56 protein-coding genes and 3 pseudogenes are annotated in these 52,393 nt (G+C 40.7%); 32 read left to right on the top strand and 27 right to left on the bottom strand.

Annotated features, from left to right (window positions below):
* The 4 genes from ACFFAP_RS05045 to ACFFAP_RS05030 all read right to left on the bottom strand — a co-directional run.
* A partial coding sequence (locus tag ACFFAP_RS05045; protein ID WP_375510192.1) for an MAE_28990/MAE_18760 family HEPN-like nuclease occupies nucleotides 1-219 on the bottom strand: 219 nt, incomplete at its 3' end.
* Nucleotides 216-1,334, bottom strand: a complete 1,119-nt coding sequence (locus tag ACFFAP_RS05040; protein ID WP_375510191.1) for a DUF262 domain-containing protein — start codon at nucleotides 1,332-1,334, stop codon at nucleotides 216-218. The genes ACFFAP_RS05045 and ACFFAP_RS05040, both read right to left, overlap by 4 nt.
* A gap of 401 nt (nucleotides 1,335-1,735) precedes the next feature.
* Nucleotides 1,736-2,155, bottom strand: coding sequence for a type II toxin-antitoxin system VapC family toxin (locus ACFFAP_RS05035; RefSeq protein ID WP_375510197.1), 420 nt, complete (start codon nucleotides 2,153-2,155; stop codon nucleotides 1,736-1,738).
* Nucleotides 2,146-2,409: a hypothetical protein gene (locus tag ACFFAP_RS05030; protein ID WP_375510190.1), complete on the bottom strand. Its 264-nt coding sequence runs from the start codon at nucleotides 2,407-2,409 to the stop codon at nucleotides 2,146-2,148. Before ACFFAP_RS05030 ends, ACFFAP_RS05035 begins: the two co-directional genes overlap by 10 nt.
* Before the next feature lie 377 nt (nucleotides 2,410-2,786).
* On the opposite strand from ACFFAP_RS05030, the gene ACFFAP_RS05025 reads away from it, so the two are divergent.
* The 3 genes from ACFFAP_RS05025 to ACFFAP_RS05015 all read left to right on the top strand — a co-directional run bounded on the left by ACFFAP_RS05025 (nucleotide 2,787) and on the right by ACFFAP_RS05015 (nucleotide 4,041).
* Complete coding sequence (locus ACFFAP_RS05025; RefSeq protein WP_375510189.1) at nucleotides 2,787-3,047, top strand: type II toxin-antitoxin system HicA family toxin; 261 nt, start codon at nucleotides 2,787-2,789, stop codon at nucleotides 3,045-3,047.
* Nucleotides 3,047-3,382, top strand: a complete 336-nt coding sequence (locus tag ACFFAP_RS05020; protein ID WP_375510196.1) for a type II toxin-antitoxin system HicB family antitoxin — start codon at nucleotides 3,047-3,049, stop codon at nucleotides 3,380-3,382. The genes ACFFAP_RS05025 and ACFFAP_RS05020 overlap by 1 nt, the downstream gene beginning before the upstream one ends.
* A gap of 83 nt (nucleotides 3,383-3,465) precedes the next feature.
* Nucleotides 3,466-4,041, top strand: coding sequence for a Uma2 family endonuclease (locus ACFFAP_RS05015; protein ID WP_375510195.1), 576 nt, complete (start codon nucleotides 3,466-3,468; stop codon nucleotides 4,039-4,041).
* Nucleotides 4,042-4,256: 215 nt separating this feature from the next.
* Here ACFFAP_RS05015 and ACFFAP_RS05010 read toward each other — a convergent pair whose 3' ends face one another.
* Both ACFFAP_RS05010 and ACFFAP_RS05005 read right to left on the bottom strand, forming a co-directional pair.
* Nucleotides 4,257-4,880: a TenA family protein gene (locus ACFFAP_RS05010; RefSeq protein ID WP_375510188.1), complete on the bottom strand. Its 624-nt coding sequence runs from the start codon at nucleotides 4,878-4,880 to the stop codon at nucleotides 4,257-4,259.
* Nucleotides 4,881-4,936: 56 nt separating this feature from the next.
* Nucleotides 4,937-5,707: a pentapeptide repeat-containing protein gene (locus tag ACFFAP_RS05005; protein ID WP_375510187.1), complete on the bottom strand. Its 771-nt coding sequence runs from the start codon at nucleotides 5,705-5,707 to the stop codon at nucleotides 4,937-4,939.
* A 194-nt stretch (nucleotides 5,708-5,901) separates the two neighbouring features.
* Between ACFFAP_RS05005 and ACFFAP_RS05000 the strand changes: the two genes are divergently transcribed.
* Nucleotides 5,902-6,168: a type II toxin-antitoxin system HicA family toxin gene (locus ACFFAP_RS05000; RefSeq protein ID WP_229472132.1), complete on the top strand. Its 267-nt coding sequence runs from the start codon at nucleotides 5,902-5,904 to the stop codon at nucleotides 6,166-6,168.
* Nucleotides 6,152-6,364 (top strand): type II toxin-antitoxin system HicB family antitoxin, encoded by a 213-nt coding sequence (locus ACFFAP_RS04995; protein WP_375510186.1) that lies wholly within the window; start codon nucleotides 6,152-6,154, stop codon nucleotides 6,362-6,364. The genes ACFFAP_RS05000 and ACFFAP_RS04995 overlap by 17 nt, the downstream gene beginning before the upstream one ends.
* An 813-nt stretch (nucleotides 6,365-7,177) precedes the next feature.
* Here the strand turns inward: ACFFAP_RS04995 and ACFFAP_RS04990 are convergent.
* Nucleotides 7,178-8,239, bottom strand: a complete 1,062-nt coding sequence (locus tag ACFFAP_RS04990; protein WP_375510194.1) for an L-histidine N(alpha)-methyltransferase — start codon at nucleotides 8,237-8,239, stop codon at nucleotides 7,178-7,180.
* Nucleotides 8,240-8,436: 197 nt separating this feature from the next.
* Between ACFFAP_RS04990 and ACFFAP_RS04985 the strand changes: the two genes are divergently transcribed.
* From ACFFAP_RS04985 to ACFFAP_RS04970, 4 genes are all read left to right on the top strand, one after another.
* A complete protein-coding gene (locus ACFFAP_RS04985; RefSeq protein ID WP_375510185.1) occupies nucleotides 8,437-10,230 on the top strand; it encodes an ABC transporter ATP-binding protein in 1,794 nt (597 codons plus the stop codon).
* Nucleotides 10,231-10,318: 88 nt separating this feature from the next.
* A complete protein-coding gene (locus ACFFAP_RS04980; protein ID WP_375510184.1) occupies nucleotides 10,319-12,109 on the top strand; it encodes an ABC transporter ATP-binding protein in 1,791 nt (596 codons plus the stop codon).
* 76 nt (nucleotides 12,110-12,185) lie between these two features.
* Nucleotides 12,186-12,515, top strand: a complete 330-nt coding sequence (locus ACFFAP_RS04975; protein ID WP_375510183.1) for a hypothetical protein — start codon at nucleotides 12,186-12,188, stop codon at nucleotides 12,513-12,515.
* Between the two features lie 103 nt (nucleotides 12,516-12,618).
* Nucleotides 12,619-12,897 carry a hypothetical protein gene (locus ACFFAP_RS04970; RefSeq protein WP_375510182.1) on the top strand — a complete coding sequence of 93 codons (279 nt, stop codon included), beginning with the start codon at nucleotides 12,619-12,621 and terminating at the stop codon, nucleotides 12,895-12,897.
* Nucleotides 12,898-13,303: 406 nt separating this feature from the next.
* Here ACFFAP_RS04970 and ACFFAP_RS04965 read toward each other — a convergent pair whose 3' ends face one another.
* The 7 genes from ACFFAP_RS04965 to ACFFAP_RS04935 form a co-directional block, all read right to left on the bottom strand.
* Nucleotides 13,304-15,424, bottom strand: a complete 2,121-nt coding sequence (locus ACFFAP_RS04965) for a VapE domain-containing protein (RefSeq protein ID WP_375510181.1) — start codon at nucleotides 15,422-15,424, stop codon at nucleotides 13,304-13,306.
* A gap of 101 nt (nucleotides 15,425-15,525) precedes the next feature.
* Nucleotides 15,526-16,812 (bottom strand): hypothetical protein, encoded by a 1,287-nt coding sequence (locus tag ACFFAP_RS04960; RefSeq protein WP_375510180.1) that lies wholly within the window; start codon nucleotides 16,810-16,812, stop codon nucleotides 15,526-15,528.
* A gap of 3 nt (nucleotides 16,813-16,815) precedes the next feature.
* Nucleotides 16,816-16,968 carry a hypothetical protein gene (locus ACFFAP_RS04955; protein WP_375510179.1) on the bottom strand — a complete coding sequence of 51 codons (153 nt, stop codon included), beginning with the start codon at nucleotides 16,966-16,968 and terminating at the stop codon, nucleotides 16,816-16,818.
* A gap of 136 nt (nucleotides 16,969-17,104) precedes the next feature.
* On the bottom strand, nucleotides 17,105-17,362 hold the full coding sequence (locus ACFFAP_RS04950) for a hypothetical protein (RefSeq protein WP_375510178.1): 258 nt from the start codon (nucleotides 17,360-17,362) through the stop codon (nucleotides 17,105-17,107).
* A gap of 83 nt (nucleotides 17,363-17,445) precedes the next feature.
* Nucleotides 17,446-18,699 (bottom strand): ATP-binding protein, encoded by a 1,254-nt coding sequence (locus ACFFAP_RS04945; protein WP_375510177.1) that lies wholly within the window; start codon nucleotides 18,697-18,699, stop codon nucleotides 17,446-17,448.
* 298 nt (nucleotides 18,700-18,997) lie between these two features.
* Entirely contained in the window at nucleotides 18,998-19,198 is a 201-nt protein-coding gene (locus tag ACFFAP_RS04940; RefSeq protein ID WP_375510176.1) for a hypothetical protein, read from the bottom strand.
* Nucleotides 19,199-19,242: 44 nt separating this feature from the next.
* Nucleotides 19,243-20,400, bottom strand: a complete 1,158-nt coding sequence (locus ACFFAP_RS04935; protein WP_375510175.1) for a tyrosine-type recombinase/integrase — start codon at nucleotides 20,398-20,400, stop codon at nucleotides 19,243-19,245.
* 196 nt (nucleotides 20,401-20,596) lie between these two features.
* Here ACFFAP_RS04935 and ACFFAP_RS04930 point away from each other — a divergent pair, with 196 nt between their 5' ends.
* Together ACFFAP_RS04930 and ACFFAP_RS04925 are read left to right on the top strand one after the other, a co-directional pair.
* A complete protein-coding gene (locus ACFFAP_RS04930; protein ID WP_375510174.1) occupies nucleotides 20,597-20,851 on the top strand; it encodes a TIGR03643 family protein in 255 nt (84 codons plus the stop codon).
* Nucleotides 20,852-21,018: 167 nt separating this feature from the next.
* Entirely contained in the window at nucleotides 21,019-21,552 is a 534-nt protein-coding gene (locus ACFFAP_RS04925; RefSeq protein ID WP_375510173.1) for a dihydrofolate reductase family protein, read from the top strand.
* 357 nt (nucleotides 21,553-21,909) lie between these two features.
* On the opposite strand, the gene trxA is transcribed toward ACFFAP_RS04925, so the two are convergent.
* Together trxA and ACFFAP_RS04915 are read right to left on the bottom strand one after the other, a co-directional pair.
* Nucleotides 21,910-22,248: a thioredoxin gene (gene trxA / locus ACFFAP_RS04920; RefSeq protein WP_375510172.1), complete on the bottom strand. Its 339-nt coding sequence runs from the start codon at nucleotides 22,246-22,248 to the stop codon at nucleotides 21,910-21,912.
* A gap of 354 nt (nucleotides 22,249-22,602) precedes the next feature.
* Nucleotides 22,603-22,914, bottom strand: coding sequence for a hypothetical protein (locus tag ACFFAP_RS04915; protein ID WP_375510193.1), 312 nt, complete (start codon nucleotides 22,912-22,914; stop codon nucleotides 22,603-22,605).
* Between the two features lie 718 nt (nucleotides 22,915-23,632).
* On the opposite strand from ACFFAP_RS04915, the gene ACFFAP_RS04910 reads away from it, so the two are divergent.
* Nucleotides 23,633-23,842, top strand: coding sequence for a hypothetical protein (locus ACFFAP_RS04910; RefSeq protein WP_375510171.1), 210 nt, complete (start codon nucleotides 23,633-23,635; stop codon nucleotides 23,840-23,842).
* Nucleotides 23,843-23,957: 115 nt separating this feature from the next.
* On the opposite strand, the gene ACFFAP_RS04905 is transcribed toward ACFFAP_RS04910, so the two are convergent.
* Nucleotides 23,958-24,281: a hypothetical protein gene (locus ACFFAP_RS04905; RefSeq protein WP_375510170.1), complete on the bottom strand. Its 324-nt coding sequence runs from the start codon at nucleotides 24,279-24,281 to the stop codon at nucleotides 23,958-23,960.
* A gap of 588 nt (nucleotides 24,282-24,869) precedes the next feature.
* On the opposite strand from ACFFAP_RS04905, the gene ACFFAP_RS04900 reads away from it, so the two are divergent.
* Nucleotides 24,870-26,540, top strand: coding sequence for a dipeptide ABC transporter ATP-binding protein (locus tag ACFFAP_RS04900; protein WP_375510169.1), 1,671 nt, complete (start codon nucleotides 24,870-24,872; stop codon nucleotides 26,538-26,540).
* Between the two features lie 61 nt (nucleotides 26,541-26,601).
* On the opposite strand, the gene ACFFAP_RS04895 is transcribed toward ACFFAP_RS04900, so the two are convergent.
* Entirely contained in the window at nucleotides 26,602-27,543 is a 942-nt protein-coding gene (locus ACFFAP_RS04895; protein ID WP_375510168.1) for a hypothetical protein, read from the bottom strand.
* Between the two features lie 750 nt (nucleotides 27,544-28,293).
* Between ACFFAP_RS04895 and ACFFAP_RS04890 the strand changes: the two genes are divergently transcribed.
* The 4 genes from ACFFAP_RS04890 (at nucleotide 28,294) to patX (ending at nucleotide 32,103) form a co-directional block, all read left to right on the top strand.
* Nucleotides 28,294-29,025, top strand: coding sequence for an alpha/beta fold hydrolase (locus tag ACFFAP_RS04890; protein ID WP_375510167.1), 732 nt, complete (start codon nucleotides 28,294-28,296; stop codon nucleotides 29,023-29,025).
* A gap of 124 nt (nucleotides 29,026-29,149) precedes the next feature.
* A complete protein-coding gene (locus ACFFAP_RS04885) occupies nucleotides 29,150-29,728 on the top strand; it encodes a hemerythrin HHE cation-binding protein (RefSeq protein ID WP_375510166.1) in 579 nt (192 codons plus the stop codon).
* A gap of 189 nt (nucleotides 29,729-29,917) precedes the next feature.
* Nucleotides 29,918-31,795, top strand: a complete 1,878-nt coding sequence (locus ACFFAP_RS04880) for an FAD-dependent oxidoreductase (RefSeq protein ID WP_375510165.1) — start codon at nucleotides 29,918-29,920, stop codon at nucleotides 31,793-31,795.
* Between the two features lie 107 nt (nucleotides 31,796-31,902).
* Nucleotides 31,903-32,103 (top strand): heterocyst-inhibiting protein PatX, encoded by a 201-nt coding sequence (patX, locus tag ACFFAP_RS04875; protein WP_375510164.1) that lies wholly within the window; start codon nucleotides 31,903-31,905, stop codon nucleotides 32,101-32,103.
* An 804-nt stretch (nucleotides 32,104-32,907) separates the two neighbouring features.
* Here the strand turns inward: patX and ACFFAP_RS04870 are convergent.
* A complete protein-coding gene (locus tag ACFFAP_RS04870; RefSeq protein ID WP_375510163.1) occupies nucleotides 32,908-33,966 on the bottom strand; it encodes a class I SAM-dependent methyltransferase in 1,059 nt (352 codons plus the stop codon).
* Between the two features lie 287 nt (nucleotides 33,967-34,253).
* Between ACFFAP_RS04870 and ACFFAP_RS04865 the strand changes: the two genes are divergently transcribed.
* A complete protein-coding gene (locus ACFFAP_RS04865; RefSeq protein WP_100899525.1) occupies nucleotides 34,254-34,454 on the top strand; it encodes a hypothetical protein in 201 nt (66 codons plus the stop codon).
* Between the two features lie 120 nt (nucleotides 34,455-34,574).
* On the opposite strand, the gene glnA is transcribed toward ACFFAP_RS04865, so the two are convergent.
* Nucleotides 34,575-35,996 (bottom strand): type I glutamate--ammonia ligase, encoded by a 1,422-nt coding sequence (gene glnA, locus ACFFAP_RS04860; protein ID WP_375510162.1) that lies wholly within the window; start codon nucleotides 35,994-35,996, stop codon nucleotides 34,575-34,577.
* Between the two features lie 357 nt (nucleotides 35,997-36,353).
* Between glnA and apcB the strand changes: the two genes are divergently transcribed.
* The 6 genes from apcB (at nucleotide 36,354) to ACFFAP_RS04830 (ending at nucleotide 41,506) form a co-directional block, all read left to right on the top strand.
* The gene (gene apcB / locus ACFFAP_RS04855; RefSeq protein WP_375510161.1) at nucleotides 36,354-36,863 is read left to right on the top strand and encodes an allophycocyanin subunit beta; all 510 of its coding nucleotides are present in this window, start codon (nucleotides 36,354-36,356) and stop codon (nucleotides 36,861-36,863) included.
* 218 nt (nucleotides 36,864-37,081) lie between these two features.
* Nucleotides 37,082-37,558, top strand: coding sequence for a hypothetical protein (locus ACFFAP_RS04850; RefSeq protein WP_375510160.1), 477 nt, complete (start codon nucleotides 37,082-37,084; stop codon nucleotides 37,556-37,558).
* The gene (locus ACFFAP_RS04845; RefSeq protein ID WP_375510159.1) at nucleotides 37,555-39,732 is read left to right on the top strand and encodes a Z1 domain-containing protein; all 2,178 of its coding nucleotides are present in this window, start codon (nucleotides 37,555-37,557) and stop codon (nucleotides 39,730-39,732) included. The genes ACFFAP_RS04850 and ACFFAP_RS04845 overlap by 4 nt, the downstream gene beginning before the upstream one ends.
* A gap of 85 nt (nucleotides 39,733-39,817) precedes the next feature.
* Nucleotides 39,818-40,018, top strand: coding sequence for an element excision factor XisH family protein (locus tag ACFFAP_RS04840; protein ID WP_375510158.1), 201 nt, complete (start codon nucleotides 39,818-39,820; stop codon nucleotides 40,016-40,018).
* Nucleotides 40,019-40,252: 234 nt separating this feature from the next.
* The gene (locus tag ACFFAP_RS04835) at nucleotides 40,253-40,687 is read left to right on the top strand and encodes a DUF29 family protein (protein ID WP_375510157.1); all 435 of its coding nucleotides are present in this window, start codon (nucleotides 40,253-40,255) and stop codon (nucleotides 40,685-40,687) included.
* Complete coding sequence (locus ACFFAP_RS04830; RefSeq protein ID WP_375510156.1) at nucleotides 40,688-41,506, top strand: TlyA family RNA methyltransferase; 819 nt, start codon at nucleotides 40,688-40,690, stop codon at nucleotides 41,504-41,506.
* Here the strand turns inward: ACFFAP_RS04830 and ACFFAP_RS04825 are convergent.
* Nucleotides 41,503-41,760: a Calvin cycle protein CP12 gene (locus ACFFAP_RS04825; RefSeq protein WP_375510155.1), complete on the bottom strand. Its 258-nt coding sequence runs from the start codon at nucleotides 41,758-41,760 to the stop codon at nucleotides 41,503-41,505. The two genes, ACFFAP_RS04830 and ACFFAP_RS04825, sit on opposite strands and share 4 nt — an antisense overlap.
* A gap of 191 nt (nucleotides 41,761-41,951) precedes the next feature.
* On the opposite strand from ACFFAP_RS04825, the gene ACFFAP_RS04820 reads away from it, so the two are divergent.
* Entirely contained in the window at nucleotides 41,952-42,098 is a 147-nt protein-coding gene (locus ACFFAP_RS04820; protein WP_375510154.1) for a hypothetical protein, read from the top strand.
* A 47-nt stretch (nucleotides 42,099-42,145) separates the two neighbouring features.
* Here the strand turns inward: ACFFAP_RS04820 and ACFFAP_RS04815 are convergent, their stop codons facing one another.
* From ACFFAP_RS04815 to ACFFAP_RS04795, 5 genes and pseudogenes are all read right to left on the bottom strand, one after another.
* Nucleotides 42,146-43,492, bottom strand: coding sequence for a GTP-binding protein (locus ACFFAP_RS04815; RefSeq protein WP_375510153.1), 1,347 nt, complete (start codon nucleotides 43,490-43,492; stop codon nucleotides 42,146-42,148).
* 671 nt (nucleotides 43,493-44,163) lie between these two features.
* On the bottom strand, nucleotides 44,164-44,856 hold the full coding sequence (locus ACFFAP_RS04810) for a prolyl oligopeptidase family serine peptidase (RefSeq protein WP_375510152.1): 693 nt from the start codon (nucleotides 44,854-44,856) through the stop codon (nucleotides 44,164-44,166).
* 22 nt (nucleotides 44,857-44,878) lie between these two features.
* Entirely contained in the window at nucleotides 44,879-45,616 is a 738-nt protein-coding gene (locus ACFFAP_RS04805; protein ID WP_375510151.1) for a hypothetical protein, read from the bottom strand.
* Nucleotides 45,617-45,731: 115 nt separating this feature from the next.
* The gene (locus tag ACFFAP_RS04800) at nucleotides 45,732-46,064 is read right to left on the bottom strand and encodes a hypothetical protein (protein WP_375510150.1); all 333 of its coding nucleotides are present in this window, start codon (nucleotides 46,062-46,064) and stop codon (nucleotides 45,732-45,734) included.
* 129 nt (nucleotides 46,065-46,193) lie between these two features.
* Nucleotides 46,194-46,565 (bottom strand): annotated as a pseudogene (locus tag ACFFAP_RS04795) (metal ABC transporter solute-binding protein, Zn/Mn family); the annotation flags it as partial.
* 2 nt (nucleotides 46,566-46,567) lie between these two features.
* Here ACFFAP_RS04795 and ACFFAP_RS04790 point away from each other — a divergent pair.
* The 7 genes and pseudogenes from ACFFAP_RS04790 to ACFFAP_RS04760 form a co-directional block, all read left to right on the top strand.
* Nucleotides 46,568-46,724: pseudogene (locus ACFFAP_RS04790) on the top strand (manganese ABC transporter ATP-binding protein); the annotation flags it as partial.
* Nucleotides 46,725-46,822: 98 nt separating this feature from the next.
* Nucleotides 46,823-47,608, top strand: a complete 786-nt coding sequence (locus tag ACFFAP_RS04785) for an HAD family hydrolase (protein ID WP_375510149.1) — start codon at nucleotides 46,823-46,825, stop codon at nucleotides 47,606-47,608.
* A 535-nt stretch (nucleotides 47,609-48,143) separates the two neighbouring features.
* Nucleotides 48,144-49,319 (top strand): DNA double-strand break repair nuclease NurA, encoded by a 1,176-nt coding sequence (locus ACFFAP_RS04780; protein ID WP_375510148.1) that lies wholly within the window; start codon nucleotides 48,144-48,146, stop codon nucleotides 49,317-49,319.
* A 231-nt stretch (nucleotides 49,320-49,550) separates the two neighbouring features.
* Nucleotides 49,551-49,733: a hypothetical protein gene (locus ACFFAP_RS04775; protein ID WP_375510147.1), complete on the top strand. Its 183-nt coding sequence runs from the start codon at nucleotides 49,551-49,553 to the stop codon at nucleotides 49,731-49,733.
* A 41-nt stretch (nucleotides 49,734-49,774) separates the two neighbouring features.
* The gene (locus tag ACFFAP_RS04770; protein ID WP_375510146.1) at nucleotides 49,775-49,945 is read left to right on the top strand and encodes a hypothetical protein; all 171 of its coding nucleotides are present in this window, start codon (nucleotides 49,775-49,777) and stop codon (nucleotides 49,943-49,945) included.
* A gap of 351 nt (nucleotides 49,946-50,296) precedes the next feature.
* Nucleotides 50,297-50,485: a transposase gene (locus tag ACFFAP_RS04765; RefSeq protein ID WP_375510145.1), complete on the top strand. Its 189-nt coding sequence runs from the start codon at nucleotides 50,297-50,299 to the stop codon at nucleotides 50,483-50,485.
* Between the two features lie 455 nt (nucleotides 50,486-50,940).
* Nucleotides 50,941-51,265: pseudogene (locus ACFFAP_RS04760) on the top strand (sensor histidine kinase); the annotation flags it as partial.
* A 133-nt stretch (nucleotides 51,266-51,398) separates the two neighbouring features.
* Here the strand turns inward: ACFFAP_RS04760 and nadC are convergent.
* Nucleotides 51,399-52,265, bottom strand: coding sequence for a carboxylating nicotinate-nucleotide diphosphorylase (nadC, locus tag ACFFAP_RS04755; RefSeq protein ID WP_375510144.1), 867 nt, complete (start codon nucleotides 52,263-52,265; stop codon nucleotides 51,399-51,401).
* Nucleotides 52,266-52,393 lie beyond the last annotated feature (128 nt).

Here is a 52,393-nt window from a genome sequence, read left to right as displayed (position 1 = left end):
ACTTTGAATAGCATTTCTCATAGTAGATTCTATAAGATTGTAAAGCAATAAAAATCCAGTAGCTTTTAAACTTTTATCTAATTCATCATCAATTTTAGAAATTGCACCATTCTTATTTAATAGAATTTGACCCTGTTCTAAATCTCTCAGAAAATAAAGATAATCACTAACGTCTTTAGCACGTTCGTTGAAATCATCTAAATCTAATATTTTTTTCACTCAACTGTACCTAAAATCTGATCACGGATATATTCAATACGACGAATAACTTTATTTCTAGAACTACTAGCATCACTACTAGTGTATCCTATAAATTCTTTTGAATTCAGGAAATCTACTGATGCAGGCTTGAGGTTTTCTTGTTGTCTTAAAGCTAAAGCTATACCAACAGCAAGAGATTCAAATTTAATTCGAGTTGTTGTTCTATCCTTTTTCTTCCCTTGTCTAAAACCTGTTGGAAGATACATCTCAACAAAATCAATCATTGCATAAAATTCATTTTTCATGTTTTCTAGAGTATTTGGTTCAGCTTTATTAAGTTCCTGTACATAACTATCAAGAAACTCATTAATATTTTTATTAAAACTTTGATAATTATTCAAAAAAGCAAAAAATCGTAAAACAAATTCTTGTGGTTCTACTCTCCTAATGGAGGGTTTTGTAAAAGCACAAATACTAAGAAATTTTTGGTATTTCGCTAATTCATCTATCAAATCAAGAAAAGGGCCTCTTCTAATACCTCTAATTTTTTCCATTGGATTTAATTCAACACTACCCGTATTGATTCTTTCAAATAAATCTCTACGAGTTTCTTCATCAGCATCTTCTGTGAGTTGAATCATTCTTATGGTTGTTCGTTGAAAACGTCTTTGACGTGCAATAGGTAGACTAGAAAATATAAATCCTTTCAGTTTATCTAACTTTTCTAAATCCTGTAAACATAACTCGTTATTAATAAAATTAGCTAAAGTGCGAATCCTTTGTGTTCCATCTATGATTTCTAAACGAGCTAAATCTTTGGTTTCTAAAAGATTTTCGTCTGTTGCTTCCCCTGAAGTATCTGCAACATAAGTATAAGCAATAGGTAAACCTAACAAAATAGATTCAATAAATTTAGATTGTCTTTTTTCATCCCAAATCATCGCTCTTTGGTAATCTGGAATAAATAATTCATTAGAATCATCATCAAGACCTTTTAGGTATTTTTGAACTATAACTTCAATAGGGTACTCAATTGTGTTATAGTCAACGACTTTTTTCTTGTCACGGATTTGTATCTCTGCTTCTTCCTGCATTTGTTCTGTAATGTTTTTGCTTAATAAATTGTTACTCATATTAGATTGACATATCTAAGTTATTGCATCTATGGTATCGTACTTTTGATTATTCAGTTATTGTTGTGCTGAATATAAATTTCAAAAAACCCTTATAAATAAAATACTTTAGCATTTTCCATTGCAAAATATTGCTTTAGCTGTGGCTTATGAAGTGTGATCGCACTCACTCTTCCACAACAGGCGATGTCTAAGGAATAAGAATTAAATAACATACAATTTATGTCCTTGGCTTACCTCACCCTCAATCCCTCTCCGATATATTGGAGATGGAAGCTAGATAAAAAATGAAGTTTTGCATTTTATTTAACTCACGTTCCTAAGGACAAGTCGCTACGCCTCTACGCTTTATTTTTGAGGTTTTCTGCAAAGCGATCGCTCTTTTGTTAACTATTATTTCTTTAGGGCAAAATTTCAAAGCTATCGCAGTGCTGAGGTCGATATAATCTAAAATCTCGCTGATCTAAGGTAAATATTTTTTTAATACCATAGCGTTCAGCTATAGCCATAACACTTGCATCTACAAAATCAATCCGACTATCTGCATACTCATCCAAGATTTCCGCCACACGAATCACATCTTGGTCTGTTAAAGCTACTAAACTAAAACGACTCGCAGATAGCCCTTGCAAAAAAGCTACAACTGTCGTTATACCTGCATTACGTCCTACCAAATAAGCTAATTCTGCCAATACTGTTTGGGGTAACAGAATTTGTTTTTGTTGTATATATACTGTTGCAACAACACTGTGCATTGCATCTGAACGATTCAACAATGCTACAACAAAACCCGTATCAGCTACTGCTGAGGTTATTTCCACGTCCAACCAGATTTTTCAGTAATCTCCTGTTGGAGAATATCTTCTGAGTTTGTAGCCAAATCAGGTCTTCCTGCAAATAAGCCAATTAATGGGTCAGATGCAGCATTATCAACTGTTTCTAGCAATTGGGTTTCGAGATATAGCTTAACAGCTTCACTGACTATTGATTCAGGAGATTGCCCTCGTTGACTAGCCAGATTTATGACTTTTTCTAGTAAAGTCTGTTCCAGTTTCCAGTTAAATGTAGAGTCCACCAGATAACTTCTCTCTCTTTAGTAACAAAAGATATTCTAACAAATAGGGGTTTGATGCTCACTATTATACTTTAAGTCAAATATACACAGCGATCGCTCACTCTTGCATAACAGGCGATGTCACTCGACTTGCCCGGAGGCGGAGCGTCTCCGGCTTTGCGCTACGCGTCTACACTTTGTTTTTGAGGTTTTCTGCAAGGCGATACCTACGGTGAGCTACGCTAACGCACTCACTCTTGGACAACATGCGATCGCCTACAATGCCATCATATAAACAGCGATCGCTTCTATATTTTTCACGATATCATAATATGATATCGTAAAATTGATGGTTATACTTAACTTAACTGTAAAATGGCTGTAATTGTATTGATTAAATGGATCTCAATAACAAACAATGTCAGATTTTAGAGTTAATTTTTACAAATCCTGTACCATCTAATATTCTTTGGAAAGATATTGAAAGTTTATTTATAGCTCTCGGTGCTGATATTACTCAAGGTAGAGGTTCGCGGGTTCGTGTGAAATTAAATGATGTGAAAGCTGTTTTTCACGAACCGCATCCTCAAAATGAAACAGATAAAGGAGCAGTCAAATCTGTTAGAGAATTTTTAATTAAGGCAGGAATTGAAATATGATGACTTATAAGGGATACACAGCTAGTGTAGAAGTAGATGTAGAAGCGGGAATAATATTTGGTCAAGTCCTAGATATTAATGACGTGATTACCTTTAAGGCAAAAACTGTAGATGAAGCGCGTCAAGAATTCCAAATTTCTGTTGATGATTATCTTGCTTTTTGTGAAGAACTAGGAGAAGATCCTGATAAACCATTCTCTGGCAAACTTCCATTCCGTACAACTCCAGAACACCACCGGAAAATATTTATTGCTGCTAAAAAGGCTGGCAAAAGTATAAATGCTTGGATGGATGAAATCTTAACTGTTGCTGCGGATAAAGTAATCAATACCTAGAGTCAACTTTTCTAAATATGTTTTTTGCCAAAGTGCGATCGCCTTTGACGTTTTTATGGGAATATTCAAGTTTAAATTTTTCTATGGATGCGTTAACTATCAACTTTGCTCCTGTTCTTCAAATAACAGATGAGCAATTCTTCCAGTTATGTCAGATAAATGAATTAATCAGATTTGAGCGTAATGCTGATAGCACATTGCTACTAATGCCTTTAGTCGGAGGTTTAACCAGCAACCGCAATGCTAATTTAACTGCTCAACTTGGAGTGTGGAATCGTCATGAGTCACTAGGTATAGCTTTTGGTTCTTCGGTTGGGTTTATTTTACCAAATGGGGCAGTTCGTTCTCCTGACGCATCTTGGTTAAAACGTGACAGATGGGATTCTCTCACACAGGAACAAAAAGAGGGATTTTTGCCTGTATGTCCTGATTTTGTAGTGGAATTGCGTTCTGATACTGATTGTTTAAAAAGGCTACAAAATAAAATGCAAGAGTACCAAGACAACGGTGCTAAATTAGGTTGGTTAATTAATTTAAAAAATCGGCAAGTAGAAATTTATCGTTTCGGTAGAGATGTTGAACTACTGCAATCTCCTGCTAGTTTATCAGGAGAAGATATACTGCCTGGATTTGTGCTTAATTTTGAAGATATTTGGTGAATTGATTAAAACACGAAGTGCGATGTCTACGACGGGCTATTCGGCGTCGCAACATACAAAAAGACTCAAACTACCAGTTTTTCCAACACTAACACTGATAACGCTAGTAAAGATGGCAAAGGCAGCTTGAGCAATGTCTAAGTTTATTTTACCTAATGGGGCAGGGCAGCTATTATTCGTTAAGTTCATAGGGTAGCACAGCTAGTTGTGCTACCCTACTCCAAAATCCACGCAGCCTGAAAAAAGTCGCGTTCGCAAAACATCGCATAACGATAGGTTGAATGCACAACAGAATTGGTAGCGGCATAATTGTCAACCAAATTTTCTAATTGTTGTGTTAGTGGTTGAAAATCTGCACTGCTGTAAGTACGAATCCAGTCTGCATATTGATGATTAGGAATGTCGTTACCAGCTAACTGTTCTCCCAAAAAGGCATACAAACGCATACAGGGAGACATCGCCGCAGCAGTTAAGCCCACATCTGCACCCCAAGCAGTTGCTAACAAAAAGTCAGTATAGCGGCGGGTAGCGGCTTCTGGTTTTACAGAATGCAAATTGACTCCCCACCCAGAAGCATAGCCACTATGCAGCCGCAGTTCTTCTAAAACTCCACTAACTAAGTTATGAAATGTGGTGAAACCTAACCAGTCTGGTGCTTTAGCTGCGGCGATACTGTACGCACGGGCAAAAGCTTCTAAAAAAAAAGCATCTTGCCCTACGTAGTAAGCAAATTTAGCTTGCTCAAGAGTACCATCGCCAATGCCTTGAACGAAAGGATGCTCTAGGCAAGCTTGGGCTAAGTCTTGATTTGCTGCCCATAATTCGTTAGATAAAGTCATTTGTTATTTGTCATTTGTCATTTGTTATTATCCCTCTGTTGTTTCAACTCTCACTCTTAAAAAGGGAAGAACTGGAGCAAGACTGAACCAAGACTTCCCAAAAAGTCCACGAAACTGGGTTTACCAGCACTTACCTTCTCATTTACGGGTGTTTGCAGTTCTTTAATAAAAACTTGGGCTGTTTGCGTTCCAGGGGTATTGTTTTGAGATGTAAACAATTTTTCAGCAACTTGGGCATCTTGAAATGCACCTTGTCTATCTAGTATTTGGTAACGGGCGACACCACGAGCTAAATAAGCACCCGCAAATTCTGGTTTAATAGCGATCGCTTGATTAAAATAACTAATCGCTTGCTGTTGGTTACCTTTTTGCCCTTCTGCTACACCCAAAGCATAAAATTCCTCTGGTGAAGCAATTTGTGATGGTATACCAACTGCACCTTGGAAGTTAGCACCATTCAAGTTAGCACCAGTCAGTTCTGCATTTGCTAAATAAGTATTTCTCAAATCAACACCCGCCAAATTTGCCCCACGGAATTTAGCTTGGCTCAAGTTAACGCCAAATAAACTCGCACCACTCAAGTTTGCACCCCGCAAATCTGCGCCACTCAAGTTTGCTCGGCTGAGGTTAGCACCTGTGAGATTAGCACCGCTCAAATTGGCTCCAGATAAGTCAGCCATCACTAAACCTGCATTAGTCAAATCACAGTTTTGACATTGCTTGGTTGCCAATAACTGTCTAACATGTTCAGAATTTGCTGCTTGTACGGTTGTTGCCAAACTAATCGTGGTTAAAAAGGCAGCTATAGCTAAAATTTGGTTCTTCATATTTATGTAATATTTATTACTCAGTATTTAACGTTAACTGAGACGGATTTATACCTCAGCATTATGATATGAGCAATCTGAACAGTTTGCCCTCTGTAGTTGCCTATATCACTTGTAAATTTGAGTAAACACTCACATATACCTGATTTTAAATAAATATGAGACTATAGAAGCATTAAGACAGCCATAAAAACGTGAGTCAGCAAGACAAACTCTTAGAAAAAATCCTCTCTGGGACTTCTGATACAGACATCCCTTTCGCCCAACTCTGGCAACTTTTATATCGACTAGGCTTTGAGGAACGGATTCGTGGCGATCATCGTATTTTTATCAAAGCTGATGTTGAGGAAATATTGAACCTGCAACATAAGAGAGGAAAAGCCAAAAGCTATCAAATTAAACAAGTTCGTGCAGTAATTATCAAGTATAAGCTAGGAAGTAAAAATGATGTTTCGCTATGAAGTTATTCTCTACTGGAGTGAATTAGATGAAGCCTTTGTTGCTGAAGTACCAGAATTACTAGGCTGTGCTGCTGACGGGGATACTTATCAAGAAGCTCTGCATAATGTAGAATTAGTGATGCAGGAATGGATAGAAACGGCTAAGGATTTAGGGCGTCCAGTTCCTGTGCCTAAACCGCGTTTGATGTACATTTAATTGATACACAAACCAAGTCAAACTGATTTTTTAGGAGCATCATAAATATTTAACACCATATTAGATATGGAGTAGAAAAATCTTCGCTAAAAGACCTAAAAAATTCTACCGACTGTCATTATCGTATCTAAGTTATAGATAGCGATTCTGATTAACTACACGGCTTGTAGCCAGAGAATTCAAATGCTGTTTGACATTGGCAAACTATGCCATTGAGGGAGCGGTAAAACATCATTTGTGTCAACTTAACGTAAAGCCATGTCCCGCAAGGAACTGAAGTTCCTTGCTAATAGTACAAGTCATCTGAAGATGACTAAATATAGCCAAAAATCTTTAGTCTACTTGAGTAGACTAAAGCTTGTAGCCTAGAACTTTAGTTCTAGGCGAGTGAGGAAGCCAACAGTTAAGCTATTTCTAGGCTTTTGTTGACACCAATAATAAAACATAAGCTCCCACTGTAAAAAGTAGAGTTGATAAACTACCGATTAACAAATGTTTCATAACATTGAGTTAAGGATAATCGTAGGTTGGGTTGAACGAAGTGAAACCCAACATTAAGCGTTAATTGTTGGGTTTCGTTCCTCAACCCAACCTACGCAGGTTAAGGTTTTCATGGTTAACACCAAAGGTATTGTAGTTTAAAATCGCATCATTTAGACTAGCGAGAGGCATTGCTGACGAAATTACAAGTTACAACTATGATGTCAATGGCAAACTGACTACGGCAGATATTGACAACGGCGATGCTTACTTACTCCAATGTTCTGTAAGTTCAGTGTTTTGGAGATGACAGAGAAAGTCTAATTGAAAAGGTTAGTTACTGGGAATTTTACAAATCACCATAATATGTGATTTGTATTTGTCAATACTATAGTGAATAAGTTCCAGCCCAGAACGTTCTAGTTCTTGCAAAAGTTTAGGGATTTCATACTTATGATGTCGCCAGATAGTAATTTCTTCACCTTCAGATATTTCAATTTTCTTATCTATCCCCATCCGACTGAAATTTAGAGTGTAATTATGGTGGAGTTTCATATTAGCAACTATACTATCTGTTTTTAAATCATACTTTCTCACCAATTCACAATCTTCAGATTTAATTCCAATCTTGCTTTTAACCCATCCATATATTTCTTCTACGTGATACTTGCAGCCACCTCTGACGTTTCCATCCCATTTAGAGTTAGTACCAGTTTCATTAGTGAATACCAGAAAATCATTTTTTTCCATGCTATCTCTAAAGTTTTTTAGTACCTCATCTCTATTTTGATGATTACCGATGGTAACACCTAAGTGGAAAAATATTTTTGTTGTGTTGTCAATTTCAAGGCTAGCTTTATTTTGGAATAAACTTTTGGGTACACAACTATTTTCTATGTCAATTGTGGAGCTGATGAACTCGACTAGAGGAAACCATTTGGTAAAATTATTTTTGGATACATGAAGCAATTCCTCGCTGATATCTAAAGCTATATATTTATTAATTTTTCCTAGTTCACTAAGTTTTTTGATAAATTTTTTAACTGGATATGAATTTCCTGCACCAACATCTACAATATTGACTTTATTCCCAATTTTAATATTGCCATTCAAGTATTGAAAATTATCCTTTAAAAGTTCAATTTCTACATTTGATGTTCGATACCATGTTGGAATCACATATTTTCGATAAAAATTATCCCATATTTTTGCTCCTCTACCTTTATAAGAATACTTTAAAGGAATTTCTCGTCTAACTTCTAATGCATGAATTATCCCTAAAACTTCTTCTTCGGAAAAAATAGAGTAGAACTCAGAACTTGGCTTTGCTGTGCGATTGATAGCAGTTGACATATCCGAGGGAAGTTGGGAATTGCTATGAAAATTTTGAGCCATTATTCTTGTTCTTTGGTTTTCTTCGGTATTTAAGATTAGCCGCAATGCTTGCCAAAGAGGTATTTTCCCATACCGTTGTCCCAAAATTTGGCATTTCCACCATAAATAGATGACACATTTCCCCCTCTCAACTGGCTAATTGTTTTTTTACAATCAAAATACGAGATAATTTTCCAAAGACACAGGGGTGAATTCCAGTGGTTCAGCAACCAGAACTCCAGGAAACTTCGTCGATACAGTCAATCCAGCGTGTGCTTAAGAGTTTAAGCACTTACCGATGGACTTCGCTAGGAGCATTGGTCAGCCTGTTGCTGTTGACGATCGCAAACGCACTTACCCCACAACTATTTCGGTGGGGAATTGATCAAGGCATTATCCAACAAAACCTCCAAATTGTGCTATATAGCGCCGCCTGGATGGTACTCGCCGCGATCGCTCGTGGTGTATTTAACTTCGGACAAAGCTATCTAGCAGAAGCAGCGTCTCAAGGTGTAGCTTATGAGCTGCGAAACAAAATTTTCAGCAAAATTCAAAATCTCAGTTTTAGTTATCATGACCAGGCGCAGACTTCCCAACTGTTAACCCGTGTCACCAGCGACATAGAGCAGATCCGTACCTTTGTTGGCACTAGCTTAATTCAGGTCGTCGGTTCAATTGTGACATTAGTGGGTATTTCAGTGGTTTTGCTGGTGATGAACTGGCAACTAGCACTGATTACGCTAACCGCAGTGCCCCTAAATGCATGGTTGATGGCACAATTTGTCACTCGGAATAACAAACTTTTTCGGCAAGTACAAGAGCAACTAAGCGACCTTAATGCTGTATTGCAAGAGAACTTATTAGGAATCCGGGTGGTAAAAGCGTTCGTCCGGGAATCAACCGAAAGGTCGCGTTACACGACTATGAATGATGGTCTAGTCAAGGCAAACATGAAGACCATTAGCGCCATCCACAATACCTTCCCCTTTATCTTTTTGGTGAGTAACTTGGTAACACTGGCAGTTTTCGGCTACGGGGGAGCGCAAGTGATTGGGAATCAGTTCTCCATTGGCGAACTAGTGGCGTTTAACTCTTACCTAGCCTTGATTCTCCAACCAATTTTGTTGATTGGATTTGCTGCACCTGCGATCGCTCAATCAGCTGCTTCCGCCGAACGAGTCTACGAAGTTGTAGATGCGGAAGTAGAAATTCGCGATCGCCCTGGTGCTGTCCCATTTGACACCTGTGGCGGTAGAATCACCTTTGAAAATGTTTCCTTTCGCTATCCAGGAGCGACAACTGAAACTCTCAAAGAAGTTTCTTTTGAAACGAAGCCCAACGAGCTGATCGCCGTTCTCGGGATGACTGGTTCGGGAAAAAGCACAATTATGAACTTAATTCCCCGCTTTTACGATGTCACAGGGGGAGCGGTTCGTATTGACGGACGAGATGTAACAGGTTTCACACTCAAAAGCCTCAGATCGCGGATTGGCATTGTATTTCAGGAAACCACCCTCTTCTCTGGCACAATCCGCGAAAATATTGCCTACGCAAAACCCAATGCAACCCTAGATGAGGTGATTGAGGTTGCCAAAACTGCCCAAATGCACGATTTTATCAGTAGTCTACCCGATGGCTACGAGACGATTGTGGGTGAACGGGGCGTAGGCTTGTCTGGTGGACAAAAACAACGAATTGCGATCGCTCGTACCTTACTGACCGATTACAGCATTCTGATTTTGGACGATAGCACCTCGGCTATAGATGCTAAAACAGCTGCCCAGATTCAAGCCGAACTAGATAGCTTAATGCGTCAAAAAGCTTGTACAACTTTTGTAGTAGCTCAACGCATCAGCACCGTCAAGAATGCCGATCGCATTTTTCTTATGGACAAAGGACGATTGGTAGCACAAGGCACTCACGAGGAATTAATGCAAACCAGCCCCCTCTACGGTGTGATTTTGGAATCTCAAGTAAAGGCAAAAGAAAAAAATGATACCAAACTAAAATAAATAGTCTTGCGTAATATTTTTATTACAGCCTGGTAATCAAGGCAAAGATTTTTAATCCAAAATCCAAAATCTAAAATCCAAAATTGCTATGAGAGGCACAGTTCCCGTTGTTGCATCTGAGCAGGCGAGTCAACAAATTTCCACCCTGCGGCGCTTTTTGCAATACCTGCTACTTTATCGCAAAGAAATTCCCATCGCCCTGACATTAGTATTTATTGGTGCCATAACCCAAGCAATTGGGCCGTTTTTCATCGGCTGGTCGATTGATCACCTAATTGCACAAGGGAATTTGCAGGGACTACTAATGTTATTAGGGCTACTAGCGCTGAACTATGGACTTGGTGTCCTGGCAATCCGGGGTCAAATTATTCGAGTCGGCTGGATTATGCAGCGATTGCTGGCTCAACTGAGGCAAGATATTTTTACTAAAATCCAAAGTCTGCCCCTGAGCTTTTTCGATCGCAGCGAAGCAGGCGATTTAATGAGCCGCCTGCTGAATGATGTCAATACTGTAAATCAGGCATTTGGACTGACGATCGCCCAAATGCTGGGCAACAGTTTTAGTTTGGTAGGCATCATCATTGCAATGCTATCAATCAACCTGCAACTCGGTTTGTTGAGCAATCTGGTTGTGCCACTAATGATTTTTACCACCAGCTTATTTGCACGTTGGGCAAGAGCCAGATTTCGCGTTACCCGACAAACTATTGGGGAGCTTTCGGCCAAGTTAGAAGAAGATATTGGTAGCGTCAGAGAAGCACAGGCATTTAATCGTGTACAGATGAATATTGAAGAGTTCGACGTTCTTAACGCTGCCAATAGAGATGCTAACGTCGAGGCTGTAGCAATTACTTCGGCCTTTTTGCCCTCCATTGATTTTCTCAACACACTAGCAACCGCAGGCGTGCTGGCTTATGGTGGCTATCTTGCGGTTACTGGATCTGCAACAGTGGGTGTGGTGACAGCCTTTTTACTTTACGTCCAGCAGTTCTTCCGCCCGATCCAAATTCTCAGCCAGTTTTACACCCAAGCTCAATCTGCCTTCGCCGGATTAGAGCGAATCTTTCTATTGCTAGATGAACCGTCACAACTCAAAGACGCACCCGATGCTACAGAAATGCCGCCTATTCAGGGTGAGGTGACATTATCAAATGTCAAGTTTGGCTATAACCCAGATCAACTGGTTCTCAAAGGGGTGAATTTGCACGCCTATCCAGGGCAGATGGTTGCATTAGTAGGGCCGACCGGTTCGGGAAAAAGTACAATTATTAACTTAATTTTGCGCTTCTACGATGTGTCTGGTGGTGCAGTCAGAATTGATGATATTGATGTGCGTAGTGTTACTCAAGCAAGTCTGCGGCGACAAATTGGCATCGTTCTGCAAGACAATATTTTGTTTAGTGGCACTGTAGCCGAAAATATAGCTTTTGGCGCTCCTTACGCCACTCAAGCTGATATCGAAGCGGCTGCACAGTTGGCAAATGTGCATGAGTTCATTACCTCACTACCACAAGGTTATACAACTCAATTGGGTGAACGGGGCGCACCCTTGAGCCAAGGACAGCGACAACTAATCAGTATTGCTCGTGCGGTGTTGATTAATCCCCGAATTCTGATTCTTGATGAAGCAACCAGCAGCATTGACACGCGTACAGAAGCGCTAGTACAAACTGCGATCGCTCGTTTGCTGCAAGGTCGTACCAGCTTCGTAATTGCCCACCGCCTCAGTACAGTTACCCAGGCAGATCAGGTATTAGTAATTCAGCAGGGACAAATTGTAGAGCAGGGTACTCACGCCGAACTCATCAATCAGCAAGGTGTCTATGCCAACCTTTATGCCCTGCAACTGGGTGCAGCAGACACAACGGTTTCAGGATAACTGGGGTTAAGTTAGCTGGTGCGAGTAGCCAGACAGTAGCCAACAGCGTTAGTTGACAATAGTAACACAGAACAAGATGAACACCCAAAGTAACAACACTGGTACTGCTTACACTTCCCCTAGTGTCGAACTTATGTTAGAAAGCGAACGTGTTTATAAAGCCTTTTGTCGAGCTATCCAACGGAGTACAGGGCTAAAAGGAACTGCTCTGAAACAAAGGATTGAAGAATGCCATAGCGCTACTTATAAGCTATTGTTTGGAACTGATGATAAACAAGAGCTAAACACGATGGAACAAGTTTTTCTGAATAGGCAACTTTGGTTAGCTGTTGTGACCATTGCAGGCACTAAGGGCGTGAGTGCAAAAGAACTACTAGAGGGCTTAGAGCTTCCGTTGTTTCCGTGAACTGATACACTAGCCGCTTTAGTCTTAAGTTGACAAAAATCTTGATGTCTAGTGGTGTGGGATATGCTTGAGTGAGTGTAAACAACGTAACTAAAAGATACTTATGGATAATTACAAACGATATTATGAGCAGAAGTATGGAAAACAAACGAAGAAAGATAATAACAACAGACACACGAAAACACCGAAGCCTAAATCTTTATCTTTAGGGGCAAAAATTCTGATAACTTTGTTGTTCACACCTCTATTGTTTCAGTTGTTTCTAGTGATTACTAACGTTTACTTAGAAAATAACCTAGAGCGAAATATACAAACAGGTCTGACTCTAGCTGCAATAGTAGGTGTAATCGTAGAACACAGAGTCAACAGCAGAGAGAAGTAACCGAAGTTGACCAAGCTAAAGCTGTTTGTCTCCAGGTGTCTGGTGTCTCTAGGTGGGGACAGAAGGTGAGGACAGCCTCAAAGCTTTACACAGCAAGGGTTGTCTCAGGTGTCCCCAGATGTCTCCAGCTTTTAGAGACTTTGACGCACTTCTGAATAACATGAGCTATGCTTGTCCCCTTGTCACTTATCCTTTGTACCCACTATATGCTCTAACTCTTTTAAAACTAGAGACAGGTGGAGACAGTGGGGACAGTAGTCTAGGGGCTTGATACAGCAACAGTTTCAGATGTCCCAAGATAGTGTCTCAAGGTGGGGACAGCAGCAGAGGTGGGGACAGCACAGAAAAAGAAAAGGGCGCTCCTCTTCAGTAAGCACCCGTTGTTCGTTTTTCTGGCAGTGTGGGCTTAGAAGTATTCCTCCTGTGGGATGTTCTCTACTGTCACCTTCACATCATCAGAGTTTGTATTGTCTAGGGTTGGTCTGTACCAGTAGCGCCCCTTTACTCCGTTGTGTCTGGCTTCTTTTTTTGTACACCCAAGCTTCTTAAGTATGCTTGTAATATCACCTTGAGCCTTCTTGTCATTACATCTGCTTAAGTCAAACCCTAGCCCGTGTTCCATGATGTCTCTGAGGGTGCAAGGGTTGTGTTGGTGCAGGTAGCTAGAAATGGCATCAGTCCAAGGATTTTCTTGCTCGTATTGGGTTGTGTCTTCTGCTGCTTTGACCGCCTCAACCTCAGTTAACCACCATTGCTCACCACTGAGGAACAAGGCTAAGACTGCGCTCCAGACATCATCTCTCATTCCAGCTACAGCAGTGCGGTCTATAGCGTCATTTACAGGTACAACCCAAAAGCGCTGATTACCCGTGCTGTCTGAGAGAAATTCACTCTGGTTAGTCGTGCCACAGATGACAAAATGCCTGTTGTATTCCTCTGGTTCACTGGCATAAGGGCGGCGGAATGTGTCAGACGTAATGCTCATGAAGCTTTTGATAGCTGCCACTGCTTTTTTACTGAATGCGTTCTCTATCTCGCCGTATTCACAGCACCAGCTACGAGTCATCGAAAGCAGTTGGTCTACCTCGCTCTTGTGTTCACCCACTGTTTGAAAGAACTCACCGAAGAGTGCAGCAAAGAAAGTGGTTTTACCTATGCCTTGCTTACCTTGCAACACTAAAGCGTTGTCAGCTTTGCATCCTGGGTTTAGCGCACGAGCTACAGCAGAGACTAACCAACGGCGGATGTAAAGCCTATGCAGTGGGTTAAATACTCCCATAGCTTGATACAGGGCGCTAAGTATAGGCTCTGGGTTAGAGGCAGCAGTGAGACTTTGGAGATAAGCACGAGCAGCATGATAAGGATTCTCTTGAGCTTTCACAGAAGCAATACGTTTGAAGCTGTCAAAAGGTAGGTCTATATCAAGCTCTCGCTCACATATATCGTGCAGCCTCTCAATACTACAGTGTTCACCTCTGAACCTAAGCTTATTCCTCATCTCATCCCACTGAAGATTACCATCAAAGTAGTTGTCTAGGGCTTCTCTCATTAAGTTGCTCTTGCTTCGGTTGCCTCCATTACTTTTAAGTGTAATCGGGCGCTCTGTTCCTTTGTTTGCACTAGCTAAAGTGCTTGTTATTTCAGCTTCAGACAAGCCTATCTCTAAAGCTACCGCTCTAAGAACTTCGTCTATTGTCTCTAGTTTGTCTGGAAATGCCCCTGCAAGTGTATACTTTAGCGTGTTGAGTTTGCTATTGCGCTCACCTTCAGGAGCTTTTCTCAGCTTGTTGGCGAAAGCGTCAAGTGTGTCAATAAAGTTAGCATTAGCAGGCACAGCGATAGTTTGTTGTTGGGCTACTGCCTTAGTGTTGGGCTTAGGTTTAGCTGTCTCTAGCTCATTTACATCAGACATGATTTCATCTAACGTGTAGGTCAAATCTAAGGTGTTAACTAACCCAACTAACGGCGCGTCTCCATCAACAGAGTAAGTAGGCTTCATGTTGTATGTGCCAGGTAAGCGCAGTACTCTAGCCAAGTCACTACATTGTTTATCCGCGCCAGCTTCCGAACCGTAGTGCGCTATCAGTCGTTTTACTATGGATTTATACTGCTCTCGCGTCATGACTATAGGCTCCTTGAGAACCCAGTAGGCATGACCTTTACCAGGGCTGCTTTCGTCTACTATGGTTGGCTTTAGGTGAAAGTCTGTCGGTAGCTTGCCATCGAAGTCTAAGGGTATGCAGCGTACAGCTTGGATGGTGTCATTATTTCGGTTGCCTTCACCATCAGTGACTTGAACAGCGACGAACACACCAGCGCCCTCATTGTTTAGCTTGGTTATTCTGTCCCAAGAATTTTTTAAGGTGTCGTGCCAGAGTTGGGTTAAACTTTTGTCTTTGCGGTCGCTGTTGTCATCAAATGTTTGGAAAGTAACCTCTGCATTCTCTTGCCCACAAAGATAAGAGATGTAGGCTTGGGCTTGCGTGTAGTCTTGAGTTTGAGGTATATTGGAAGAAATATTTTTCATTAGTTTGGCGCTCCTAGCTCCTGATTATGTGTTTTTGAATGAGAGCCAGCTTTGGTTGCCGCCTTAGCTGGCTTTTGATTTTGTGTCGTCTTAGGCTGTCTCTAGTCCTCCTCAGTGAACAAGTGCAGCACGTCATCCAGATACACCATGCCGTTGTGTTCTCTCACTGGATTACCGTTGAGGTTAACTATGGTTTCATCGCCAAGCTTCACTCGTGGTAGCGCTCTGTAGCCTTCCATCACCAGCGCTTCGGCTAATGTTGGGAAGTCTTTTGTTATTTGTTCAATGTCTTCAGTGGTGTATCGGCGAGAGTAAATACCAGGCTGGATGCGAACTCTGAAGCTTTCATCAGCCCTTAGCTCAACAACAAGCCCACCTATTACTTGTTCAGTAGTCTGCATTTCTTTTGTTCTAGCTTCTGCGTACTTCTTTACGGTTGGGTATTCAGTCTCACGTAGCTTGATGTCCTCTCTGATGCACTGCTTGACGTAAGTGTTCATAGCCTTAGAGTCAATCATCTGTAGCTGCATGAAGTCTTCTGTGTCATCAATCCAAGTAAGGAAGTCAGAAGTAGTGTACTGAGAGTAATCTACAGCGTCTACTACAGCCTGTGCAGCGTCCATCTGTGCCTTATACTCTCGCTGCATCTGTGCCTTGCTCTTAGGTTTGACCTTCTGCCCAGAGACGGCGCTTTCTATAGCAGCCTGCTCTTGTGCTTCTTGCTGAAAGTAGAATGTTTCTCTGGTTGGTGGTTTCTTGCCTTTAGCTTTAGCCTGTTCTACAGCCGTCTCGTAGTTTAGTGGTAAAGTCTCAGCCACTATATCTATAGTTGTCTCTGCTGGCTCGTGAACGCAGTGAACACCCAAGTCTTCAAATCTCTGTTCAAACGCTTCATGAGTAAAACTGAACACGCTATAGTCAGTGCTGGTGACAGGTAAAGAAGATTGGGCATTAGGCATTGGAAGAGTGTAGCCGCCGTTGAGTTGGTTAAACACTGCTTGCCGTAGTTCTACCTCAGTCAGTTGTCCATAGTCATCTCCATACTCTTCTTTACAGCGTTCTAAGCTCCATTCTTCATGAACTCGCTTGTGTAGGCTCTCTAAGTAGTAGCGCTCTATGTCAGCTTCAGAAGTATTCCCTACGCAGAAGTTGATGAAGGTTGCTGTACTCTTTAGTTGTTGTAGTTCTCTGGTTGTGCGCCAGTCTTCTTGAAAGTTGTCCTTAGCGCCCCACTTATCTATATAAGCTTGGGTGAGAAACTTGAGAGTGCGCTTACCTAGAGCCTGTAAAACCCAGTGAGAGGGTGCTTTCTTGAGACGGCTGTAGATTGTACTTGTCTTCTTGTCAGTGGCTTGTGAGTAGTCTTTTATAGTAAGTAGTCCTGTCATAAGTTAGTTTGCCTCGCTGCTGTTTAATAACAATTGCCGAATGTAAGCGCTAAGTGAAATCCCCTGTTTAGCTGCTGTAGCTCTAAAGCTTTCTATTTGTTCTTGACTCTCAAAGTAAATCTCTGCTGATGCCCCATACTTACGTCGTCTACTCATCTAAAGCCTCCTTACTTGTGTTTAGTTAACTCAGGACAGACGTTTATCCGTCCCTACTTATGAATATGTGGATAGGATTTTGAGGACTTGACCGAACCACAGCCCTACACTTTTAGTAGTGATTGCCGAACCTCAGCTAACACTCATGCTGTGTTCCTTCCAATAGCCCTCTAAGCTCCTCTAGCAAGCGTTTGCAAGCGTCATACCTTGGGCTAGTCTTATGCTCTGGTGAATTAGCCTCAGTTTCCCAAGCGCTCACTACAGATTCGAGGTCATCTCTTAGACTCACCAGAGCATCACCATCCATGTTCTCTGGAATGCGGAAGGTCTTAGTCTTCTGTCCTTTGTATTTACTTCTGCGATCGCCGCCCCAGGTTGTCTTTAGACTGCCCATGTTTCACCTCGATAGCTGGCTTAAGTTAACTGGTGAAGCTATCCTCATGTTCGCTACACTCACGCCTCACTTGGTTGACACAATCAAGAGCAAAGTAAAAGCTCAAGCCAGTCTTTCTTCTTCTGCCAGCTTCCGCCCCTCTTCTGCCCAAGCTTGCCTTCTAATATGGCTGCTATACTCCAGCCACTTTGGTAGAGTTCTCTTAGGGCGTTCACTTGTTCAAAAGTCACGTAAACACCAGTCAAAGGTGAGTTTTCTAGCATCTGTTGAACGCTCTGAACGTCTGAACACTGGCTCTCTGTAGGGATTTCAGCCGTTTCTACCTCTGAACTTGGGTTGAACTGGGAAGTCGGTAGTAAATGTGTTTGGACAGAGGTAGGGCGTAGGGCTGGCTTATCATCTACCAGACACACCTGCTTACCGCCTCGCTCTAGCCAGTCAACTAGTGAGGTGTTCTTAAGCAATTGCGCCCTATCTATTGCACTCTGACCTAAGTAAACGCGCACAAAGCAACTATCTCTTAAGCTGCTGTCGCCCTCTAAACCCAAGTTCTTTACTGTGTCATTCTGCGCCACCACAGCAACGAAGCGTTTAACCCTACGCCCTCTCTTAGCTTGCTTTGCTATCCAATCACGAGCGCAGTCTATCTCATCAACCAAAGCTGGCATTTCTTCAGCCACAGTAAGGTAATACTTGGGTTGCCACCTATTACCAGCCTGTTTCCTCTCCTGTGTTAGGTCTTCTATGGCGTTTAAATCCGCCTGCATCTGCTCACCTATGCTGCTGTAGCTCTCAAACAAAGAACAGCTAGAAAGAGAGCGCAAGTAAAGCCAGTCATCTACAGTGCAGTCATTGTCATATATTTTGTAGTGCCAACTGTAGCCCAACACTGATGCAAAAGCCTGCACAAAAGTACTCTTACCTGCGCCAGTGCCGCCCACAATGAGTAGGTGCTTATCTTCTGCCTGCCAATAGCTCACCACATCAGAGATTATGTCAGCTTCTACAGGTTTAATGTTTTCTACTGTAAGTGTTTGCTTCCTTGACAGCAGCCCGTTATACCATGCTATCGACTGCTTACGGTCTATGATGCCTAAGTCTTCAGAGATGGCTGAGAGTGTGCTGTCATCTTGCGCCAATCTAAAGCCCACTAAGCTGCAAGCAAGCCCAGCTACAGCAGCAGACAGCCTACCTACGCCCTTATTCTGTAGTCCTACTGTGGGCAATAGCAAAAGACTAGCCACACCTAAGCCCAATACACCTGCCTTAGTGCTTTGCTGTAGTCTCAAAAGTGTTCTTACGAAGCTTACTGGATATTCACTGCGTTCACTTTGCATAACTACAGCCCTCCCAACACTACGCCATACTATAGTTTTTCAGTCCACATGAGCCAACGAAAACAGGGGTAAATGTCCACACATTAGCGCCACAAAAGTACCCAAAGGTTTACTGCTGCGTTGTTTGGGCTTAAGTTCCTACAGTGGAATGATTACCTTTGAGTATTCATACCTACCCGCTTTAGTGTTCGCTGCACTCACGAGCCACTAGCAATCTTAAGAGAACTTGTGGCGAGTACCTTAGATTAACGCCCCTTTCTCTTGCTGCTGTCCCATGCTAAGGACACTTAACCCAAATCTAAGGCACTTGTGTTAGCTGTAGGTCTTCCTCTTCCTCTTGCCCCTTTCTTGTGAAGCTGTAGAAAACCTTAGCTTTGTTGAGGCAGCGTAAGGTTTTAGACACACTCCTGTATTCGGCGCAATCTTTAGGTAATTGCTGACGATACACTTCTAAGCTTACGGATGCTGACCATAAAAGCTGAGTGGTGTTTCTGCTCACTTATCACTCTCCTTACTGTTGTTGCACTCCAAAGTTTACCCTGCTTACAAGAGATTGGGAACTTCTAAGCTACTTACACAACCTGCGTAATGTCTCATGATTATCTCTGGGCTGTTGCCAACCCACCTAGCTATCTGAGGAATAGGTACGCCAGCCTCTATGCACTCGCTAATGAATGTGTGGCGAGTGTTGTAGAGACAACGATAGCGCTGTACTTTGCCTTCGTCTACTAAAGTTGTAACTATACCTCTGTAAAACTTCTGACCATCCTTTCGCCCTTTCCATACTTTATTTGTAAACTCGCTGTTATGCACTGGCAGACCTGTAGGCGAGGTAAACACCAGAGAATCAGAACTTGGGTTAGTTGGTCGAATAGACAAGAGCAGGCTGGACAACTGTTGATTACAAGGAAAACGCCTACTTACGCCAGTCTTTGTAATCTTCCTAAGCTTAAGCTCACCATCGTAAGACTCACAAAAAGTAATCTGCGTGCAAGCTGAGTTGATGTGCTTCCACTGGAGGGCGATAGCTTCACCTGTGCGACAACCAGTGAGAAACAAAAACTGAACAAAAGATAAGTAGTGGGGCTTGCGTTGGCGAAAAGCTTCTAAGATTGCAGTGCGTTCTTCTGAGGTGAATGGGTCTATGGCTCTCTGGTGCTTAGGTTGTCTCACATCAGCAGCCATGCCAGCAAAAGGATTAACAGTTATTATCCCAGACTTCACAGCCCATGCACAACACGCTGCTAAACTTCTGAGTACTTTCTTTGCTGTAGCCGCGCTCAAGTTTAGAAGTAAGTAGTCTCTGATTACGATGGCTTCAGTTAAGTTTCTGGTTGGTAGCTTTCGCAGGTGGTAGGGAAACTTTCGTAAGTAATCTTTTCTGTAGGTTGTCTCAGCTAACTGGTGTCTTTTGTACTCGGCATACCCAAACCAAAGCTCTATCAGGTCAGGTGTTTGCTTTTGTGTTACTACAACTGTCTTGGGTCTAAACTGTTGTTTGTATCGCTCTAAAGTAGGGTCTAGCTGCCCTGTCTTAATATCTTCTTCTATCTGCCAAGAGACTACCTGCGCCTTCTTAAGGTTTTCTGGTGTTGCGCCCAAACCTGTGCTAATGTAGCGTGAGCTTCCGACGGCGATAGCTCTCGGTAATCTCAGCCTTAGCTTACCTGCTTTGTTTTCTATGCCCACTTCAGTAGCCATTGAGTAGCCATTCCGCGATAACTGGGGTTAACTGATAGGCTGGTGACTACTTCTCATGAGGCACACAGACACCCAAAGCTTACTGTGCCGAATATGCCAATCTTTATGCCCTACAACTAGGTGCAGCAGACACAACGGTTCTTCAAAACGAAAAGTAAAATATATATAGCTCTAATTTATCAATTGCCAGAAAAAAATGAAGCTACCTGACCTCGATTCACAAACCATCGATCGCATCATTGAAATGGCATGGGAAGATAGAACATCTTTTGATGCTATTGAGGCTCAGTTTGGGCTGCTAGAGAAACAGGTAATCGCCCTAATGAGGCGCGAAATGAAAGAATCTAGTTTCCAGATGTGGCGAGAGCGAGTCACCAAACGCGATACAAAGCATTTATCTAAGCGAGAATTTATTGCAGGTCGGTTTAAATCGCACAATCAAAAAACGTAAGTAAGTGGGAGAGCGATCGCTCTTTTGTGATATGTTCAATTAAAATATCGTCCAGAACCATCAAAGGCTAAAGTGCTGTAGAACAAATAAGCCCGCGATCGCGCTTCGCCCTGTCGCAGGCATCGCGAAGCATCAATTGAGTGAAAACTATCAAAATCAGAAGCACAATGACGAAAGTTACACTCTACATTGCAGCTAGTTTGGATGGCTACATCGCTCGCAGTCATGGCGGAATTGATTGGCTATCAATCCTTGATATAGAAGGTGAAGACTACGGTTACACAGCTTTCTACGAATCGATTGATGCTATTGTGTTAGGTAGCAAAACCTATGAAGTAGGGCTTGGTTTTGATGAATGGCCTTATCCAGAAAAAAAATCCTTCGTTTTCACCCAGCGCCCTCTCCAATCTGACCGTGAGGACATTATATTTGTTTCTGACACAGTAAAGCCTGCCTTAGCAAATATAGAGGCTCAAGGTTATGAAAACATCTGGTTAGTTGGTGGTGGAGCATTAATCAATTCGTTTCTTCAGCACAGCTTGATTGACGAATATATTATTTCAACTATTCCAATTATCTTAGGTGGCGGTATACAGCTTTTCCCACCGCCTAGCCCTGAAGAAGAATTGGAACTGATTAGCTCAAAACAATATTCTACCGACTTACTTCAAGTACATTATAGGCGAAAACAAAAGGTTTAAAAAATTCATAATTCATGATTACGCGACTGCCATCATTAGGCAGTGGAATCATATCATGTTCAGTTTAACACTTATCATTATGATTGACGTGAGTAAATTTTAATGATATATGATTAGCTGGACTTGATATCAAACCCTTTTTAATTACGAATTACGTTAGCGCAGCGTAAAGCCTTCTCTTGTGCCAAGGGGGAGACGCACTCGCACTCGAGACGCTCTTGCTAGCTTGCTTCCACGTTCGCGGAGCGTGCCGTAGGCAAGTGGTACGGCATGGCAACGCTTAGAGCAAGTCAGACGCTCCTGCGTCGCTAACGCTGCGCTATCGAGCCTCATTACCAATTACGAATTACCAATTAGCTAAAGAAGCTTCTGAACAGCGTTGCTGAAGTCCTCGTAAGGTGAAACTCCTACGAGAGTTTCTGCTAAAACACCATCTTTAAACATTAAAACTGCTGGAATACTGCGAAGACCGAATCTTTTGAAAATTGGCTTGTTGCTGTCAACGTCTACCTTAACGACTTTGGCGCGACCTTTGTATTCCTCCGCAAGTTGATCCATTAACGGACTGACCAAGCGACAGGGGCCACACCATGTAGCAGTAAAATCAACAACAACAACTTTCTCTTCACTTCCATTTAAAACAGTATCAAATTCACTTTCTTGAACGTAAGCAACTATGTGAGTATCTGTAGACATTTTTTAATCCTTTAGTGTCAAACTAAAATTTCAGCAAAAAGCTAACTATACAAACTATACTCCCTTCTGCCTGTCAGATTCACTAGTTACCTACATTGGTGAACCTCCACAGCTGATTTTTGCTTAAGTTCAATCGAACTATGTTAAGTAATGTAAAATTATTGGAATCGAGTTCGTAGTAAGGATTTCAGTCCTTCTTTTAGGACTAAAGTCCTTACTACAAACCTTTAATTATTTACGCCGTTTTACTTAGTAGCGTGGATTTAATAACCTACAACTTTCTTACGTAGGGTGCGTTAATCCACCCTACCAACCGACCTAATCCAAAAACCCATACCTTAAGGCGTAGAGGCGTCAAGAGTCATTCTCTGGATCAAACAGTTCTAACAACCCAATTGTGCCTACGAAAAAAGTATAAGTAGCATATTTTATTGGCATCTTTTTTCTTGAAGGTGCATAAAAAGCTGCTATAATGCTTTCCATAAAATGGCTAGTCATGGCAAAACGCTCAATCCAAAAAATTGGATTAAGGCTGCTTGGTAGATTAGTATTAGTTATTACTGCATAAATATTCCATGATTCCAATCCAATCGCGCTTGTTATAAGCACTGTAGATATAATTTTTATAAATGTAAAAATATCTCTTTTTATAAGCTTTAATTTCATATCATTCACAAAAAATTGTTTAAAATATCTAGCAATACTCGGTGAAGTAACAGACAAGTTCATCTGTGAAGAGTTATGCAAAAACTCTCTAAAACTGTTATTTAGCCGTATCCTCTGTGGTAGCCTGCGGCAAGCCGATTCTCTACGAGACGCTTTGCGTAGCTTGTTTCGATCTAGGAGTATGCGTCTAGGTTTTTCCGGTACTCATGCGTAAGTCCTATGTATTATCTAAAATTCCCCTCAAGTCAACCAATCTTATATCATGATTTCCATTTTTGTAAAAACCTCTAAAAATACGGGCATGGTATAATTAAGCCTGCAATACCCGTAAACACTACTACCGCAAGGCGGAAGCCAAAAGTCACGCATAACTGTATTTCAAGCTTTTGCGCCATTTGAAATGATGAACCAGCGCTGCGGGAGGGTTTCCCTCCGCAGGCGACTGGTGAACCCGAAGGGTATGTTTATTTACGCTGTGCTGTACTACAAGTAATGAAGATTAAAACAGTGAACAGTCAACAGTTATCAGTTATCACGGTTTGAATCGGGGATTTAACCCCGACTTAAATACACCACTTGTATTGGTGGGGGACTCTGACTCCCAACTGATAACTGATAACTGTTAAATCACCAGATATTTAAAAAATGGTGAAACTGTGGAATAATACATAGGTGCTAAATTTAATTGCATTCAGTAGATTGATAAAAATCTAAAGCTATGATTGCTCAACATTACAACTCAACTCGTGTTGAAAATAACTTTCTTAAACAAATCAAGATTAAAGAAAATCAGCTAAAAATTGCACAAGAATCTAATATGCTCCATGTAGCAGAAGCATTACAAAATGAATTATTAAAGTTACAAGGTCAATTATCAGAGTTGCAAGACGTTGAAGTTCAAGCGTTGATGAGTTTACTAGACGATTAAGATTATAAATTTATGTTGCAAAGTTTATTGAAACACAAAAAGTCTGTTATTGGAAGCAGAGCATAGTGATTGTGATGACTGGGGCTTCTAAGGTTTCATAAACGCATGATGATTTTTACCTAATTAAGATATTAGGGTTTTGCTGAGTATGTGGTCTTTTTATCTGCGGTAGTGAATCAATCTTAAGAACAGGTTTAATTGAGCGCAGTTGCCTTAGCCTAAGAATTTGAATTTCTTTCTCAATCGAATTTTTTCCTTGCCTAAAAAATTCTTGAGAGTTATATGGAACTAAGTCACGGGATAAATGTTGAGCTTGTGCTGGAGTCAAACTAGGAAGGGGTTGTTCAGCATTGGCAGAAGTTTGTATAGCCAGTAAAAAAGCTGTTGATAGCACCAAGGGTTTTATTTTTATACATCCGGTGAATATCAGGTTTAACATGATTGATACATCTATTGCATGAATGCTATTTTAAACCATCTTATGTTGGTCTGATTATAAGCAAAGTACACTTATTGCTTTACTAATTACCTCCCACAAATGGGTGAATTAATCAGCTAAAGCTTTATCGAACAGCAATATTGGCATCAGTCGTCAGAATACAGGAAAGGTATTCTGACAAAGATTGCGAATAGCGCAGACTATACCTTTCCTCAGTCGTCTTTAGACTACTTTCGCTATTAGACTGGTGAATTCATTCTGAGGCGGGCTAGATGAGAATGAATAGCTCAATAGTAAAATACTTGCTTGCTTCTTACATGAACGGATAAAACTTGAGACAAGCAGTAGAAATCAGTATTATAGAAGATTGGCGGATCTCGTAGCTCCCTTTGGGTTGGTTGCCGATAGATACATTAGGTTAATCCAGCTTCAAGGTTTCTTTTGGAGAAGCGATGCCAACTTTTAAAGAGGCTACGCTTACGCTAAGACAATAAAGATGTTCGCACAACAAAGGTTTAATACTAATCTGATAGACTATCTTAAATTTGAAATTATAAAAACTGGTAGCTCAGGGCTGATAACTAAACTATGAGTGAAGCCTTATTCTGTATCGAAAATCTGCGAGTTGCCTATCCTGGGCGCAGTGGAGAAGAAGCAACCTGGGCGGTTGATGATGTATCTTTCACCTTGCAACCAGGTGAAAGAATGGGATTGGTGGGAGAGTCGGGTTGTGGTAAGTCAACTATAGGACGGGCAGTAATGCGTTTACTACCAACCTCTAGTCGGATTGAGGGACGGGTGACATTTCAAGGACAGTCGGTGTTTGACTTGATGCCTAACCAGTTGCGGAAATTTCGGGGAGAAACGATCGCCTTAATTTTTCAAGATCCCATGACACGCCTCGATCCGTTAATGACGATTGGTAAGCATTGTATTGAAACCCTCCAGGCGCACTCACCAGAATTATCAACGCAAAAAGCCAAAGAAAAAGCACTTGCTACCTTGGCAAAGGTGAATATTCCAGCTAGTCGTTGGAATCAGTATCCCCACGAGTTTAGCGGTGGAATGCGTCAACGGGTAGCGATCGCTTTAGCTTTACTCCTCAACCCCAAGTTAATTGTTGCCGATGAACCCACCACCAGTTTAGATGTTACCGTTTCCGCGCAGATATTGAAAGAATTAACTCGTCTGTGCGGTGAAGAAAACATGGGATTGTTGCTGATTTCTCACGATTTGGCAATGGTGGCTGAGTATTGCGATCGCATTGGCGTCATGTACAACGGTAAGATGGTGGAAATGGGTTCTACAGAAACCGTATTTAGACATCCTCAACATGAATACACGCGATCGCTCTTAAAAGCAGCTTTACATATTCAAGCAGTAAAAGATAACGGAGAATTGATAATTGCCAATGACTCAGAAAAGCAATTACCAATTATTAATGAGAAATCCCCAATTTTGAGTCTTACAGAACTCAAGCAACACTACACCATAGAACCTAACTTTATCGAACGACTGTTTAACACACAAGTAGAGACAATTAAAGCAGTAGATGGTATCAACCTAGATATTTATCCCGGAGAAATTCTCGGCTTAGTTGGGGAATCCGGTTGTGGGAAAAGTACACTATCACGAACAATTTTGCAACTAATTCGTCCTACGAGTGGCAAAGTTGAGTTTTTAGGACAGGATTTAACTAAACTGTCGCGTCAAGAAATTCGCTCCTCGCGGCGACAAATACAAATGGTTTTTCAAGATCCCCATGCTTGTCTCAATCCAGCGATGACAGTGGGACAAAGTGTTGCTGATCCTTTATTTATCCACAATCTAGCCGATCCCGTTAAGGCAAAAGAACAGGTTTTGTGGATGCTAGAGAAAGTTGGGTTAACACCGCCAAAAGTGTATTATGAGCGTTATTCATCAGATTTGTCTGGGGGACAACAGCAAAGAGTTGCGATCGCTCGTGCTTTGATTACTCACCCTAAACTTTTGATCTGCGATGAACCAGTGAGTATGTTAGACGCTAGCGTGCAGTCGCAAGTGCTGGATTTGATGTTGCAATTAAAGGAAGAGTTTGAGTTAACTTATCTGTTCATCACTCACGATCTTTGGTTAGCTCGATTTTTGTGCGATCGTATTGCCGTGATGAATGGCGGTAAAATTGTCGAACTTGGTCTGACAAAAACCATTTTTGCTAATCCTCAGCACCCTTATACCAAAACCTTACTAGCTGCTGCCCCTTTACTAGCACGCGCTTAACCAAACAAAGCGAGGAGTTATAAATTACTAACTCCTGTACAGACGCGATTAATCGCGTCTCCTAACTCTCTTCCTTCCCCTCAAGTAATCTAGTTGGTTCTCCAGTCGAACCATATAGCTCAACGTATCTTTTAAACAGCAACGCAGTCTCGTGATTGGGAGCTTTGCTTAAATTGAATAAACGCCCTATATTTTTATCAGCTAAAGCTCTTAGATACGGCAAATCTTCAAATAGTGTCAAACAAGAAGCAAAATGCAATATTATTTGTAATAATGGCTTTGGCCACTCTAAATCACTATAAATATCTATAAAAAAGTGATGCTCTAAGTCATTTAACGGGAAAGCATGAAATATAACAAATATCCTTTTGTGATTGTAGACTGGGATACTCAATTCAACAGTGTAGGGAGTATGTAATATTAAATCCACCTCTACAATCGGTTGACGCCAAATTCTCAGAGCATTAGCTGGCGAGTCTAATATTGTTTGGAATTTGATTATTCCACCAGTATTTGTAGGCTGAAAGTGGCTTATTTGAAAAATTTTCAGGTTATTAAGGCTAAAGCTATGAACTGTTTCCAAATGCCTTAAATTTAATAAATGATAAATTTGACAAATATAAGGAAACGGTAAAATATACTCCTGGCTAATCATGTGGAGCTTTTTTAATTGAAGCTTATTAGCTTGAGTACGATCAAGATATTCTTGATATTGGCTAGGGCCTAAATCATTGCTATTGAAGCTTTCCTCCGGCTTGAGGTATAGCCAACTCACAAAAAAGAAAAAGGTTGTAAATAGCTGAAATATTTCTATAGGAGATAAATAACCATCAGCAAATACAGCTATGCTTCTATCGCTTATTCCGAAAAGCCAAGATGGAATACCAAATAGCCAGATATTACTTTTGATTTTATCTATAAAAAGTGCTATCTCAACATTTGAGACATAGCTACCTTGATTTATACTTAATTTATCCTTTTTTTTTAAACAATTAAGAAACATAATCTGATTTTACTTAATAGTAGTAATTCATAGAAGTTAGATTTATTTTAAGTTTAAATCCAAATATATAGTCACAACCTCTATCTTTAGTTGTATATACAAATTTGATTTACTCAGATGCACTTAAAAGAAGTTCTCATGAGCCAGGCTAAATAATACAAGTCATTGTTATATGCATATTCAGCTGCAATAAAATTCTTTTAAATCTTGCTATTAAAGGATTCGATATTGTATTCTCTGATGCATAAATTAAAAGTAACAACTTTGCTACAATATTTCTGCTTGCTGAGTACAAAATTTAAATTATCTGAATTTTACAAAAGCGGTATATAGATATTTAGATAAAAAAGTTGATTTTTCCTGATATGAGAAATTTATCTAATACCGTTTCTTTGTTAAAGCTGCATATACTCCCGGCTATGCCGTCCCCCCTTACCAAAGGGGACTATCGCAACTATGCTCTCCTTACCAAGAGGGAGACGCCGATAGGCAAAGGAAATTTGTGTAACTTCATAGAGTAAACGGTATTGAAGCACTAACAATAATTATTTGCAATAATTTTTTTAATGTTGTAAGCTTTTCTCAAGTATATTGAATATCTTTATCAATAAATTTTTACAGGAGGTTTGACACACTGGTAAGCCTGGCTGGAAAAATCAACTGCAATCAGATATAGCAACTTGTAATTATTAGTTACAAAAATTATTAATTAGTGAATTGAGAGTTTATTCTATTTACAGGAAAATCAGGATGTCTAAACTGCCGGATGTTCTTTGGTTAAATACAAGCCCTAGTTTGCAATACTTTGCTCAACCCCTGCTTTGTTATTTATCATCTCAAGTGACAATTCAAGAGTGGAAATATTGCCAAAGTCAAGATGAAGTAAGTTCACTAGATGCTGCTGTTGTTCTGCTTCATGACTATCTCAAATCTTACAATCGACCTGTTCACCTGATTGGTCATAGTACAGGAGGATTACTAGGGCTACTCTATAGCCGTCGCTATCCTGAAACAGTTAAGTCTTTGACGCTATTAGCCGTGGGTGTTGATGCGGCGGTTGATTGGCAAGCTCATTATTATATTCACCGTCAGTTTTTAAGTCGCCAAAAACTTTTAACTGATATGGTTTACAACTTATTTGGTTATCAAGATAAATGCACTCTCAAGAGTCTGACACATCTTTTGGAGCAAGACTTAGATTGTTCGCTCTCTCCTCATTCTCTGTTTGAGAGAGTGAGTATAAAGGCAAACGCAGTTTCAGTACCTTTGATGCTTTGTAGTAGCTTAAACGACATTGTTGTGGAACCAGAGGCACTACAAGGATGGCGATCGCATTTGAAGGAGGGCGATCGCCTCTGGTATTGTTTAGAAGGAGGGCATTTTTTTCACTTTTCCCAATATCAGCTTGTAGCAGAACAGCTACTCGACTTTTGGAAGTTTATATATGTGTCAGATTCGCTGTATGCTTGTTTGCGACTTTAAGTATTAGATGAAAATATATCTAAAGTTAAGTATTAGATGAGAATACATCTCAAGAAAGATGCGCCAAGTCAAACAATTGTGAGAGCTTAATCATGTCCTAAATTATTCCAGGAAAGTCTAAGAAATGGTTGTAGCTTTAGATGATACCAAGCGTAGCGCCATTGCTACAGAACTAGCAGATTTGAAAGCTATACAAGAGTTGCTAATTGCTAATGAACAAAAAGTACTACCTGCCGTAAGCAACGATCAAGAAATTAGCAAGCGCCTAAATGACTTTCTCAAAGATGACCAAGAAAATCTCACAGTGATCGAGGGAGTTATTTCAAAGTTTGGTGGTGGTTCAGCACAGCCTAGAGACACAATACAGCAGTACGTCGAGCAAGTAAACCGTATAATAGATGGGAATGAGCTGACACTTTACCAAAAGGTTTCTATTCACGAAAGGATTAAGCACCAAGCCGTAATGACTGGCTTAATTATCCATAAGGCTTCACAGGTGGTTGGTGATGATGTCAAAGAAGCTATTGGGCCACTTAATCAAGTGAACTTTGAGAATCGTGCCCATCAAGAACAGTTGAAAGGTGTGCTAGAAGTGTTAGGTACAAGAGAACTTACAGGTCAAGACCCAGATCAAGGTGTTTGGGCGCGGACTCAAGATGCTGTTGCAGCTTTGAGAGGTGTATTTGATGGTCTAACAAAGTAGAAAAGTAGGCTGTTAATACAATGCACCACTCCCTTAACTTTCAGTTGAGTAAGTAGCAATTAATAAATAATCCGAATAATTCCTTGTGATTTAAGGAAACTAACAGCGATCGCACTCAGTTTGAGATAAAAACTGAAATGCGATCGCTTTTTTTAGGAAAATATGTCGGAAACTCAGAGAGGTTAGGAGATGGTTCATCTGATATATACAGCTGATGTCCTAGTTGTCGGTGGGGGAACTGGAGGCACTGCGGCTGCTATCCAAGCGGCGCGACGGGGAGCCAAAACGATTCTGGTGAGTGAATTTCCTTGGTTGGGAGGAATGCTGACTTCGGCTGGAGTATCCGCACCCGATGGCAACGAATTAGAAGCCTTTCAAACGGGATTATGGGGTGCGTTTTTGCAGGAATTGCGACAACGACAGCCCGGAGGATTAGATAACAGTTGGGTAAGCTTTTTTAGTTACGATCCTCGGATTGGGGCAGAGATTTTTGCAGATTGGGTGCAAGAATTGCCAAATCTGGACTGGATTTCTGGACAAGTGCCAATAGAAGTGTTTCGCCAAGGTGATTCTATTATTGGTGTGCGCTTTGCTGATTTTGCTGTCACAGCCAAAATTATTCTCGACGGCACAGAATTAGGAGATTTATTGGCTTTAGCTGAGATACCTTACCGATGGGGTTGGGAATTGCAATCTGAGTGGGGAGAACCCAGCGCACCAGTGGCTTTTAACTCTTTAACTGAAAGATATCCGGTGCAAGCGCCCACTTATGTACTGATTATGCAAGACTTTGGTGAAGCGAGTGCCCCAGAAATTCCGGCTGCACCTAACTATAATCCATCCCAGTTTACAGGTGCTTGGGATGGCTATGGCGCAGAGACATTTTTGAATTATGGACGTTTGCCTGGTGGCCTGTTTATGATGAATTGGCCAATCTGTGGCAATGACTACGGCGAAGGAGTAGAGCGGTTGATAGAGTCAGATGTATCCAGACGTGAATTCATTCAAGAATCTCGCTGGCACAGCCAAAATTTTGCCCATTTTATCCAAAATCAGCTTGGTCGTCGTTATGGTTTAGCAGAAAAAGTATTTCCTCACGCCCCTACAGCTTTTGCACTGCATCCCTATTACCGGGAAAGCCGCCGCTTAGTGGGGCTAACTACTGTCCGAGAACAAGATATTTTGCCGATCGCTGGAGGTAGAGTTGCATCTATATATAATGATGCGAGGTTTTGCGTAGGCGTAGCCCGCCGCAGGCATCGCAAAGCGTCTTTGATAGGAGAAGCGTTCGCCCTACAGCCCTTCGGGCATCCTACGGCAGGCGTTTGCGAAGCAATCGCAGTTGGTAACTACGCCAATGACCATCATTATCCTGGTATTCAATTCCCACTGCAACCTAAATCTATTCGGTGGGGAGGACGCTGGACTGGAACTCCTTTTACAATTCCTTACAGTTCACTAATTCCAGCCACAACAGATGGTTTCTTGGTTTGCGAAAAGAATATTTCTGTCTCCCACATTGCCAATGGGGCCACTAGATTACAACCTGTGGTTATGGGCATTGGTCAAGCCGCAGGGATGGCAGCAGCGATGTGCGTTGAGTTAAACTGCCAGCCGAGGGATTTACCTGTTAGGGCGCTGCAAACGGCTTTATTAGAAGATAATCGCTCAAAAGCAGCAATTATTCCTTTATTTAATCTTCCACCCAATCATTCGGATTGGCTGCACTGGCAATTGTATTACTTAAATAACCCACAAGCCTATCCAGCTAGTGGTGATTGCCCTTGCCCATCGTGGAATCAGTACCCTGACTCTGCTTTTGGCAAGGCATTAATTCGGGAAAGTAACTGTTCCCAAGGCATTTTCTACCGCTTGGATCAGCAGGAATACAGATTCACTGTCACAGCACCAGCTGCATATCAAGGGCAAAATTGGCAGCTTGTGACTTTGCGATCGCATATCGACGAGCAATTACGCGCTTATCCTCACGAAAAATTAGTTACATTGTGGGGTCATCAGAACCACTTTGGTCATTGGTTATTAGTCGAACATTTAAACGGACGATAAGAAGAGTTTATTTTCAGTAAAGCAGAATACTTTTTGATGAATTGTCCGGATATTAATCAAAAAGCTAAGTATCAGTGAAGTGGAGAGTTCCAAAATAGACATCTGCTATGCGTGCTGCCATTTCTCTTTTAGTCTCAAGTCTGGTGTTCGGCCCCTTAGCTTCTAACTGCCAAGCAATGGTCAATCACTTATCCTATGGGCTGCCTTCCACGCCTGCTTCGGAACAGTGGCTCTCGGCGGCATCTGACCAACAAGCTTCAGATGATGCGCCACGTCATCGCGGTAGTGGGCGTAGAGAAGTGACGTAAAAATCCGAAAATATTTATGTTGTGGTTTAACTACCGTAGGGTAATGCCTTTTTTTCAAAGCAAACAAAGTACCAGAAAACACAGCGTTGTGCTAACATCGGTTACACAGGTTTTCTGGCACATATATATACAGTTGACACACGAAAATCTTCAGCGATCGCTTAGTCTTTCAACTGTAAGCTTTGTATATATAGTTGGCGTCAATCCTAGCGATCAAAATGCAAATTAAATTAAGTGCCTTGATCAACAGCATCACCAACTTCTCAAAAGGTACACAACTGCTCATATTCGATAGAAAGCTTTGCGTCTCAATCCTCAACTGTTCCAGAAATAGATGTTACTTAGGCTATCAGTTAATCTAAAGCACATCTAATTCAGACACCTTACTTTATTCCCAAATCGGTTTTCTCATATATTGAGTAGCTGGCTATCTACATCAGGAAATAATTGCTCTTCGTTTTGGCATTTGTTTGGCGTCCTTTGCCTAAGCACAAAACCTCTTGCGCTGCATCTGAGCTTATCTATAGTAGAGATTTGCACAAGTAGTAGAGGTTTATTACACTTGGCAGCAAATCTTGCTATTTTTGACTTTTGACTTTTGTCTTCCCCAAAGGAACTGACCTACTCTTGCCCCTGGTTCCTTCTTCTTGCAGATGGCTCCCGACGAAATAAACATTAAGAAGAATCTGCTAGCCCCTCTTAGTCCTCTTAAATTATTCTACATCCAAGGGCAGATGCAAAATTTTGCATTTGCCCTTTTTAGGTAAAGTTTATTTAAAGATAAGGAAATGAGAAGGTTTTATCTCAAGTTGGCTTATGAGCAATGAAATACTTACTCATAAAATGAACTTGCATCTCAATATTCTCAAAGCCTACTCTCTGTAAACGTTCTAACAAGTTATCCGTGGTGTAATTCCTGTAATAGGGTTCATGGAATGTTTCAGGAAAAGAATCCATTATATGTTCCAACTCAGGTGAATCACTCAACTGAATTGAGTCACAGAGAATAAAGACTCCTCCTGGTTTTGTCACCCGGAAGCATTGCTCAATGATACTTTGACGTGCGATCGCTGGTAACTCATGGAAAAGAAAAACAGAAGTTACAGCATGAAAATAGTTATCTAGATAGGGTAACTCTTCAGCATTCGCTTGTAAAAGTTGCGGCAATTCTCCTGGAATTTGGGATAGTAGTTCATTTGCTTTACGCAAATAAGCTGGTGACAAATCCGTACCAAACAGAGATGCTTGAGGCAAGGCTGCCCGAATCAACTTTAGAGTCCGCCCAGTTCCACAAGCTACATCCAAAATACGGGTTTGCCGTGGTGCAACTGAATCAAAAGCTTTTAGTCCTTGCTTGAGCGGAGCGAGAATCCGCCGCCGCATTGGATCAGCTGCCCCACCAAAAAGAATTTCTACTTGTAAGTCATATAAATTGGCTGACAAATCACTCAAGTAGCCATTGCTTTGGTGATGGAAGTTCTGCACGTAGTAGCTGGGATAACCATCTGTATCAATTTCAGGCGAAAAATCTTGGTAATTCTGTTTTTGAACCCGCTCCCACGTTTTAGGGGAATCTAGCCATACCAAAGGATAGTAGCGGAAAAACTCATCCCAAGGGTTGTCAAACAGCAAACTTTCCGGGTACACGCCTTTTTCGGCATCTTGCCAGTCTGCTTCTAGCAACTCATTCAATCTCTGTTGAAGTTTGAGTAAAAGCTCATTCGGGATAGGTTTGGTCTTTTGTTCAAGTGTCGGATACACCAGGTTCCTCAACCGTGAACTTAATATTTTGTGAGCCAGACCAAAGTAATTTTTGCTCTGCTGAAAGGTTTGATAAGTCAGTTTAGTTAAACTCTCAGGCATAAAAATAGCTCAAGTTTTGATAACTTCTATGTAAATAATTGTAACGAATAAATTACCTACTGTTGGAAAGGTAAAGGCTCGCAGTTGAGACAAATCTGAAGCCAGATGATTTTAGCCATCAACGGTAGATTAGGGAAGATTTTTCGAGCTTTGGGAAAAAATACCTGATATTGTCAGCAAAGCCAAACATAAATTTTTATAAAAAGTAGCTTATGTTACAGAATTTTTGTTATAGTACTTTCTAGAGCAACCAAAAAATATATAACAAAATAAAGAGGACTATGGTTATGTCTATCGCAGATAAATCTCGTGCGTTAATGGTGCGTGAACATCAGCAAGTCAAGAATCGCCAACAATCAATGCTGATGCGGGCTGCACAAGAACTTGGTCTTCCTGAAGAAGCATCTCACTACTGGAACCCGATTCAAGGGAAGGTAGATGCTAACACTCGGATGATTTATGGGCCAAGTCATGCTTCCATGAGCTAAGTTTCAAGAGTTTTAAAGTTGATTTTTGAGTGAATGTCTCAACTGACAACTCTGAAAAAAAAAGCCACCCTAGAGTAGAGGGTGGCAAAACTTATATATTTAGATAGATACGGTACTTAATTAAGCATCGTAATAGAGATAAAACTCGTAGGGATGAGGGCGCAGCTGTAACTGCTTGACTTCGTTACCTAGCTTGTAGTCAATCCAATTTTCGATAAAGTCTTCCGTGAACACGCCTGATTCTGTCAAAAAGGCATGATCTTTTTCTAGTGCTTGCAACGCCAGTTCTAAAGAACCTGGAGTTGAAGGAACCTTTGCCAGTTCTTCTGGAGAGAGTTCATAGATATTCTTATCTAAGGGTTCACCAGGATGGATTTGGTTTTTGATGCCATCGAGACCAGCACAAAGCATTGCAGCAAATGCCAAGTAGGGGTTAGAAGTAGCATCTGGACAACGGAATTCTAAACGCTTGGCTTTGGGGTTAGTGCCAGATAAAGGAATACGGATAGAAGCAGAACGGTTCCCTTGGGAGTAAGCCAAGTTCACTGGTGCTTCATAACCAGGTACTAGGCGCTTGTATGAGTTGGTGCTGGGGTTGGTAATTGCCAACAGCGCTGGTGCGTGTTTGAGAAGACCACCAATGTAGTACAATGCCATATCGCTCAAACCAGCATACTTATCACCTGCGAACAGAGGTTGGCCGTCTCTCCAGATGGATTGGTGACAGTGCATTCCCGAACCGTTATCGCCAAAAATTGGTTTTGGCATGAAGGTGACGGTTTTACCGTATTTTTTGGCAACGTTTTTGATGACATATTTGTAAATCATCAACCAGTCAGCCGCTTCGATCAACTTCCCAAACTTGAAACCTAGTTCACACTGACCACCAGTGGCAACTTCGTGGTGATGCTTTTCAATGGGTACACCTAAATCTGCCATCGTCAACAGCATCTCTGTACGGATATCTTGGAAAGAATCCGTCGGTGAAACTGGGAAGTAACCTTCTTTGAAGCGTGGTTTATAACCTAAGTTGGGTTTTCCTTTTTCATGTTTACCAGAATTCCAAGCACCTTCTTCAGAGTCTAAGAAGTAGTAGCCTTCGTTGGCGGTTTGGGCAAACCTAGCACTGTCAAAGATAAAGAACTCAGCTTCAGGGCCAAAGAAGGCTGTGTCACCAAGACCAGTGGAAATCAGGTAATCTATTGCTTTTTGGGCAATAACGCGTGGGCAACGATTGTACCATTCACCCGTACGGGGTTCCTTAATACTACAAATTATACTTAGCGTTGGCACTTCCATGAATGGGTCGATCCAAGCAGTGTTGGGGTCGAGTACCATCGTCATGTCCGATTCGTTGATCGCTTTCCAACCCCGAATGCTGGAACCGTCAAAAGGTACGCCATCAGTGAATGCAGTCTCATCGATTTGGTTTTGGTACAGTGTGAGGTGCTGCCAAGTCCCTACTGTATCAATGAATTTGAGATCAATCAGTTGAATTTTTTCATCTTGAATTCTCTTCAAGACTTCTTGCGGTGTTGTCATTGTTACTCCTTCTCTACCAATTTCCTAAAGTAAACCAGAATCTTACATTGCATCCTAACCCTGCTGATCTCAATCAGGCCGTGACACACCAGAAATATCTTAAATAGTAGACATTAGGGGATTTTGTAGCTTATGTTACAGATATCTGGATTGTCAGGTTATATTAACCTTTCAGCGATCATCTGTACAAAACTGGAAAGTTCATCATATAGGGGTCAACTTTGGCATAGAATCCATAGATAGTGGATAAATTGTTTTTGTGCCGAATCTATTTTTAATAGCACAAAAATTTACTGGTGCATAAGTGCAGCCAAATAAATATCAAACCATAAATAGTAATGATTGGGAGAAGAAGGAATGCGCGATGCGGTAACAAGTTTAATTAAGAATTATGACTTAGCTGGTCGGTATTTTGACCGGAATGCGCTCGATAGCCTGAAGTCTTACTTTGACAGTGGTACAGCACGAGTACAAGCGGCGGCGGCGATAAACTCTAATGCAGCTGCACTTGTCAAGCAAGCTGGTTTAAAGTTATTTGAAGAACTGCCAGAATTGATTCGCCCTGGTGGAAATGCTTATACAACTCGTCGTTATGCAGCTTGTCTGCGGGATATGGACTACTATCTGCGCTATGCCACCTATGCGCTGGTTGCTGGAAACACGAATGTTTTGGATGAGCGTGTGCTACAAGGGCTACGGGAAACTTATAATTCTTTAGGAGTGCCTATTGGCCCTACAGTTCGTGGTATCCAGATTCTCAAGGATTTGATTAAGGACCAAGTGGCAGCAGCAGGTGTGGGTAATACTGCTTTTGTGGATGAACCATTTGATCACATCACACGCGAGTTGAGCGAACAGGATATTTAGCATCTATTTCTAGTGACTAGAAATCGCAGAACTATACAAACAAAGTTCGCATAAGTGGGCTTAGTAAATATCGCACTTTGGCTCGATTGGCAAGGTGCGTTTACTTTTATTAATACAAAAATTTTTTGTTTGACAAATTAATTAGTAGTACTGGGAAAATTTTATACCTGCTATTTTGATGTTTATTATTGATATAAATAATTTTTGGCAATAGTTCTATGAGTATTAATGATCTAGAATTTCTGCATGGTGCAGCTTTTCTTCGACTCCTCAAAGGAACATCTTATATATCTATCAGTTATTTAGCTTATATTCATTCATCTCTTTATACTATAAAAAGCTCAAATCAAGAATCAGCTATCCTATTTAAAATATCAAAAAAACCTACTTCTTCTTGGTCATTTAGCTTCAGTTTACAGGAAGAAAATGCGTTAACAAGGTTTCATCAAACTTATCCTGATGTCAAACTCTTTATAGCATTGATTTGTCATCGTGATGGCGTTTGTTGTCTATCAGAACAACAACTATGGACAATTATTGATCCTAGTGAGGGTTTAGCCAAGCAGCGTGTTTCTGTCAAAAGACAACTAAGAGGGAGTTATTATGTTAAAGGTACGGGGAGAGTTCCCTTAGAGCAGACAGTCCCTCAAAATAATTGGCCTGACGTAATTTTATCAACATCAAATAACCTATGACACCTACTCAGATCAAAACTAATGGCGACTGTATTGATAGATTAATTAAGAGATTAGAGAAAGAAATTGGATTAAAAGAAGCAAGTAAACTTAAAGAAACGGCTATTGAAGTTGTACAAAATTGTGTCAGATTTTATTCAGAAAATTTCGGTCATGGTGATGTAGGGGAAAATAGTACAGGTTTAGTGAGCCAACCTTATAAGGGACAAGATCCTATTCCTAATGGGACAACTGGACTTATTTATGGTCGAGTTCAAAGTGGTAAAACTAACACAACTATTGCAACCTTAGCACTGGCTCATGAAAATAATTTTCGTTGTTTTATTATTTTAACCTCTGATAATACATGGTTAGGAAAACAAACGGCTAATCGTTTTAATAATCAAGTTCAGGCAGGCCCTGTTTTCTTTGATTGGGAAGCATGGAAAAAAGACCCCGATGGTTTTGCAGAAACTAAAGTTGCACCCTATATCAAAGATACAGGTGTTGTTTTAGTTTCTACAAAAAACGGTCATCACTTAGATAATTTATTAAAGGTTTTAAAAGCAGCAAAAATAAAATATGTTCCTACTTTGATTTTTGATGATGAAGCGGATAACGCTAGTTTAAATACGAATGAATCTAAACAAGCTAAAAAAGGAAAAGATGCGATTGATGATAGTAAAATTTTTGAGACAATAGGTAAAGTTCGTCAAGAGGTTGCTAATCATATTTATATTCAAATTACAGCGACTCCTCAAAGTTTATTATTACAAAAGCTCTCTCAGCCTTGTAAGCCACAATTTTGTGCTGCATTACCAGAGCCGGGAGATAGTTATATGGGAGGTGAGTTATTTTTTGCTGAGAAAAGTAACTACTCTTGTATTGTAGATGCTGGAGAAATTAATGAACTTAAGAAACAAAAATGTACAATAAATCCGGGGAATAAATGGATAATTCCTGAAGGATTACGACTTGCACTTTGTTGCTTCTTCTTAGGTTCAATCTACAAAATGTTATCTTCTGGAAAAGAAAATGATAAATATTCTTTTCTTGCTCATGTTTGTTATAAGCAAGATATTCATAGTGTATTAGAAAAAGTGATTAGTCAATTTGTAATTAATTTAGATCAAGCAATTAGAGAAAAGAGTTCAGATACAGAAAATAAACAAGCTCGGAAATGGTTAGAGCAAGCTTACAAGGAGCTAAATAAAACTGCTGATAATTTACCTCCAATTATTGAACTTATAAATGAGTTAAAAATTCAACTAAGACGTGCAATTCCTAAAATAGTTAATGCAAATAACCCTGATAAAGAGCCTAACTATAATCCTGGCATGAACATATTAATTGGGGGTAATAGATTAGGAAGAGGTGTAACAATTGATGGGTTAATGGTAACTTATTATGGGCGAGATGCAAAACAGAAAGTAATGGATACAGTTCATCAACACGCTCGAATGTATGGTTATCGTTCACAATTAAAAGATGTAACTCGCCTCTTTTTACCAGAACATATATTAGACGCTTTTCGTTCTATTCACGAAGCAGATGAAGCGATGCGGCAAGCAATTGGAGATGATATTCATAATATCAAACTACAACCTGTTTGGATAGGAGGAAATCTTAAACCAACTCGTTCTAATGTTTTAGATCTTTCAGTAATTGATGTATTAGTACCAGGTTCATTAGTTTTTCCTCAAAGTCCAGCCTATAAAAAAGATGAAATCGAGGATAATTTCAAAGAACTTGAGAGCCTTTTAATAAATTACCAAGACGATACTCAATATTATGAAGTTGATATAGAATTTATCATTAAAATACTCAATCATACAAAAAGTCATTATGTACTATCGGAAAAATGGGAAGATAAACGTATTATCAAAGGATTAACAGATATAAAATCAAAGGGTATGACAAAGGGTCGTTTAAATGTTCGTAGAGGAGAAAGAAATAAAAAACAAGGATTAGATATGAAAAGACAAGAGCCTTTTAAATGGTCACAATTTGGCTTTGGTTCAGGTAATTGGTCAAAACAAGCTAAAGAAGAAAATCCTGATGTACCAACTTTAATTATTTGCTATCAAAAAGGAGAAAAAAATACAGGATGGGATGGTCATCCTATATATCTACCTATGTTAGTTTTACCTAAACAAAAATTTGTTTTAATGTTTAATTATGATGAGGATGAATAAGTGATATTTTGAATTAGCGATCGCACCTCTGTAAAATAGTTTTTTTGCTAGATTAAAGCTGTGTGATTGGAGTTATCTTCGACTAATGCTAGCCAGAGATATCTATCATGCCGCAGTTATTAAAGCACTTACAGCAGATGGTTGGACAATAACCAACGATCCCTTATACCTCGCATACGGAGGTAGAGAACTTTACGTAGATATTGGAGCAGAAAGAGTTACCATTGCTGCTGAGAGGGATAATCAAAAAATAGCTGTTGAAATTAAAAGTTTTCTGAGTCCTTGACGAGCAAATTCTTCTTTGCTGTAACGAGGTTGTCTTAATGACATAAGAAATCTTCCGTAGTCTTAGGCCACTGGTTAGGAAAGAAAAAGTCCTTTAGCGTTATTTTAAGCTTAACAGTTGAATTCGACTGGCTAAGGAAGCGATCGCTCATAGATTAAACGCATTAGCTTATGTTATCTGAACTAGAACCGCCATAAGCCACAATAGAAGTTGCCGAGCTTTGAGGCGCTGATTATGGAAGAATTATTAATCCTAAAAGACTTACTTGTTAAAGGCGATGTTCAAGGAGCATTGATTATAGTTGAAGAATTAACAGAAATGAGCCGAAATGACATCATCAAGGCGATTCGTAGCTATGCAGTGATTTTGCTGTTGCATCTGATTAAACAACAAGCTGAAAATCGCACGACTCGCTCTTGGGAAGTCTCTATTCGGAATTCAGTTCGGGAAATTCAACGAGAAAATAAGCGGCGTAAAGCGGGAGGTTATTATCTCACGCCAGAAGAATTGTTAGAAACCTTAGCAGAAGCCTATTTAAATGCCATTGATGAAGCAACGCTAGAAGTAGAAGAAGGTCGTTATGAGCCAGAAGAATTAGAAAAGCTGGTTAACCAAGAAGAAATTATCAATCGTGCTTTGGCTTTAATCTTACCAGGAGAGTCTAATTAATTGGCTAAACAGCGACTCGACACACTATTAGTAGAGTTAAATTTATGTTCTTCTCGCGCCTTAGCACAACGGCTAATTCAGGCGGGGGAAGTTACTGTTAATCAGCAGTTGGTTGATAAACCTGGTACTGAAGTTGATATTACTGCTCAAATAAATATTAAGGAGCGATCGCCTTTTGTTTCTAGAGGTGGTGAAAAACTCTCCAAAGCTTTGTCAGTATTTGCCATTCCCGTAGCAGAGCGTATTTGTTTAGATGGTGGGATTTCTACTGGTGGTTTTACTGATTGTCTTTTACAAGCTGGAGCAAAAAAAGTTTACGGTATTGATGTTGGTTACGGACAAGTTGACTGGCTCTTAAGAAATGATTCGCGGGTGATTTTGCGGGAACGCACCAATTTACGGCAACTACGACCAGATGAGTTATATGGCGAAAACGACCCGATTCCTGATTTGGCGGTGGTCGATGTATCGTTTATTTCTTTAACGAAGATTCTGCCTGCTTTGTGGCAACTAACTCAAGCTAATCGAGAAGCTGTATTGTTAGTCAAGCCACAGTTTGAAGTCGGCAGATCCCGTGTGGGTAAAAAAGGCGTTGTGCGCGATCCAAACGACCAAGCTGATGCCATTTTTCAGGTGTTGCAAACCGCCCACGAATTAGGATGGAAATACAAAGGCTTAACTTGGTCGCCGATCACTGGCCCTGCTGGGAATATTGAATATCTTTTGTGGTTGGGAATCGAAAGTGAAACGCCACCACCTGATTTAGAGGCAATCAAGCAAATAACGCAATCAGCAACAACTGATTTACGGAAGAGTTAAACGTCGTAGATTAGACATTCTACGGAATCAGGATGGGTATCGCAGTAGTTTTCCAAAGAGGTTTTCTTTGATTTTGCTTGCTGTTGATCAGCTTTCTCAGCTTGTAATTCTTCTACAATGTCCCAGGCTACGGCACAATCAGCAGAATTGCCATCTAGCTCACAAGTTGTGCGGGCTTCAGTAATGGCGTCAGTAATGGCTTGTTCCATATTTGCTGCCCCAGCAGTTTCAAATGAGTTTAGGGTATTTGTCATGATACTTTTACCTTTAATTTACAGAGATAGATATTAACTGTGAGCTTTCAATGACCCCAAAAAGCTCACCCTCGGGGTTCGCCAGTCCCTCTTTGTTGGAGCAAGAAGACCGGGCTGGCTCACATTACCAGTTTAGATAGGCTTCCCACAATAGGTAGTGGTAAACACCGCCATCTTTTTAGCAAATTTGAGTGGGAATTACCCTCTTATCATCTTTGATTCAAAAAGCTAAGGAAATTCCACTAGGTGCAGTCAGTGCTAGTGATGGTCATGTTCTCAGTCTTGCATCCCAAATTCGGAATGTCAGTCAATTGTCAGAAGAGTTTGATATAAGTTGATAATTAATTATAAACGGCAACAAAGGCGAAACAATTTTTATTGATTCTCAATACTTTATGCCTAACTCTTGTCGCAACCGATACAGAATTGTATTTTGGTCAACTTGAGAGAGAATTTCTTGAATGACGCTGCTAGCGCCTAACTGTCCCCAAGTGCAGCCTTTTTCGAGATACACCTGAGCGGCTTTGCCAATGGAGTATGCACCATAACCGGCGATACCAGCTTGAGCGATCGCACTGCCAGCAAAGGCAGTAATATTGCTGGGATTGTCACCACTGGTTATTGCAGCAGTACTTTTACCCAAACCCAAAAGCAAACTGCTACCTAATTCTCCCAGCAATAAGCCACCAGAACTAAATAAAATCGTTTTTAAAATTTTCCCGGCTTGGTAACTAGTCATCGGCAAACCATACAACCTAGCTAGAGCGCGAATTAAAGCCAAATCGGCAACAGTTCCGCCAAGGATATCTAAAAAGGCGATGGGATTGAGCATTACTGCCAAAGCTTTGTATTTGGTAAATTGCCAAATGATATTTTCGGCTTCTTGTTCGCGTAAATCAATGGTTTTTTGAGCGATCGCGGCTTCTGCATCCCGTGCTTGGATCAGTGCATTTAAAGCCAGAAGCGATCGCCCTTCCCGATTGAGAATATTCAGAATTGTCTCTTTGAGTTCATCTACTTGCGGTGGTGGTGTCTCCCATTCATAACTGACACGACCATCAGGCCACTCAACCCGCACTTCCATTGGTGCTGGTTCCGCCGCCACCATGACAATTTCATCAGGTAGTAGAGGTTTCCTTTGAGGATGTCCTGCACCTAGTTGTTGTAAATTTTGGTAAATCGCTCCCTGATCTGTATCTGGGTAAAGGTCTATCTTGTTAAACACCAAAATCAAGGGTTTTTGCGATCGCCGCAATTCCAGCAGTGCTTGATACTCAGTGCGGCTGATATCACCAGAAACGACAAATAAAATCAAATCAGCCTGATGTACTACTCCTCGCGCCATATCCGCCCGTGACTCACCCTCAATTTCATCTAATCCGGGGGTATCAATTAACTCTACTAGTACCTTACCCCCTGGCTGCCAACGAACGGAACGGGGCCATTGAGTGACACCGTTCAGGGGCCCAGTTTGGAGAATCTTCTCTCCCAGTAAGGCATTCAAAACTGCCGATTTACCCCGACTCACTAAACCAAAGGCAGCAATTCTAATAACGTTAGAGTCCAGTTTGTTGAGTGTGGAATTCAAAGCTTCCAATTCTGGTTTCAACAAACCTGCCAATTCCGGGTTGGATGAAAGCTGTCCTGACTTACGAAGATATCCATACCAAGACAGCGCTTGTCTGAGACTGGCGCGGGCACGATTTAAGTGAGTTTCTTGAAGATTTCGCACGAAGTTAGGTTGATTCAAGGTTGGATAAACAACAGGCTACATATCCATTTTGATCTAATTCCTAGACTGTTAGCCTATTTTGTCAAATTAGACAATTGTTCTGATGATTTGCATACCTCTTAGTGCAATGTCCATTCAGAACATGGGATCTGTGTTGATTATCCCAACACTTGCGATCGCGCCAGTTTCTCCCAGTATATTTACATTCAGATGCATCATCTATTCAAGGAATCGATGTAGAGTGGTGCAAGGTTCCAATGGAAGCGGATAAGCTAGCAGTGAATAAGGGCAATAAGAAGGATAAAGTTATCAATGTAAGAATCGGTAGAGTGATTAAATATCCAGTGAGCAGCACAATGTTAGTCGGAGTCAAAAAAATCTGCATATTTTATTATTTCTTTGATCAGTTTTCAAGCTAGTTTTTGAATTAGAGAAAAGCATAATGCAACCCTAGTAATGCCAGTTTATATAGCAATTCCATTTGCTTTCTAAAAGCCAAGCTGACTGAGAGCTAGCCGGATCAGCTTTTTGCTCTCAGTATATATATTTGACAAAAATCAAATAGGAGTTATATATAAGTATGGATTTTTAGGTAAGAACAAAATAAATACTAATACAAGTATAGATTCTGATTTAATTTAGAGTCTATTCTAATGCAAAGAAAGATATCCTTAACCTACAGCCTGCTGCCGTCCATGTTGTAAAAACCACTTATACAACTCTGGATTATTATATGTCTGCGTCCAGGAGTCGTGATTGGCTTCTGGGTAAACTGTAAATTTCACATTCCCGTCGCGGGCTTTGAGTGCAGAAACCATGATTTCAGACTCGCTTAAGGGAACTACATTATCTTTGGCTCCGTGAAATGCCCACACAGGAAGATTTTTCAGATTACGTGCTGCTTGTGGGTTACCACCGCCACAGATAGGCGCGATCGCAGCAAATCGTTCTGGCTGTGCTGCTGCTAAATGCCATGTTCCGTAACCACCCATGCTTAAGCCAGTCAGGTAAACTCGATCTGGATCAATAGGATAGGATGCAATAACCTCATCCAGAAGGGCACTCAATCGATCTACATTCCAATATTCACCGCGCGGACATTGGGGAGAAATGACAATAAAGGGAAAATCCGGCTGTTGTTCTACAATCTTGGCGACGCCGTGCCTTTTCAGATTATCTAAGTTAGAACCTCTCTCACCCGCACCATGTAAAAACAGGATTGTTGGCAAAAGTAGCTGTTGTATTTCGTTGCGTAGGCGTAGCCCGTCGTAGACATCGCCTGCGTCTGCATGTACCCTATCCGGCAAAAATACTAGGTAGTTGTAGCTGTCAATAGAACTAACTTGTCGTTGTCGTGGCGGCATAGCATTAAAAAATTTTGTTAGTTCAATCTTTGCGAACAGCAATAGTATAACTTGGCCTCTGTGTTGCTTCTCGTTGAGTTTTAACTAACCGAAAATCATTATCTATATATAGATGCTCTAAAAAAGAAGTAGCTAGGTAGGCTTTTTCAAATTTCTTGACAGTATTTCTGTCCATATCTTTTAATTTGAGTTCTTGCCGTAAGTCTATGTTTGACGCTGCTTCCTTAAATTTAGATTCGACTGTTGTTGTAAACCACTCGTCTGCATCGTCAATTGTCAATGGAATTTCTCTATTCTTCAATGCTTGGAATATTCCAACATTTTTAATATCCCACTGCTCATCTCTAATGGAATACTTTTGCAACACCATTAAATCGTAAGCTGGTAGTTTTAATGCAAATTTTTGCCAAAAACCAGACTGATGTCCTGGTGCATAGCGGGCAATATTTGCATAGTAACCATCATTATGAAAAATTTGGTAAGACTGCTCGTGTATCCTACCAGGTAAAATATCTTGAAAAGGTATAGTAGACCATATTGGCACCCATACTCCCGTGACGATCGCCACTTGCTCTGCAACTTTGCCAAAAGGGTTACGTCGGCTCAACTCTGCAAAATATGGTGCTAATTCATTTTTATAAAATTCTACTTTGGTCTTTAACGGCTCTACATCGTGGCCCTTAACAAGTTCTAAAATTTTATTTTTAATTTCTGGCGTACTAAAATATGCCAACTCTTTGGTAGTTGTGACATTTGCCATTACCGTCTATCCTGGGAGAATTTCCAGATTTTGATTGCGTAATTAATAGATATGGGGACACAAAGAAACAACTCTCCCTATCCCTGTATCCCCGTGTCTCTTCAATGAAGGACTATCACCAAATTCGATTTCCATTTTCGTCAAGTCGTGCTGCCCGAATTACGTCAGAAATTTCTTCAGCATCTTTAACGTGGTGGAGTGCTTTCTGTGTGCCGTCGGGTTCATCTACAACGAAGTAAGTTGGGACTGTGATTTTGTCGCCTGTAATATCTGGTACATCATCCACAGCTACCTGTTTAGCCTTTTCTTCAACAGATTGAGACTCATCAGCAATTCTATCTCCAGGATTCGCTGTTAAGTTTCTTTCATTGACGTTCGGTTCTTCGCGTAAATGTGTATCTTCACTTACTGGTTGATTAATTTGATTTTCTTGATTATTCTCAGTCATGGCTTTTTCAGATATTGAAAAATCTAGCTTTACTAATAACACCTTAGAAAATCGAGGGTACAAAGAGTTCTTTCTCTGGAGAGACTTTGAGAAAAACACGTCTTAGGTTAGATATTTACTCTGATGAATTTACTCCTTTAGTTGAAATCGGGTATATTTCCCCCCTAATGCTTCTACAATTGTACGGGGATTCGCCTCTATCATTTTGATGTAAGAATCTCCTGGACTTCCCTTAGCGCCAATTGAATCAGAATAGAGTTGATTTGGTGCTAATTTTACCCCTGCTTCTTGGGCAAGAGTTTTAATTAAAGCGGGGTTAATTGTAGTCTCAGCAAAAATTGTAGAAACGCCAATTTTTTTAATTGACTCCACCAATCGCTGGACTGTTTGAGCGCTTGGTTGTTCTTCGGTACTAATGCCAATTAAAGTAGCTGCGATCGCAATTCCATAAGCATGTCCATAATATTGGAATGCATCATGGGTTGTCACCAGTTTGCGCTTATAGCCAAATTGACTGGACTTACCCCGCTACCGTCTGGGATGTAGTCATGATGGGACGGGTAAAGAAAACAGGCTCGTTGCGTAGCTTCTCGACAGTTAGCCGCCAAGTAGCAAAAAACGCCATAGCAAAGAGTTGGGATGAGCGAATATTGCGATCGCCTGCAATCATCCAGACTATTTTTCCTGCCTACAGTTGTGATACAACAAATCATTCCTAGTTCAGTTAAGCTGGCAACAGCAGTTTCATCCTCAAAACAATGACAGCAAGTAGTCCCACAATTTTAGCCCTAGACTTTGATGGAGTCATTTGCGATGGACTAATTGAATATTTTGAGGTAGCATGGCGTACCTACTGTGAAATTTGGTCTTTTGCTAACGACACACCACCAGATGATTTAGCTTTAAGATTCTATCGCCTACGACCTATAATTGAAACGGGTTGGGAAATGCCCGTTTTAATCAAAGCCTTGGTAGATGGAATTCCTGATGAGAAAATTCTTCATGAATGGGCAAGCATCGCCCCAAAACTTTTGTTAGATGACAAGCTGCAAGCAAAAGAAATTGCTGCGAAACTAGATAACCACCGGGATGAATGGATTACCACCGATTTAGCCGGTTGGCTAAGTCTGCATAGATTTTATCCAGGTGTAGTAGAAAAAATCAAATTAACTCTTGACAGTGGAGTTAAGCTATACATTGTGACAACTAAAGAAGGGCGTTTTGTCCAGCAATTGTTGCGACAAGAAGGAGTGAATTTACCAGCAGAAGCAATTATTGGCAAAGAAGTCAAGCGTCCTAAATATGAAATTCTGCGAAATTTAAAGCCGGAAGCAGAAAACAAGGCAGTTAGTCTCTGGTTTGTAGAAGATAGACTCAAGACTTTGCAGTTAGTCCAACAGCAAGCAGACCTTGAAGATGTGAAACTCTTCCTCGCAGACTGGGGTTATAATACCCAAGCAGAACGGGAAGCCGCCCAAAATGATCCGCGAATTAATCTGCTATCACTATCTCACTTTTCCAAAGATTTCTCTGCTTGGCTTTAAATATATGAAATACGTTGCAATAATCTCTTGATACCTTTACCCTAAAAGGGCTTGTCATTGTCCAGATTTCTGTAATAGTCAAATTGTTGCGTTTATCGATATCCCGCCAGGAACTTAAGTTTCTGGCTTATAACCCAAGTCCACTCAAGTGGACTGAAATCATTTATTTAGTCGTCTGAAGAGAATTTTAGTCAAAAACCATAAACTGCGTAGTGGTCTGTCCCATTAACTTTGATGAGTTCGTAGTAAGCACAAAGCGTGCTTAAAAATCCAGGAATAAAGTCCTGACTACGAACTTTTTCACCCCTCAGAATTAATGATATAGACTAGTAGGTTGGGTTGAACTTTAGTGTTACCCAACAAACCATCGAAAATGTTGGGTTTTGTTCCTCAACGCAACCTACGATTCGACGATTCTCCTTAACCCAAGCGTATTAAGATATATAGCAAAGATTAGAAACTAGAAGCTTACGTTTTTCGATTTAGGTGAAATAATAACTCATAACTATTCATTCCTCACTTAGCACTTACTTTTATGCTTGACCTTACAAAACTGGCGCGACAAATGCAGGGTTTAAGTCAGCATCTTACTTTAGAAGCTGTTGCCAGTCGTCAGCGTTTAGAATTGGCGCAACAACATCTTAAAAATGCTTACGAGTCTCAACAAGATTTAATCGATCGCCAGGAAAAATGGCGCGATCGCATTCTCTTTGCTAATGCTACCCCAATTGAGCCGTTAGAAACCTGCATTGATATCCCAGTTCCTCCAAAAATTCATACTGTCATCGCTACCGATGGTTCCCAAATTGCCCCCAACCATCACGAAATTGCTTACTGTTATCTTTTAAATATCGGTAGAGTAGTTTTACACTACGGGCAAAATCGTCATCCGTTACTCGATAGTTTGCCAGAGGTATTTTATCGCCCGGAAGATTTATATATGTCTCGGCAGTGGGGAATTAGAACCGAGGAATGGATGAGTTTTCGCCGCACTGCTTCAGAAACAACGGTGTTGGCAGAACTTGCATGTGCAGCCAAAGGGGAAGCACCAGCATTGGCGATGGTAGATGGTTCCTTAATTTACTGGTTTTTAGAACAATTGCCACTGGATGCACGTGATCGCATTTTACCCCCCATCCTGGAAGCTTGGCAGCAAATGCGTGATGCTCAAATTCCATTGATGGGCTATCTTAGCGCCTCTCGCAGCATCGAAACAATGAACTTTTTACGCTTGTTAGCTTGTCCTCATCCAGCGCCAGACTGTAAAACTTATTGCCCAAATCAGCTAGAAAAAGTAGCTTGTAAAATTTTTGAACAGCTGCGAGATACTTCTGTTTGGGCAACCCGACTCAAACCAGGACAACGCAGTACCTTGTGGCGAAGTAATTCCCCCATTCTCGAACTCTACGGAGACCAAACCATTTACTTTTGCTATGTCCACGTTGGGACTGAAATCGCCCGGATTGAAGTTCCAGCATGGGTAGCAGAGAATGTAACCATATTAGACCAAGCATTGGGGCTAATGCTAGCACAAGTCCAAAAAGGATATGGCTACCCAGTAGCGATCGCAGAAGCCCATAATCAAGCAGTGGTAAAAGGTGGCGATAGAACGCGTTTCTTTGCCCTCCTCGAACAACAAATGATTAAAGCTGGTCTGAAAAATGTCGGAACTTCTTACAAAGAAGCCAGAAAGCGGGGCAGTATTGCTTAGGAACTATTGCAGCCATCCGAATTCATGGTGTTTACATGTATTTCCGTTAGTAGCACTGACACGTCAGCCAAGTTAGAGATAGCAAAACAGGCACAATACCCTGGCAAACAATCTTAAGCAGATTAAGGAATTGATGCTGTTAAGCAAAAGGTGCTGCCCTTATATCAATTCTGTATGAAGATGCGCCAAACTACGTCAAACTTATAGATGGGTGCATTTAGTAATTTTGTTATGAGTCGTCCATTTCAAATCGAGATTTCAGAAAGCCAAGAAGAATTGGAGAAAGCTCTCAGACATGCCACACAAGCAAGCAGCATTCGATTGATTGCAAATGCTTTATTGGCTCAAGAGTGGGCAAGTGAGCAGCAGGCGATCGCGCTTGTGAACGTTAACGCCGTGATGAAGCAACCATAACTCGTTGGGTGAGGAAGTATAAAGACGAAGGACGAAAGGGCTTGCTTGAAGTCAAACATGCACCCGGAAAAGTTCCGATCATCAGTGGTTCAGACTTAGAACGCTTGAAACAGCAGTTGCAAGAATCATCTGGGTTTCAAAGCTATGGCCAAATTCAACAATGGCTCAAGAGCGAATTAGGGCCTTTCGATTGCCTACAAAACGGTCTATGAAGTTGTTCACAACCGTTTGGGTGCGAAGTTAAAAGTGCCTCGTCCTCAAAGCATCAAACAACAAGAGTGAAAGTCTATCTCACTTTAAAAAAAACTTCCTTTAGCATTCAAATTCTTACAGGAGGAAAATGGAAGCGGCAAACGATTGAGGTACTTGTGTCAAGATGAAACACGTTTAGGATTAAAGACAATTGCAGGACGTTTAATCACTGCTAAAGGGGTTAAACCCGTGGGCTTAAGTCAATGGCAACGTGAAAATTTTTATTTATACGGAGTTGTAGAACCCCTAAGTGGATACAGCTTTTTCTATGAGTTTCCCTACCTCAATGGGGAAGCAGTTTCCAACACTTTTTGGAGTTACTCTCTGCTGATCTTGGCGATGATATCGCGGTTATCCAGTTCGATCAAGGGGCTTTTCACAAAGCGAAAGCTCTCGATTGTCCAGATAACATTATCCCGATTTTTCAACCTCCTCACTCTCCCGAACTTAACCCAATTGAGCGGTTTTGGGAATTTCTCAAATCTAAACTCCAAGCTTGAAAATTGTAAAACCCTCGCACAACTACAGCAGAAGTTAACTGATGCCCTCAAAGCAATTACACCTGAGATGATTGCTTCTCTTACTTCTTACGACTTTATCCTTGAAGCCTTATTTAGCGCAGCTTCATAAAGAATTGGTATTACATAACACTTCTTATCTTTCATTCAAAATATAAATGTTTACTTTACACCTTTTTTGGGAAACCTTTATTTAGTAGGGAATTAAGTCAACAGCTAGCTAGCTTATTCAGTAAAAAATAGTAGATAATTCTTGCATTTAATATTACGTTTTTTACGTATTTATTCGGAAAATAAACAGTCTTTATGGAAACTCATATTAGGCAGTTTCTAGCTCAATAATATTCCATTGAGATCGTTATTAAATTTGCGAAAAACGTATTCACTTATTTTAACTATAAAAAAAATTATACCTAAACAAGTGATGAAACTAGTATCAAGTATTTATGAATATTTTGACTAATGCAATCGATGCTTAAGAAGAGTCAATGGTTAATTTAAAAACAACTGAGAAACCGCAAATTATAATTCGGACTTAAATTTTAGACAGGAAATTCGTTGTAATCCGAATTGCTGACAACGGATTAGGGATAGAGGAAGACATTAGAAAACGCTTATTTGATCCCTTTTTCACAACAAAACCAGTGAGTAAGGGAACAGGGCTAGGGCTGTCTAATTAGCTACCAAATTGTAGTAGAAAAACATGGTGGAATTTTGAATTGTCTATTAGAACCAGGAAAAGGCACAGAATTCTGGATTTAAATTCCAATTTAAACAGAATTTAATAAGCCCCGCAGAAAAAGTCTGGTGAGTTTACTTGTATTTTATTAAACTTTGAGCCTGCCCAAATGCAACATTACACCGATTTTGCAGTGGAATTATTCGGCTTCTTTATTTAAAGTACAATCCTCATACTCAAATCCAACCACTTCGACTGAGTAATAGGCGCACTGCTAGAAATATAGTCAACACCCGTTTCCGCCACGCCGCGAATCGTTTCCAAAGTCACATTCCCCGAAGCTTCAATTTTCACCCGGCTATCCTGCTGGCGAATCAACTGCACCGCCTGACGCATCATATCCAAAGGCATATTGTCCAACATAATAATGTCAGCTTTGTGCTTCAAAGCTTCTTTTACCTGCTCTAAACTTTCCGTCTCTACCTCTATAGTTAAGGGATAAGGAATCTGAGAACGAATACAGGTAACAGCTTCTCCAATTCCCCCAGCCGCCGCAATGTGATTATCCTTAATCATCACGGCATCATCCAACCCCATGCGGTGATTAATCGCCCCACCCAAAGCAGTTGCGTACTTTTCCAACAGTCTCAGCCCTGGTGTAGTTTTACGCGTATCCACCAACTGAGCAGGCAAATCCGCAATTTTCTCTACATATATATTAGTTAGCGTAGCAATCCCACTCAACCGCATAGCCAAGTTGAGCGCGACTCTTTCCCCCATAAGCAGTGCATCCAGCGAACCATGAATTTCAGCTACTACCTGTCCCGCCTCACACCATGTACCTTCAGCCACAACCCCCACAAAACTGACTTTTTCATTCAAAATCTGAAACACCCTAGCTGCAACTAGTAAGCCAGCAATTATCCCAGAAGCTTTAGCTACCCATTTAGCCAAACCTAGCGTCACATCTTCTACTAGTAGGGTATTTGTTGTGCGATCGCCCCTGCCAATATCCTCCATCAACCAGCCACGCAATAATGGATCTAAAACCAGCCAGGGCGGCAAAACACCAGAATTCCTCACAACTTTATTACTTCCTTAGTGATTTACAAGAATACTATAGCCTATAACCCTTACTCACTAAGGCTTTTATGGAGACTCAAAAGCAGTCCAAAATATTTTTGGAAAAATAGTTGACAGGCTTAAGCAGG

This window comes from uncultured Nostoc sp. (assembly GCF_964245575.1).
Taxonomy (GTDB): Bacteria; Cyanobacteriota; Cyanobacteriia; order Cyanobacteriales; family Nostocaceae; genus Nostoc.
Note: the sequence above shows the minus strand (reverse complement) of the source record. Positions and strands in the feature narration are given on the sequence as shown.

Bases quoted from the DNA above. Each gene is read 5' to 3' on its own strand.
- ACFFAP_RS04850 (WP_375510160.1), top strand. From the start codon at position 37,082: ATGAGTATTAATGATCTAGAATTTCTGCATGGTGCAGCTTTTCTTCGA.
- ACFFAP_RS05020 (WP_375510196.1), top strand. From the start codon at position 3,047: ATGACTTATAAGGGATACACAGCTAGTGTAGAAGTAGATGTAGAAGCG.
- ACFFAP_RS04880 (WP_375510165.1), top strand. From the start codon at position 29,918: ATGGTTCATCTGATATATACAGCTGATGTCCTAGTTGTCGGTGGGGGA.
- ACFFAP_RS05015 (WP_375510195.1), top strand. From the start codon at position 3,466: ATGGATGCGTTAACTATCAACTTTGCTCCTGTTCTTCAAATAACAGAT.
- ACFFAP_RS04835 (WP_375510157.1), top strand. From the start codon at position 40,253: ATGGAAGAATTATTAATCCTAAAAGACTTACTTGTTAAAGGCGATGTT.
- ACFFAP_RS04990 (WP_375510194.1), bottom strand. From the start codon at position 8,239: ATGGCTCAAAATTTTCATAGCAATTCCCAACTTCCCTCGGATATGTCA.
- ACFFAP_RS04800 (WP_375510150.1), bottom strand. From the start codon at position 46,064: ATGACTGAGAATAATCAAGAAAATCAAATTAATCAACCAGTAAGTGAA.
- ACFFAP_RS04930 (WP_375510174.1), top strand. From the start codon at position 20,597: ATGAAGCTACCTGACCTCGATTCACAAACCATCGATCGCATCATTGAA.
- patX (WP_375510164.1), top strand. From the start codon at position 31,903: ATGCGTGCTGCCATTTCTCTTTTAGTCTCAAGTCTGGTGTTCGGCCCC.
- ACFFAP_RS04890 (WP_375510167.1), top strand. From the start codon at position 28,294: ATGTCTAAACTGCCGGATGTTCTTTGGTTAAATACAAGCCCTAGTTTG.
- ACFFAP_RS04870 (WP_375510163.1), bottom strand. From the start codon at position 33,966: ATGCCTGAGAGTTTAACTAAACTGACTTATCAAACCTTTCAGCAGAGC.
- ACFFAP_RS04805 (WP_375510151.1), bottom strand. From the start codon at position 45,616: ATGGCAAATGTCACAACTACCAAAGAGTTGGCATATTTTAGTACGCCA.
- ACFFAP_RS04950 (WP_375510178.1), bottom strand. From the start codon at position 17,362: ATGGGCAGTCTAAAGACAACCTGGGGCGGCGATCGCAGAAGTAAATAC.
- ACFFAP_RS04780 (WP_375510148.1), top strand. From the start codon at position 48,144: ATGCTTGACCTTACAAAACTGGCGCGACAAATGCAGGGTTTAAGTCAG.
- ACFFAP_RS04910 (WP_375510171.1), top strand. From the start codon at position 23,633: ATGATTGCTCAACATTACAACTCAACTCGTGTTGAAAATAACTTTCTT.
- ACFFAP_RS04885 (WP_375510166.1), top strand. From the start codon at position 29,150: ATGGTTGTAGCTTTAGATGATACCAAGCGTAGCGCCATTGCTACAGAA.
- ACFFAP_RS05025 (WP_375510189.1), top strand. From the start codon at position 2,787: ATGGATCTCAATAACAAACAATGTCAGATTTTAGAGTTAATTTTTACA.
- ACFFAP_RS04775 (WP_375510147.1), top strand. From the start codon at position 49,551: ATGAGTCGTCCATTTCAAATCGAGATTTCAGAAAGCCAAGAAGAATTG.
- glnA (WP_375510162.1), bottom strand. From the start codon at position 35,996: ATGACAACACCGCAAGAAGTCTTGAAGAGAATTCAAGATGAAAAAATT.
- ACFFAP_RS04975 (WP_375510183.1), top strand. From the start codon at position 12,186: ATGAACACCCAAAGTAACAACACTGGTACTGCTTACACTTCCCCTAGT.
- ACFFAP_RS04970 (WP_375510182.1), top strand. From the start codon at position 12,619: ATGGATAATTACAAACGATATTATGAGCAGAAGTATGGAAAACAAACG.
- ACFFAP_RS04915 (WP_375510193.1), bottom strand. From the start codon at position 22,914: ATGAAATTAAAGCTTATAAAAAGAGATATTTTTACATTTATAAAAATT.
- ACFFAP_RS04900 (WP_375510169.1), top strand. From the start codon at position 24,870: ATGAGTGAAGCCTTATTCTGTATCGAAAATCTGCGAGTTGCCTATCCT.
- ACFFAP_RS04895 (WP_375510168.1), bottom strand. From the start codon at position 27,543: ATGTTTCTTAATTGTTTAAAAAAAAAGGATAAATTAAGTATAAATCAA.
- ACFFAP_RS04810 (WP_375510152.1), bottom strand. From the start codon at position 44,856: ATGCCGCCACGACAACGACAAGTTAGTTCTATTGACAGCTACAACTAC.
- ACFFAP_RS05010 (WP_375510188.1), bottom strand. From the start codon at position 4,880: ATGACTTTATCTAACGAATTATGGGCAGCAAATCAAGACTTAGCCCAA.
- ACFFAP_RS04960 (WP_375510180.1), bottom strand. From the start codon at position 16,812: ATGACAGGACTACTTACTATAAAAGACTACTCACAAGCCACTGACAAG.
- ACFFAP_RS04965 (WP_375510181.1), bottom strand. From the start codon at position 15,424: ATGAAAAATATTTCTTCCAATATACCTCAAACTCAAGACTACACGCAA.
- ACFFAP_RS04925 (WP_375510173.1), top strand. From the start codon at position 21,019: ATGACGAAAGTTACACTCTACATTGCAGCTAGTTTGGATGGCTACATC.
- ACFFAP_RS04840 (WP_375510158.1), top strand. From the start codon at position 39,818: ATGCTAGCCAGAGATATCTATCATGCCGCAGTTATTAAAGCACTTACA.
- ACFFAP_RS04865 (WP_100899525.1), top strand. From the start codon at position 34,254: ATGTCTATCGCAGATAAATCTCGTGCGTTAATGGTGCGTGAACATCAG.
- apcB (WP_375510161.1), top strand. From the start codon at position 36,354: ATGCGCGATGCGGTAACAAGTTTAATTAAGAATTATGACTTAGCTGGT.
- ACFFAP_RS04905 (WP_375510170.1), bottom strand. From the start codon at position 24,281: ATGTTAAACCTGATATTCACCGGATGTATAAAAATAAAACCCTTGGTG.
- ACFFAP_RS04980 (WP_375510184.1), top strand. From the start codon at position 10,319: ATGAGAGGCACAGTTCCCGTTGTTGCATCTGAGCAGGCGAGTCAACAA.
- ACFFAP_RS04935 (WP_375510175.1), bottom strand. From the start codon at position 20,400: ATGGCTACTGAAGTGGGCATAGAAAACAAAGCAGGTAAGCTAAGGCTG.
- ACFFAP_RS04995 (WP_375510186.1), top strand. From the start codon at position 6,152: ATGATGTTTCGCTATGAAGTTATTCTCTACTGGAGTGAATTAGATGAA.
- ACFFAP_RS04955 (WP_375510179.1), bottom strand. From the start codon at position 16,968: ATGAGTAGACGACGTAAGTATGGGGCATCAGCAGAGATTTACTTTGAG.
- trxA (WP_375510172.1), bottom strand. From the start codon at position 22,248: ATGTCTACAGATACTCACATAGTTGCTTACGTTCAAGAAAGTGAATTT.
- ACFFAP_RS05040 (WP_375510191.1), bottom strand. From the start codon at position 1,334: ATGAGTAACAATTTATTAAGCAAAAACATTACAGAACAAATGCAGGAA.
- ACFFAP_RS05005 (WP_375510187.1), bottom strand. From the start codon at position 5,707: ATGAAGAACCAAATTTTAGCTATAGCTGCCTTTTTAACCACGATTAGT.
- ACFFAP_RS04845 (WP_375510159.1), top strand. From the start codon at position 37,555: ATGACACCTACTCAGATCAAAACTAATGGCGACTGTATTGATAGATTA.
- ACFFAP_RS04825 (WP_375510155.1), bottom strand. From the start codon at position 41,760: ATGACAAATACCCTAAACTCATTTGAAACTGCTGGGGCAGCAAATATG.
- ACFFAP_RS04785 (WP_375510149.1), top strand. From the start codon at position 46,823: ATGACAGCAAGTAGTCCCACAATTTTAGCCCTAGACTTTGATGGAGTC.
- ACFFAP_RS04945 (WP_375510177.1), bottom strand. From the start codon at position 18,699: ATGCAAAGTGAACGCAGTGAATATCCAGTAAGCTTCGTAAGAACACTT.